This window comes from Leptolyngbya sp. FACHB-321 (assembly GCF_014695975.1).
In the GTDB taxonomy this organism is placed as follows: Bacteria; Cyanobacteriota; Cyanobacteriia; order Leptolyngbyales; family Leptolyngbyaceae; genus Stenomitos.
Genome location: NZ_JACJPI010000046.1, coordinates 1 through 57671 on the forward strand (window position 1 = coordinate 1; position 57671 = coordinate 57671).

General features: G+C 49.9%; 49 protein-coding genes and 1 pseudogene (1 of these 50 running past the window's edge). 25 read left to right on the forward strand and 25 right to left on the reverse strand.

The genetic code is table 11. The annotated features are described in order from the left end of the window. A pseudogene (locus H6F76_RS08365) lies at window positions 1-122 on the reverse strand (photosystem II q(b) protein); the annotation flags it as partial. Between the two features lie 220 nt (window positions 123-342). On the opposite strand from H6F76_RS08365, the gene H6F76_RS08370 reads away from it, so the two are divergent. Continuing rightward, a complete protein-coding gene (locus tag H6F76_RS08370; RefSeq protein ID WP_190507399.1) occupies window positions 343-600 on the forward strand; it encodes a hypothetical protein in 258 nt (85 codons plus the stop codon). 137 nt (window positions 601-737) lie between these two features. Here the strand turns inward: H6F76_RS08370 and H6F76_RS08375 are convergent, their stop codons facing one another. Continuing rightward, window positions 738-1658 carry a TIGR01777 family oxidoreductase gene (locus H6F76_RS08375; protein WP_190507400.1) on the reverse strand — a complete coding sequence of 307 codons (921 nt, stop codon included), beginning with the start codon at window positions 1656-1658 and terminating at the stop codon, window positions 738-740. 222 nt (window positions 1659-1880) lie between these two features. Here H6F76_RS08375 and H6F76_RS08380 point away from each other — a divergent pair, with 222 nt between their 5' ends. After that, window positions 1881-2579: a diacylglycerol/polyprenol kinase family protein gene (locus H6F76_RS08380; RefSeq protein WP_190507401.1), complete on the forward strand. Its 699-nt coding sequence runs from the start codon at window positions 1881-1883 to the stop codon at window positions 2577-2579. Between the two features lie 75 nt (window positions 2580-2654). On the opposite strand, the gene H6F76_RS08385 is transcribed toward H6F76_RS08380, so the two are convergent. From H6F76_RS08385 to rpsO, 4 genes are all read right to left on the reverse strand, one after another. After that, complete coding sequence (locus H6F76_RS08385) at window positions 2655-2996, reverse strand: Dethiobiotin synthetase (RefSeq protein WP_190507402.1); 342 nt, start codon at window positions 2994-2996, stop codon at window positions 2655-2657. Window positions 2997-3097: 101 nt separating this feature from the next. Next, the gene (gene aroF, locus H6F76_RS08390; protein ID WP_190507404.1) at window positions 3098-4159 is read right to left on the reverse strand and encodes a 3-deoxy-7-phosphoheptulonate synthase; all 1062 of its coding nucleotides are present in this window, start codon (window positions 4157-4159) and stop codon (window positions 3098-3100) included. A 407-nt stretch (window positions 4160-4566) separates the two neighbouring features. Then, window positions 4567-5088 carry a PAM68 family protein gene (locus tag H6F76_RS08395; protein WP_190507406.1) on the reverse strand — a complete coding sequence of 174 codons (522 nt, stop codon included), beginning with the start codon at window positions 5086-5088 and terminating at the stop codon, window positions 4567-4569. A 29-nt stretch (window positions 5089-5117) separates the two neighbouring features. Next, window positions 5118-5387 (reverse strand): 30S ribosomal protein S15, encoded by a 270-nt coding sequence (gene rpsO / locus H6F76_RS08400; protein WP_190451837.1) that lies wholly within the window; start codon window positions 5385-5387, stop codon window positions 5118-5120. 154 nt (window positions 5388-5541) lie between these two features. Between rpsO and H6F76_RS08405 the strand changes: the two genes are divergently transcribed. Next, window positions 5542-6222: a DUF2834 domain-containing protein gene (locus H6F76_RS08405; protein WP_190507408.1), complete on the forward strand. Its 681-nt coding sequence runs from the start codon at window positions 5542-5544 to the stop codon at window positions 6220-6222. A 245-nt stretch (window positions 6223-6467) separates the two neighbouring features. On the opposite strand, the gene H6F76_RS08410 is transcribed toward H6F76_RS08405, so the two are convergent. Further along, window positions 6468-7010, reverse strand: coding sequence for a redoxin domain-containing protein (locus H6F76_RS08410; RefSeq protein WP_190507410.1), 543 nt, complete (start codon window positions 7008-7010; stop codon window positions 6468-6470). Window positions 7011-7133: 123 nt separating this feature from the next. Then, window positions 7134-7730: a peroxiredoxin gene (locus H6F76_RS08415; protein WP_190451840.1), complete on the reverse strand. Its 597-nt coding sequence runs from the start codon at window positions 7728-7730 to the stop codon at window positions 7134-7136. Window positions 7731-8265: 535 nt separating this feature from the next. Between H6F76_RS08415 and H6F76_RS08420 the strand changes: the two genes are divergently transcribed. Then, the gene (locus H6F76_RS08420) at window positions 8266-9255 is read left to right on the forward strand and encodes an Hpt domain-containing protein (protein ID WP_190507412.1); all 990 of its coding nucleotides are present in this window, start codon (window positions 8266-8268) and stop codon (window positions 9253-9255) included. 127 nt (window positions 9256-9382) lie between these two features. On the opposite strand, the gene H6F76_RS08425 is transcribed toward H6F76_RS08420, so the two are convergent. Continuing rightward, a complete protein-coding gene (locus H6F76_RS08425) occupies window positions 9383-11203 on the reverse strand; it encodes a polysaccharide deacetylase family protein (RefSeq protein WP_347275993.1) in 1821 nt (606 codons plus the stop codon). Window positions 11204-12497: 1294 nt separating this feature from the next. Here H6F76_RS08425 and H6F76_RS08430 point away from each other — a divergent pair. From H6F76_RS08430 to H6F76_RS08440, 3 genes are all read left to right on the forward strand, one after another. After that, window positions 12498-12914, forward strand: coding sequence for a ribonuclease III domain-containing protein (locus H6F76_RS08430; protein WP_199322003.1), 417 nt, complete (start codon window positions 12498-12500; stop codon window positions 12912-12914). A gap of 529 nt (window positions 12915-13443) precedes the next feature. Then, window positions 13444-14391, forward strand: a complete 948-nt coding sequence (gene rlmB, locus H6F76_RS08435; RefSeq protein ID WP_347275995.1) for a 23S rRNA (guanosine(2251)-2'-O)-methyltransferase RlmB — start codon at window positions 13444-13446, stop codon at window positions 14389-14391. Window positions 14392-14492: 101 nt separating this feature from the next. Further along, window positions 14493-14777 carry a DUF1816 domain-containing protein gene (locus H6F76_RS08440; protein ID WP_190451847.1) on the forward strand — a complete coding sequence of 95 codons (285 nt, stop codon included), beginning with the start codon at window positions 14493-14495 and terminating at the stop codon, window positions 14775-14777. A 73-nt stretch (window positions 14778-14850) separates the two neighbouring features. On the opposite strand, the gene H6F76_RS08445 is transcribed toward H6F76_RS08440, so the two are convergent. The 3 genes from H6F76_RS08445 to psbZ form a co-directional block, all read right to left on the reverse strand. Beyond that, entirely contained in the window at window positions 14851-16689 is a 1839-nt protein-coding gene (locus tag H6F76_RS08445; RefSeq protein WP_190507418.1) for an FAD-dependent oxidoreductase, read from the reverse strand. 391 nt (window positions 16690-17080) lie between these two features. After that, window positions 17081-17665, reverse strand: coding sequence for a 6,7-dimethyl-8-ribityllumazine synthase (gene ribH / locus H6F76_RS08450; RefSeq protein WP_190507420.1), 585 nt, complete (start codon window positions 17663-17665; stop codon window positions 17081-17083). A 133-nt stretch (window positions 17666-17798) separates the two neighbouring features. Beyond that, window positions 17799-17987 carry a photosystem II reaction center protein PsbZ gene (gene psbZ, locus H6F76_RS08455; RefSeq protein ID WP_190451855.1) on the reverse strand — a complete coding sequence of 63 codons (189 nt, stop codon included), beginning with the start codon at window positions 17985-17987 and terminating at the stop codon, window positions 17799-17801. A 217-nt stretch (window positions 17988-18204) separates the two neighbouring features. Here psbZ and H6F76_RS08460 point away from each other — a divergent pair, with 217 nt between their 5' ends. The 5 genes from H6F76_RS08460 (at window position 18205) to H6F76_RS08480 (ending at window position 26305) form a co-directional block, all read left to right on the forward strand. Continuing rightward, window positions 18205-21288 (forward strand): CBS domain-containing protein, encoded by a 3084-nt coding sequence (locus H6F76_RS08460; RefSeq protein WP_199322004.1) that lies wholly within the window; start codon window positions 18205-18207, stop codon window positions 21286-21288. Window positions 21289-21393: 105 nt separating this feature from the next. Continuing rightward, a complete protein-coding gene (locus H6F76_RS08465) occupies window positions 21394-22935 on the forward strand; it encodes a serine/threonine-protein kinase (RefSeq protein WP_190507422.1) in 1542 nt (513 codons plus the stop codon). A 128-nt stretch (window positions 22936-23063) separates the two neighbouring features. Further along, entirely contained in the window at window positions 23064-23387 is a 324-nt protein-coding gene (locus H6F76_RS08470) for a DUF6825 family protein (RefSeq protein WP_190507424.1), read from the forward strand. A gap of 360 nt (window positions 23388-23747) precedes the next feature. Continuing rightward, the gene (locus tag H6F76_RS08475; protein WP_190507521.1) at window positions 23748-25490 is read left to right on the forward strand and encodes an AarF/UbiB family protein; all 1743 of its coding nucleotides are present in this window, start codon (window positions 23748-23750) and stop codon (window positions 25488-25490) included. A gap of 62 nt (window positions 25491-25552) precedes the next feature. Continuing rightward, complete coding sequence (locus tag H6F76_RS08480; protein ID WP_190507426.1) at window positions 25553-26305, forward strand: Stp1/IreP family PP2C-type Ser/Thr phosphatase; 753 nt, start codon at window positions 25553-25555, stop codon at window positions 26303-26305. Window positions 26306-26407: 102 nt separating this feature from the next. On the opposite strand, the gene H6F76_RS08485 is transcribed toward H6F76_RS08480, so the two are convergent. Beyond that, window positions 26408-26656, reverse strand: a complete 249-nt coding sequence (locus H6F76_RS08485) for a hypothetical protein (protein WP_190507428.1) — start codon at window positions 26654-26656, stop codon at window positions 26408-26410. Between H6F76_RS08485 and H6F76_RS08490 the strand changes: the two genes are divergently transcribed. Both H6F76_RS08490 and moaA read left to right on the forward strand, forming a co-directional pair. After that, window positions 26635-28185 (forward strand): MFS transporter, encoded by a 1551-nt coding sequence (locus H6F76_RS08490; protein ID WP_199322005.1) that lies wholly within the window; start codon window positions 26635-26637, stop codon window positions 28183-28185. The genes H6F76_RS08485 and H6F76_RS08490 overlap by 22 nt on opposite strands. Window positions 28186-28214: 29 nt before the next feature. Continuing rightward, window positions 28215-29201 carry a GTP 3',8-cyclase MoaA gene (gene moaA / locus H6F76_RS08495; RefSeq protein ID WP_190507430.1) on the forward strand — a complete coding sequence of 329 codons (987 nt, stop codon included), beginning with the start codon at window positions 28215-28217 and terminating at the stop codon, window positions 29199-29201. A 39-nt stretch (window positions 29202-29240) separates the two neighbouring features. Here the strand turns inward: moaA and H6F76_RS08500 are convergent, their stop codons facing one another. Continuing rightward, on the reverse strand, window positions 29241-30023 hold the full coding sequence (locus H6F76_RS08500) for an alpha/beta hydrolase-fold protein (protein ID WP_190507432.1): 783 nt from the start codon (window positions 30021-30023) through the stop codon (window positions 29241-29243). A 509-nt stretch (window positions 30024-30532) separates the two neighbouring features. Here H6F76_RS08500 and H6F76_RS08505 point away from each other — a divergent pair. Next, window positions 30533-30841, forward strand: a complete 309-nt coding sequence (locus tag H6F76_RS08505) for a hypothetical protein (RefSeq protein WP_190507434.1) — start codon at window positions 30533-30535, stop codon at window positions 30839-30841. A gap of 382 nt (window positions 30842-31223) precedes the next feature. Then, entirely contained in the window at window positions 31224-31427 is a 204-nt protein-coding gene (locus tag H6F76_RS08510; protein WP_190449075.1) for a hypothetical protein, read from the forward strand. An 8-nt stretch (window positions 31428-31435) separates the two neighbouring features. Here H6F76_RS08510 and H6F76_RS08515 read toward each other — a convergent pair whose 3' ends face one another. Together H6F76_RS08515 and H6F76_RS08520 are read right to left on the reverse strand one after the other, a co-directional pair. Further along, window positions 31436-35047 (reverse strand): PAS domain S-box protein, encoded by a 3612-nt coding sequence (locus H6F76_RS08515; protein WP_190507436.1) that lies wholly within the window; start codon window positions 35045-35047, stop codon window positions 31436-31438. Between the two features lie 374 nt (window positions 35048-35421). Further along, window positions 35422-35892 (reverse strand): hypothetical protein, encoded by a 471-nt coding sequence (locus tag H6F76_RS08520; protein WP_190449077.1) that lies wholly within the window; start codon window positions 35890-35892, stop codon window positions 35422-35424. A 386-nt stretch (window positions 35893-36278) separates the two neighbouring features. On the opposite strand from H6F76_RS08520, the gene H6F76_RS08525 reads away from it, so the two are divergent. After that, entirely contained in the window at window positions 36279-36752 is a 474-nt protein-coding gene (locus H6F76_RS08525) for a phycobilisome protein (protein WP_190507437.1), read from the forward strand. Between the two features lie 87 nt (window positions 36753-36839). Here the strand turns inward: H6F76_RS08525 and H6F76_RS08530 are convergent, their stop codons facing one another. Together H6F76_RS08530 and H6F76_RS08535 are read right to left on the reverse strand one after the other, a co-directional pair. Continuing rightward, window positions 36840-37652 carry an alpha/beta fold hydrolase gene (locus tag H6F76_RS08530; protein WP_190507438.1) on the reverse strand — a complete coding sequence of 271 codons (813 nt, stop codon included), beginning with the start codon at window positions 37650-37652 and terminating at the stop codon, window positions 36840-36842. A gap of 89 nt (window positions 37653-37741) precedes the next feature. Continuing rightward, window positions 37742-38464, reverse strand: coding sequence for a lysophospholipid acyltransferase family protein (locus H6F76_RS08535; RefSeq protein ID WP_190449080.1), 723 nt, complete (start codon window positions 38462-38464; stop codon window positions 37742-37744). Window positions 38465-39337: 873 nt separating this feature from the next. Here H6F76_RS08535 and metG point away from each other — a divergent pair. The 3 genes from metG (at window position 39338) to lptC (ending at window position 43004) form a co-directional block, all read left to right on the forward strand. Beyond that, entirely contained in the window at window positions 39338-40945 is a 1608-nt protein-coding gene (metG, locus tag H6F76_RS08540; protein WP_190507439.1) for a methionine--tRNA ligase, read from the forward strand. Between the two features lie 70 nt (window positions 40946-41015). Further along, a complete protein-coding gene (locus H6F76_RS08545) occupies window positions 41016-41621 on the forward strand; it encodes an NYN domain-containing protein (RefSeq protein ID WP_190449082.1) in 606 nt (201 codons plus the stop codon). Window positions 41622-41810: 189 nt separating this feature from the next. Beyond that, a complete protein-coding gene (lptC, locus tag H6F76_RS08550) occupies window positions 41811-43004 on the forward strand; it encodes an LPS export ABC transporter periplasmic protein LptC (RefSeq protein WP_190507440.1) in 1194 nt (397 codons plus the stop codon). Window positions 43005-43162: 158 nt separating this feature from the next. On the opposite strand, the gene H6F76_RS08555 is transcribed toward lptC, so the two are convergent. The 6 genes from H6F76_RS08555 to H6F76_RS08580 form a co-directional block, all read right to left on the reverse strand. Beyond that, window positions 43163-43564, reverse strand: a complete 402-nt coding sequence (locus H6F76_RS08555) for a transcriptional regulator (protein ID WP_190507441.1) — start codon at window positions 43562-43564, stop codon at window positions 43163-43165. Beyond that, entirely contained in the window at window positions 43548-43844 is a 297-nt protein-coding gene (locus tag H6F76_RS08560) for a type II toxin-antitoxin system HigB family toxin (RefSeq protein WP_190507442.1), read from the reverse strand. The genes H6F76_RS08555 and H6F76_RS08560 overlap by 17 nt, the downstream gene beginning before the upstream one ends. Before the next feature lie 288 nt (window positions 43845-44132). Next, a complete protein-coding gene (clpB, locus tag H6F76_RS08565; RefSeq protein ID WP_190449086.1) occupies window positions 44133-46829 on the reverse strand; it encodes an ATP-dependent chaperone ClpB in 2697 nt (898 codons plus the stop codon). A gap of 113 nt (window positions 46830-46942) precedes the next feature. Next, complete coding sequence (locus H6F76_RS08570; RefSeq protein ID WP_199322006.1) at window positions 46943-48589, reverse strand: iron uptake porin; 1647 nt, start codon at window positions 48587-48589, stop codon at window positions 46943-46945. Between the two features lie 293 nt (window positions 48590-48882). Further along, on the reverse strand, window positions 48883-49314 hold the full coding sequence (gloA, locus tag H6F76_RS08575) for a lactoylglutathione lyase (RefSeq protein ID WP_190449087.1): 432 nt from the start codon (window positions 49312-49314) through the stop codon (window positions 48883-48885). Between the two features lie 84 nt (window positions 49315-49398). Next, window positions 49399-50382 carry a GntR family transcriptional regulator gene (locus H6F76_RS08580; protein WP_190449088.1) on the reverse strand — a complete coding sequence of 328 codons (984 nt, stop codon included), beginning with the start codon at window positions 50380-50382 and terminating at the stop codon, window positions 49399-49401. A 557-nt stretch (window positions 50383-50939) separates the two neighbouring features. On the opposite strand from H6F76_RS08580, the gene H6F76_RS08585 reads away from it, so the two are divergent. The 5 genes from H6F76_RS08585 (at window position 50940) to H6F76_RS08605 (ending at window position 57125) form a co-directional block, all read left to right on the forward strand. Continuing rightward, window positions 50940-51686, forward strand: a complete 747-nt coding sequence (locus H6F76_RS08585; RefSeq protein WP_190507444.1) for a dienelactone hydrolase family protein — start codon at window positions 50940-50942, stop codon at window positions 51684-51686. Between the two features lie 187 nt (window positions 51687-51873). Beyond that, window positions 51874-52773 carry a S1 RNA-binding domain-containing protein gene (locus tag H6F76_RS08590; RefSeq protein WP_190449090.1) on the forward strand — a complete coding sequence of 300 codons (900 nt, stop codon included), beginning with the start codon at window positions 51874-51876 and terminating at the stop codon, window positions 52771-52773. A gap of 2 nt (window positions 52774-52775) precedes the next feature. Then, the gene (locus H6F76_RS08595; RefSeq protein ID WP_190507446.1) at window positions 52776-53639 is read left to right on the forward strand and encodes a Tab2 family RNA-binding protein; all 864 of its coding nucleotides are present in this window, start codon (window positions 52776-52778) and stop codon (window positions 53637-53639) included. A 252-nt stretch (window positions 53640-53891) separates the two neighbouring features. Next, window positions 53892-55217 (forward strand): TldD/PmbA family protein, encoded by a 1326-nt coding sequence (locus tag H6F76_RS08600; RefSeq protein WP_190507524.1) that lies wholly within the window; start codon window positions 53892-53894, stop codon window positions 55215-55217. A 108-nt stretch (window positions 55218-55325) separates the two neighbouring features. Beyond that, on the forward strand, window positions 55326-57125 hold the full coding sequence (locus H6F76_RS08605) for an ABC transporter substrate-binding protein (RefSeq protein WP_190507448.1): 1800 nt from the start codon (window positions 55326-55328) through the stop codon (window positions 57123-57125). A 121-nt stretch (window positions 57126-57246) separates the two neighbouring features. On the opposite strand, the gene H6F76_RS08610 is transcribed toward H6F76_RS08605, so the two are convergent. Further along, window positions 57247-57671: the 3' portion of a type II secretion system protein gene (locus H6F76_RS08610; protein ID WP_190507450.1), read on the reverse strand. Its footprint extends 181 nt past the window's final position; the window shows 425 of its 606 coding nt (coding positions 182-606); its start codon lies off the right edge, out of view; it ends in the stop codon at window positions 57247-57249.

Sequence of the window (57671 nt, forward strand, 5' to 3'; positions counted from 1 at the left end):
AGGGTGGGGACCATGAGGACGCCGAACCAGCCGACATATAGTCGGTTGTCGGTGCTGGTTACCCAGTTGCAAAACTGCTCCCACACGTTGACGCTCTCGCGTCTCTGTAAGGTCGTAGTCATAGTGGTAATAAGTCCGTTAGGGTTTGGATGAGTGCTGAGGCACGGGGATAATATGTCTTTACTTTAGCCGACTTGTGAAGGAATGTAAAGAGTCGTCAAGGATCATCTTACTACTGAGATCTGTTTGAGCTTGTAGGCAGACCGATTGATAGCCCTTGGAATTCTTACGTTTGAACCCCCACCGAGGATAATATCTATGTAAGGTTGGAATGCGAGGTCTATGAAAGAGCGATTACTTCAGTGGCTTAATGTGGCGTTAATGTGGGATTTGTTTCTAGTGTTGTTTAGTTTTGTATGGCTTGCGATCGCAGTCGCTGGTCGTGCCGCAAAGGTGCCGCTTGGGCTTGATCTCTGGTATAAGCTTTGGGAGCCTGTTTTTACTCCAGCACTGGGTATTTTGATGGCGGGCGCGCTTCTAAGTGGTGCAATTAGTTGGGTTGCTAAGCGCTGGGGCGATCGCTCGACTAGCAGCCTTTAAACCGCACACAGTATGTACGTCTCGGACTCAAGCGTCAGCAGGCTGGATGATAAGTTTGTGTTTTAAATGCCTTCCAACTTTTAAGAATGGGCTGGTGGATTAAGCACTATCACTTCAGACTACGCAACGACGCCTGTTTACTCCAAAATTTCTGTCACTGCCTGCGTTACCGTTGAGTACTGATACTGAAAACCAGTTGCCTGAGTACGTTTTGGCAGTACTTGTTGACCTTCTAATACAACCCTTGCACCATCGCCTAGTAGTGCTTCAAGGGCAAAGCCAGGCACAGGAAGCCAGGAGGGGCGCTTTAGCAACAAACCTAAGGTGTTAGCAAATTCAGCCATACGAACTGGGTTTGGAGCCGTTGCGTTGTAAATGCCTGAGATATTGGTATTGGTCAAGGCTTGCAGGATAAGACTTACCAAGTCTTCGCGGTGAATCCAGGAGAACCACTGCTTACCCGTGCCAATCGGTCCTCCAGCAAAGAGCTTGAAAGAAGGAATCATCTTAGCGAGCGCTCCACCATCACCTAGCACAATACCGATGCGTAGAATGACTAGCCTCACGCCAGCTTGCTCTACCGTCTGCGCTGCAAGTTCCCACTCCTGGCAAACTTGAGCCAGAAAATCGCCACCAGGAGCACTGGTTTCATCAAAAGTAGCAGTTTCACTAGTGCCGTAGTAGCCGATCGCAGATGCATTCACTAGAACAGAGGGTTCAGGAGTCGTCTGGGCAATCGCCGCAACCAATGTTTGCGTTCCCAGTTTGCGACTATTAAGAATCATCTGCTTGCGCTCCGGTGTCCAACGGCTTTCGGCGATCGGTTCGCCCGCTAGGTTCACTACCCCATTACACCCTGAAAGTGACTGTTGCCAGTCACCGAGCTTCGTTGGGGTATAACCAACTGTCTCGACTTTGGGAAATGCAGCAGCTGGAAACATCTGCAAAGCTCGTTCAGGGTTGCGGACCAGCGCCACCACTGTATGTCCATCTGCGTGTAAACGCTCAATTAAGCGACTGCCAACAAAGCCTGTTGCACCCGTAACAGCAACTTTCATGCAAAACCTCTGTGTGCGATCGTAATGGCAGTGAGAGAAGAACTAGTAGCTCTTTGAAATCTCGGCATCAAGCCTGAGCAAGTAGCGTAAAGACTGCGGTTTCAGTATATCGTCCTGCAACCTTTTGAAAGCCGTCGTGAGGCAGAATCGCAGTCAACTCGCGATCACACAGCAATTTCTACTACAGTGAAAGCATACAGACTCTTTCATGCATTTGCTCTGATGACTGCGCCGCTCTGGTTCTCTACTGTGCCACCGCTCTGGCTACAAATTGCGATTACTGGGGCATGGATTGGCTTGCTTGGCTTACTAGCAGAATGGCTGCACCGCTACACTGATACAGGCTCAGAAGTGGTTCGAAAGGTGGTGCATATTGGCACTGGTAACGTCATTTTGCTGGCGTGGTGGCTTCATGTACCCGCCTGGTTAGGCATTGGCGCATCAGTTGTGTTTAGCGCGATCGCCTTTCTTTCCTATCGCTTGCCCATCCTGCCCAGTATTAATGGCATTGGGCGCAAGAGTCTTGGCACCTTTTTTTATGCAGTGAGCATTGGCATTTTAGTTGCCTGGTTTTGGTCAATTCAGCAGCCACAATATGCTGCTTTGGGCGTGCTGGTGATGACGTGGGGTGATGGGTTGGCAGCCTTAGTTGGTCAGCGCTTTGGTACCCATTCCTATAAGCTTTGGGATATGCAGAAAACTTGGGAAGGATCACTAACGATGGCGATCGTAAGTGCTCTTGTTAGTTTTTTAATTTTGCTGGCTGTGCAAGGCGCAATCTGGCAAACCTGGTTGATCTCACTCGTTGTTGCGATCGTGGCGACTGGGCTGGAAGCCTTCTCAAAATTTGGGCTTGATAATTTGACAGTGCCGCTGGGTAGTGCCACGCTCTGTTTTGTCCTATGCCAACTGCTGCTGTAATAGCAGACCGTTGTTTTAGAAGTTCTTTGAGAAGCTAGAACTTTGTATGCTATGACGATCACGAATCTGCTTGCGTTAGCCCTGCCATGTGCCTATAAAAATACTTCTTACTGCGGCGGCAATGCGGTTCAAGTCTTCATCTAACAAGGGTGGCCAGGCAACTCCTGATTGCAGACCGTGTTCAAACTGCTGACGACTCTCGCTTGCCAAAAGATAGAGCGAGCCAACCAGTTCTCGCTCAAATACATCCGCCTCTCGCAGTGCTTCAAAAACGACTTTGAGCGCTAATAAGAGCGATGTAATTTGACCAGGGATCGGCGGTTGCCCTTGCTGCAAGCGCACAATCAAGGCATCGGGATTCTGCTCGGTTGCCATCCCTTGATTAACCAGCAAACTTCGAGCCGTTTGGTAATCCACAAAAATTAAACGAAGGGCTTGATTAATTGGTTGTAGTCCAGGCTAGACAGAAATAAGTTAGCCTGGGTGCCACGTCTGGTTACCAGGTCAGTTAGTTGAGGCTAAACACCAACGACAGCAGGTTCAGCCAGCCACCGTCCGGTCGCTTTACCAATGACCGAAAGCTCCTGCATCAGACGATCGAAGCGTTCGGGCGTGAGCGATTGCGGACCGTCAGACAAGGCTTTTTTGGGGTTTGGATGCACTTCAATCATCAGAGAATCCGTACCCGCTGCGATCGCTGCCATTGCCATCGATGGGACATATTCCGATCGCCCGGTACCATGGCTGGGATCAATCATGATAGGCAAGTGGGTCAGCGATCGCAGTACTGGAATCACAGATAAATCCAAAGTGTTTCGTGCATATTGGTTATCAAAAGTGCGAATGCCACGCTCACAAAAAATGACATTCGGGTTTCCAGCAGCGAGAATATATTCGGCTGCCATCAACCATTCTTCGATCGTTGCCGACATCCCCCGCTTCAATAGCACTGGCTTATCTTGAGCGCCAACCTTTTTCAGCAACGAAAAGTTGTGCATATTACGGGCACCAATCTGAATCATGTCAGCGACTTCGCCTACAAGCTCTAAATCGGCTGCATCCATTAATTCTGTGATAATGCCCAGACCGGTTGCTTCCCGTGCTTTTGCCAGCAACCCAAGTGCACTTTCGCCATGTCCTTGAAACGCATAGGGCGATGTACGGGGCTTATAGGCACCACCACGAAGGAACTGTGCGCCTGCTGCTTTGACCCGTTGCGCTGTCTCGACGATCATCTCCTCATTCTCTACGGAGCAAGGACCTGCCACCACTACAAGAGGGTGCCCTTCACCAAAGACAATATTTCCATTGGGAGTCGGGACAATAACTTCGCTAGATTCACCATGACGATACTCTCGGCTGGTGCGCTTGTATGGCTTCTCAACCCGTAGCACCTGCTCAATCCAGGGGCTTGACTCCTGAATCTGAAGGGGATCCATCTCAACCGTATCGCCCACCAAACCGATGACAACTTTATGCTTCCCAACGATCTTTTCTGGATTCAAGCTCCAGCTAGAGAACTCGTCAGTGAGGCGAGTAATTTCGGCTTCTGGAGCGCCAATCTTCATAACCACAATCATTGGTTTACGTTCCTGCTGGTAAGTGAATAGATGGGTTGCGTGACAAAAAACTGGGTAAGCGCTGCAAGAGAGCCTGGGGCAATGTATACAACGTACATTAGAGCAGACTAAGCGAGCTGCTTTAGGAAAATCACTTTAATGCTAATCATGGCTCAAATCGTCGACGTGATGCCACCTAAAAACTGGCAGGAAATCAACACAGAAGACATGAGCAGACTAACAAATTTTTATCTGTATGTCGTAAATGATACTTTTCTTAAGGTTAAAGCTACCTCTCACAGCGATCTCCGCATTAGTCATTAATAAAAATGACTGGATTGAGCGCTACTTTAGATTCAATTAACTTCTAGCAGTGTCAGCCAAATGACTGAAGGCAAATAGAGGCTAAGGATAATGGGGATAATGGCTCAATCTTCTTTAGCGGCTTTAGCCGTACGCCAAGAGTCTCGAAGTCGTCCAAAATTGAGCTTAAAATCATTCCATCCAATCAAGTTGCCAACCCGTTCTTCGTCCCAAGAGGCAGAAAGAGGACCGTAGCTCAAACCCAACACACCTAGACCAAAAAAGCCAAGGCTGACCAGCAAAACTGCAGCGGTCGGCGGATGGAACACATCGTTGGCGATCGCGAGATAGCTTACAACGAACGTTAGCAGTGCTAAGACACTTGGTACACCACAATATAATGCCGCTCGACTGACCATACGACGGCTTACAATCTCGGGAATGCTTGATGGCGTAGATGCACGACTGGAGCGCCCTTTCATTGACTTCGGCGTGCTTTGGGGAGTCTTGCTCTGCGTAACAGCAGGAGTGACAGGCGGCTTCGATGGTTTTTGACGCACTGGTTCAAAAGGCAACCGATTCGCCGAGTCTACTTCCTTGCTAGTAGAAGTAGCCTTGACCTGATTTTTCTTTTTCTTCGCTGCCATAAAGCAATCCCTGATTGAGCTGCGAATAGTTAACCACGAACGCCTAGCCGTGTAATCAGTGCCCGGTAACGAGCATTGTCTTGCTTCTGAATGTAGGACAGAAGACGCTTTCTCAGACCGATCATCCGTAATAAACCTTTGCGAGAAGCGTGGTCTTTTTTGTTGGTCTTGAGGTGTAAGCTGAGGCGGTTGATGCGCTCGGTAAGCATAGCAACCTGGACATCCGCAGAGCCAGTATCGGTTTCATGAACCTGATAGTCGGAGATGAGTTCTTGTTTGCGCTGTTGCAGCAGAGGCATAGCTCGTGTCTTTTCCTGGTTGATATAGGGTCGCAGTTTATGATCTTACCATAGCCTTTTCATTGAGGCAGCAAGTTTTTGCAGAGGCAGCATGAACTAACGTGTAGTGTAAAAGGAAAAAATAACCTTGTTTCTTGATTAGTAGACGAACAGTATGAGCAGAATTGGCTTTTGGTTGGTGTGGATTGGGTTTGTGACGTATGCCTTTTTTCTGGCTCCGCCCGATCGCCCCGATACCTTCGATCTCATTAAGCACCTTGTAACTGGGCAGATTGCAGGCATCAATCCACTGATTGTGGCGCTGTTTAATCTGATGGGCGTCCTACCAATGCTTTATAGTTGCCTGCTGTTAATTGATGGCAGAATGCAAAAAATTCCGGCATGGCTGTTTGCAACGGCATCGTTTGCTGTCGGCGCGTTCGCGATCGTACCTTACCTGGCATTACGAGAGCCAAACGGAACCTTTAGCGGTAAGAAAACGTGGTGGCTCAAAGTTTTGGATTCGCGGTGGCTAGGGCTGGCGTTAGCGATCACTACGCTCGGCTTGCTGTTCTACGGCATTAGTCAAGGCGATTGGACAGACTTTGGGGAACAGTGGCGATCGAGCCGCTTTATTCATGTGATGAGCCTGGATTTTTGTTTACTTTCCGTGCTGTTTCCAGCGCTGTTGCGCGATGATATGACGCGACGTGGACTTACAGACGATCGCCTGTTTTGGGCAGTGGCATTGCTGCCTTTACTGGGCGCGATCGTCTATCTAGTTTTACGTCCACCGTTGCAGGAGCAACCCGAAAACGCAGTATTACCTCAGCCCAACTACCGCACATTGCCATAAATCATCTTTTAAGGGGGTGAACGTAGCAATGTTTGTATGGCTGAAAGGCAAGATAAACGGTTGACGCTTCAGTAAGGGATTGGTGACCAAGCACGAGCAATCACTTCAAGTTACGTTGCCAGGTAGAGTGTAGACGCATAGGACCGCCTAAAGAGTGGCTCACAATGCAAAGGCGGTAACGCTGCTACCCCCTGAAGCGTATTTGACACAAGAGTCGATCGCTAGCTTGATTTAGTTTGTGTCCCTTAAAGTCGATCAACGATGCTCAGTAAGGTTTCGATGCTGGCGTTTTGATCCAGGAATGAGAAGACGTGCTTGTAGCGTAGTTGCCCGACCTTATTCAACACAAATTGAGCTGGAAGCGGTGCGCCAAGAGCCTGCCCAGTCTGATAATCACGAAAACTTTTACAGCTTGAGTCGCTTAAAAGAGGCATTTTCAAACCCAAATCTTTGACAACCGTTTTGCTTTGCTTTGGGTCAGTGCTTGCAATCAGCAACAGTTCAACATCACGATCGAGAAAGGCTTCGTACTGCTCATTCAGCGCCTTAATGTGCGGAAAGCAAAGCGGGCAGTACTGCTTTTCGGTAAAAATGCGCGTAAACGCCAGCACCACGGGTCGCCGTCGTCGAAAATCCGTCAGTTTAATCAATCGCCCGTTGGTAACATCCGGCAGCTCAAAATTGGGCGTAATCATGCCTTTTGCCAGCGTATTGGTAGCAGGAATCGGCAAAAAGTTATTGAAAAAACGCTGATTTAGCAGCCCGCTAAAATCCGTAGAAGTCAGCATGAAACGGTGATAAGACTTGATACAACATTTCAACTAATTATAAAAGGCAAAGTCCATAGCCGCCTGTCTACTAGGAAACAAGCATCGGCTACGGACTCACCAACAAACACTAAACTTTAACAGCTACACCGCTGCAAAGTATTCTTTTGACTTCTTCGGGTCAGGGCTCATTGTTGCTTCACCAGGCTTCCAGCCAGCGGGGCAAACTTCATCAGGATGAGATTGCACATACTGAATTGCTTGTAGAGTCCGCAAGGTTTCATCAACGCTACGACCAAATGCCAGATTGTTGATGGTGGAGTGTTGAATCACACCATCTTTATCAATCAGAAACAGACCACGTAGAGCAACGCCATCCTCGGTTAAGACGTTATAGGCAGTGCTGATTTCTTTTTTAAGATCAGATACTAACGGGTAATTTAGATCGCCAACACCACCACTTTTGCGATCGGCTTGAATCCAGGCAAGATGGGAAAACTCACTGTCAACTGAAACACCCAGCACTTCAGCACCAATCTGCTTGAATTCATCAAAGCGATCGCTGAACGCTGTAATTTCAGTAGGGCAAACAAAGGTGAAGTCGAGCGGATAGAAGAAGAGTACAACGTACTTGCCACGGTAGTCAGACAGCTTAATCGTCTTAAACTCTTGGTCTACCACAGCTGTCGCCGTAAAATCGGGAGCGGATTGCCCGACGCGCAAGCATGCTTCATAAGTCATGAGATATACAGTCTCCTTACATTTAGGTTTATTGGGTGCGTCTTGATCTTTTCAGCGCCTTTGGCTCGCAGAAAAATTTGTAAAGTTAGCCCAGCACTGATTCGGTACGCACAACAACCGATAACTTAAGAACTGTTAAGACTATATCATAGTCATAACGATTTTGACTAAGACATTACTGCAAGCAAAGGAATAGTGGTTGACCTTACCTCTGTATTCCACGGCACGTAGTTCATCGATAGTTTAAGCGTTTGTATAAATCAGTTTACAGACCCTCAAACTGGTTCCTGTTTAGGGTAGAGCTAAGGATGAACTCGCTAAATATCCTGCTTATAAGCCATGAGGTGAGCTGTAAGAGCTACCTATTTGGAGAGATGCTTAAGCAAAAGAAAACTGCGACCGTAATGCAACCTGTCCGCAGCTCTAAATTTAAAGCAAGATAAGAGCGTTTAAAGAATGGGAACACTGAGAAAGAGGATGTAGCGTATCAGACCACTTAAGCTCGTACAAAGTTAGCACTCTGAGGGATAGGCTCGTGCAGGCGACGAAACAGCAGCAAATCTTGGGTTACTTCATTGAGGAAGCAAAAGAGCACCTCGACACGATCGAGCAGGGCTTGTTAGATCTACAAGCCACAATGGGCGACACCGAACGGCTTAATGAACTGTTTCGTGCCGCTCATTCCGTCAAAGGCGGTGCTGCCATGTTGGGCTTTAACAGCATTCATAAAGTAGGGCATCACTTAGAAGATTGCTTCAAGCTACTGACTGACGACCCTGTGGCGATTGACCAACACTTGGAGAACCTGTTTTTGCAAGGGTTTGACATTCTTAAAGAGCTGGTCGAAGGTCTGCAATCGCCCTATGGGTTACGAGAAGAAGATGCCGCTCAGACAGTGCAGGCAGCGGAACCAACATTTTTAGAATTACAAACTTATCTCAATCGTCTGGTACAAGCAAGCAAGGCAGCGTCCAAACCAGCAGCAGCACCTGCGGCTGCAAACCCAGAGCTAGCGAATCGGCTCAACGGTGCCCTGAAAATGATGCTGCAACTGTTCAAGCAAGGGGATACGCCAGCCAATCGTCAGCAACTTGCAACGCTATGTAGTCGGATGGTGCAGCTACATAACGCACCTGAGTGGCGCAAACTGTTGCAAGCAGTGCATGGTGCTATTGTCGGTCGTAATGCCTATGCAACGCTGGCTCCATTGGTCATCAAGGAACTTAAATTAGCTGGTGATCTGCTGATCAGCGGCAAAGCGAATGGAATTGCTCCTAGCAGCGCATTGCAGCAGCTTCTTCCGACTGTAACCTCTACACCAACCGCAAAAGCAGTACCACAGCCCGCACCCCAACCTGCCCCAGTCGCTGCGCCACAACCAATGGTACGCGAGGCGATTGTCACCAAAACTCAGCAAATTACCATTCCTGCTGAACCAAGAGCCGCTGCTAAAGCGCTTTTAGAAGCGTTTAATAAGGCGCAATTGATTGAGTTGGCAGAGTTTTTAATGAAAGCGCTTCAATGAGCAGCAGTCATAACAAGTGACAGCCAGCAGCCAGTAAATAGTAGAAGCTTTAACAGGATAGTTCGCCTCCAGAAGGTCAACTCCTGGAGGTCAAAAGGCAAGAGGCTAAGATATGCTAACGCTTACTTTAGCGAGCAGACACTAATGCACAGTTTGTATTTAGTTCACTAGTAGGTGGTACTAGCGCAACAACATGTGGTACAGGGCGAGGCGTGTAGCCTACTAATGAAGCGCCCTTGTAAGCAAGGGATGTACTGGCACCGGAATCAAGCATGACAGCATGACGAAAGCCTGCTTTGGCTAGCGCTGCTCCTAAATCGACTGAACCGATCGGCTCAGTAGACACTCCAATTTGAGGTTGACCCGCCTGGTTAATGCCCCAAAACGCGCGATGGCGTAGTTCGTTCACGCTATACAGACGACCAAAGCGCTCAAGTGGCTGTGCTTGACTATTCTCGACTAGCCAGCCTGCTGCTACAAACGCATCCGTAACATTGGGCAGTTCGGCTTGAATGCTTTCGAGCGTATTGTGTTTTTTGTGGTCGAACGGCACAAACTTGACTGCCGTCGGACTTATTAGCACCAGAGGACGCTGATCGAGAAATGGAATTTCGCCCCGCTTACCAGGAATGAAGGTGCCTTCTGACTGGCTAAAGACCGGACCCAGCATCGCATTGGAGTCTAGAAACTCTAGAGAGAAGAAGCCTCCATCAACAGCCGCGATCGCTTCTGTGCCTTCTAAAATTTCTGGCACTTGAGCACGTGTGCGAGCATGAATTGTAATGGGTTTGCCACCTGAAACGAAGATAAATGGCGTGTTGTCGATCGTTGCATCAGTACGGGTAACCGGTGCTGTAAAGTCGAACGACTGGCTCCAAGAAGGCAGTTTGGCCCCGCCCCAGGCAACATCTAACATCTCTAGCAACCGCGATTGCCCAACACGCCCGATCGTTAGCAAATTGTCTGATTTCCCTGCGAGACGCTCATCGTTGTCATCCATAGTTAGTGCGGCTGCATAACCCGCTTCTTTTACGGCTTCAACCGCTTGAGCATCAAACTTGCCTTCGGGATAAGTGAAATAACGCACGGGCACGCCCAACTCTGTTTCCAGAATGCGCTTCGATTCTTGGGTTTCAAGCTGAAGCTGCTCTTTGGTGAGACCTGACATCACCTTGTGAGTAACACTGTGAGAAGAAATTGTGACCAGCGGGTCTTTTGCCATTTCCCGCAGTTGCTCCCATGTCAAGCTCGATCGCCCGATTTTTTTGCCAACTTTAGTTGTGTAAATTGCAAAGACAGCCGGATAGTTATATTTCTTCAGCAGCGGATAAACGTGCTCGTAATGTCCGCTGTAGCCATCATCAAACGTCAGCAGAATTGGTTTTTCGGGCAGGGGAAGCCCCGTCCGCAGATGTGTGACCAACTGATCCATTGTGATCGGTGTCACGCCCTTCTGTTTAATCTCCTGGAAGCGCTGCTCCAATTCTTCAGGAGTAACATCAAAAAAGACCTGTTTTTCTGGAAGGATATCGTGATACATCACCACAGGCACCTTGGCTAGACGTGCGCGTTGATGAATATCTGGGAATGCGGGTGCACTTAGATAGGCAAGCATCTGCGGTGCTATGCTGCCAAACAGTGTTTCGATACCGATCGCAGGCTGCTCAATCATTGCTGCTGTTTGAGTGACATCACTGACAAATCGAGTTAACCCAATTGCCTGGGTAGCCTGTGTGGGCTGGCAACTCATCGGCAATAGCCCTGACGGTTCCTCAGTAGAAGGGGCGGTATCCGGTTCGTATGACCAGGCTGGGCTAAGGAACCCTACAGAGAGCGGTACGATCACTGCCAAACTGCCTACCCAAAACCCTTTAAAGCGATCGCGGGGCTTGCACGTTGCTACCGACTGGTCAAATTTTCGCATCGCTAACTTTTGTCTGTTCTGCACGACATACCCCACACACATAGATTTCAAACCATTAACAAGATCCAGCACTTAGCAATCGTTTTTCAATCTGACATTGCTTCCATCCGGCATGGCTGCATAAAAATATGCACAGTTCTCTGGCATTACTTAAGTGTCCTAATGTTTGTACCCTTCTACTGCGGTAGAAGAGCCTCTAGAAGCCTGTCCCACTATTCTGTGCAAAAAGCCTACAGGTTAGTCTCACGTCCGTATTTAGAGTGAGCTACGCTCTCAATCTCGCGTTCACGCGCTAGAGCAGTACAGCCATTACTTTTAACAGTCATTACTTTTAGCAGTGGACAACGTGTTGAACTAGGGATCTTAAAATGCCCTTGCTATATCTATCCTATTTCTGCGCGTTTGTCAGGCTTTTCAACTATTGTTGCGAGCAGAAATAATCAAGTAGGAGGACTTCATTTTCTCTGCTCTTGCTCTCAAGGGCGAAGTGTCTCCTGGTGATGGTTAGGATGGAATGTTTGAATTAGGACTTACGCAAAAGCTACTGTAAGAGACAGCTTCTTGAATTGCTGACAGCGGTCATCATCGAGTAAGCCATGTTTAAGTTGAGCCATCGTCTGCCTGGCTAGGTTAGCAAGAGCGTGGAGCCAGACCCAAACAACGACGGCACAGCCAAGATGACTGTGCTGAATCCGTGCTTTACGGCAGTGACACGCCTCTCAACCCGTCATCGGTTTACCTTCGCGGTGCTATAGCTCAAGCTCCCCACGAAAGCCACACGCCTGTGGTATTGCCTCAGTCGGTTATTGAGCCCAAGCGTTCGTGACAACGACAGCCGTAAAGCGGGTAGACACCATAACCTAGCAACCCCGCCCTTTATAGTCTTTGGGAAAGCCTTTGATGTTCACAACTTTGCCCTGCTCCAGTTCGGTCGCACTTCAAGTCAGGATAGCGTCTTGTTGGTAGGGCGGTTGTCCCCAGAATCATCGACTTGGCGATTAGCTTCCGGGGGCAGTAGTAGACTTTCTGCGTTATGGCGTCTCTCATCCCTTGACTCTAGCGATCTTTCGTTAGCTTGGAGTTCCCCTCTCTCTTCGCCCTGCATAAGTCCTATAAGTATGATTGAGCAGTAATACGCTGTTAGCCGTGCAAAAATCCGGCTAGTATGGATAAGCTGATTTCATATGAAGCGCTCAACAGTCACTTTTAGACCGAGCCGATTGCCGCATCAAAGCCTCTACTGTGAGGTGACGCTGACGGAGACAAACACCTTACGTGATGTAGAGATACAGAGCGATCGTTGCTTAGGGAGAAGCGTTTGCAGAGCGAATTTCCTCTTTTGCTGCCCTCAGTAATATTGCCAGACACACCGATCCAGCAAGTTGCTCCGGCGGCTCTGGCATATTTAGGAGACGCTGTTTACGAACTTTATATCCGCCGTGCTTACCTGATGCCGCCCAAACGGCTCCAGGCTTACCACAATCAGGTTGTCGCTCAAGTGCGGGCAGAACGTCAGGCTGACCATCTACGCTCGCTCCTACCCTTGCTTACAGAACCGGAGCTAGAAATCCTGAAACGGGGGCGCAATGCGGCAACTGGACATCCTAAGCGGGTTGAACTTAACGTCTATCAACAGGCGACCAGCTTGGAAACCTTGATTGGCTATCTTTACCTGACTGACCTACAACGGCTAGCGCACTTACTGGCGCAATTAGAACTTGAGCCGTCTGCCTAGCTGCTAGCAAGCTTTAACTTTAATCAGGCGACTCCAACCCTTAGGATCGCTCATTCGCTACCCCCCCTGCAACATTATGGCTGCCAAAGAACATCATTCCGATCCCCAACCACGAGCCTTACCGACCCGCGCTGCTAAAGCCCGTATTAAACCAGCAGCGAAGGGACATCCTCAGCCTGTCAAAGCTGGTAAACCGCGGTTAGCGCGAGCAGCCAACGTCGATTTCAATGCTGACAAACCGAGACCGAACCGGGAAGCAAAAACTGATTTCAAATTTGATCGACCACGACGCGATGCAGATCGATCGACATCAGATCGACCACGACGTGACGTAGAGGCTGGCTCTAGAGCAGATAGACCCCGACCATTGCGGTCAGCCGACAGTGACTTTAAAGCAGGTAAACCGCGACGCCATGAAGGTGCTGACTTTAAAGCCGAGAGACGATCAGACCGACCACGACCAGACTCAGAAGGAAGGAGGAGCGGTCGATCGGACCGACCACAACCATCGCGAGAAGGAAACAGGGAACTGCCAGGACGACGATCGGGAGGACAGTCACGTTCACCGCGCCATGAATCGTCCCGCTATGACCAGTCTGCGTCCCGCTCTCAGCGATCGCTGCCACCTGTTGAAGCAAAGCCATCTGGGACAGATTACGCTCCCGAGAACGCTGTGCCAACATCGTTTGAAGAAGCCGATTTGATCTACGGTCGTCACCCTGTTCTGGCAGCACTTGAAGGGCAGCGATCGCTCAACCGCATCTGGATTACAGCCAAGCTCCGCTACGATCATCGTTTTCACGATTTGCTTGGTCAGGCAAAAGCCAACGGCACTGTCATTGATGAAGTAGAACCGCAGCGGCTTGACCAGCTTACCTTTCGAGCCAACCATCAAGGCGTGGTAGCTCAAGTTGCGCCTCATGCGTACATGGAATTGCCAGACCTAATTGAGCAAGCAAAAGCAGCATCTGAGCAGCCTGTGCTAATTGTGGCAGACAGTATTACTGATCCCCATAATTTGGGTGCCATCATCCGTACAGCTGAAGCACTAGGTGCACAAGGTTTAGTGATCCCACAGCGACGTGCGGTTGGAGTTACCTCTACGGTTGTCAAAGTTGCTGCTGGAGCGCTAGAAACCTTCTCAGTGGCACGAGTTGTCAATCTAGGTCGCGCTTTAGAAGAACTGAAAACCGCAGGCTTCTGGATTTACGGCACAGCTAGCGGCGGTAGTCAGGCGCTGCATACCGTCAAGTTCTCTGGACCAGTGGTGCTGGTAGTGGGCGCAGAGGGCGAGGGGTTAAGTATGTTAACTCAGCGTGCGTGCGATAGTCTTGTCTCCATTCCGTTAGGTGGAAATACGCCCAGTTTGAATGCTTCGGTTGCTACCGGCATGGCACTCTATGAAATCTTTCGCCAGCGCTGGTCGAATATGCTGCATATAGATACAGTAGAAAAAGAAATGCGGTTGAAAAAATAAGCTGCAAACGATACGTCAACCTGTAGAGTTTCAGCTACAGGTTGCTCAAATGGCGCTCTCGGACACTTTTGTAAACTAACAGTAGATGAACAGAGACTTGAATGAATGAGCTTTTGACTAATCTGTTAAATTTGTTCGGGCTGGCCTGGTGGGTTGAAGTGATTACAGAGACACCTAACTGCACCTACTACTTTGGTCCTTTCCTAAGTGCAAAGGCTGCTACCGCCGCCAAAAGTGGCTACGTAGAAGATCTGGAGCAGGAAGGTGCCCAGGGTATTAAAGTTACGCTTAAGCGCTTTAAACCAACGATGCTAACGGTGGCTGATGATTTGGGGGAGAAGCCTAGCCAGGGAACCCCACGCCCATTGCGTGGTCAATTCCAATAGGTTCTCTGGCATTGTTAGTTTCTTGGTGCTTAGTGAGTGGCTGCACTTGAGGCAACGGCGTCTTCTGCAATAGCTAGACGTTGGCGATCGCCTCTGCCAGCAGCCATCCTCCCGACGTATTTATACTCCCCAGCACTTTCACTTGCTGTTTCGGCATTGTAGCTAGAAACTGTTGATTGACGTGGTGGTCTAAGGTGACAAGCTTTAACGCCTGACCTTGAAGCGCGATCGGTGCTGTTACCAGCAGTATGTAAGTTTGTTCATCATTTTTTTGGAAGGTGCCGTAAACTTCGAGTGACGCAGAAACTCTGGCAGATACTGATGACAGTGGCTGTGGACTGCTTGCAGCATTGCCTACGGTTCGCCTTGAGCAGTAACCATCCGCAGGATAAGCCTCTGGGTGATCAAGATAGTAGCGCTGCCAGTAGTGCCAGTCGGGGTCACTAGTAGGCAAGTTCAGTAGAGGAATGACAGCAGCGGGCGCGCTCGTGTCACTCAACAGCGCCTCTTGCAGCAAGCGGACGTTCAACTCACGGGGCTGACAGTCCTGTTTAGCACAAAGCGCTGCCGCCATACCGACCGCCTGCCCAATCCCCAACACAAGTGGCTGTAAGCGCGTTGCACCATTTGCCATGTGGGAAACAGAAAGATTTTTTTCGCAAGCTAGTAAGCCATCCGTGCGGATGGGCACTAGTGATCGATAGGGGATCGTAAAGGGGGTTCCTGTCCAGCGACCGCCCCAGCGCATTGACTTCGGCTTCAGCGCAATGTCGCCGCTAGGATAATGGTGGTCGTTTGGATAATTACCAACGGCGATCGCATCACAGACATTCTCTGCTTGCACACAGCCCTGTGCTGAAACTGTGATAGGCAGTGGCGCAACACACCCCCTATTGAGAGGCAGAATATCCTGTTCGCGTAGGGTGGTTAAACCTTGTATGCGCCGACTTTCCCGGTAATACGGATGCAGCGCATATGCTCCACCACCAAGGCTTGCAGTTCTTTCCCCAACAGGAAAAATATCTGTTGCTAACCCGTAACGACGACCGAGCTGCATCTGGATAAAGCGGGCAAAGCTTTGTGTATGCCATAGCGCTTCACATAAGAACTCCCGACGCTGTTCGGTGGAAAGCAGGCGATCGACCCCTTCGCCATAATCATTTCCCTTAATGGGCCAATTGATCATGAAGCGGTTTCCGGGCAAGCGTCCGTAGTTAAGAAAGCGATCGCCACCATAGTTATCCCACGCACCCGCAAAGCGATCGGGATTATCCATAGGCGGAGGCAGAATCTCCGGAGCTGTCTCGCCCTCACCATAGTCCTGCATTACAACGATCCATGTTGGAGCCTGTACCGGATACTGTTGCGTCAACAGGTTAGGCTGCAGCGGAGCACTAGGTTCGTTAAACTCTGCTTGTAGCTCCCATCCCCAGCGATAAGGCACCTCACCAAGAGCCAGCAAATCTCCCAATTCAGTGCCATCGATCGTCAGCTTGGCGCGAACTGTGTAGTCCTGAAAAGCAACTCCAGAAACACGGTTCTCCTGTACAAAGACAGCTTCTGGCGTTTGCCCTGCGATCCACTGAAGGTTGGGTAACGCAGCCACCCAATCGGCAAAAATTTGAGCACCCACGCGGGGATCGTAAGTAAAGAAGCTAACCCAGCCATGGTTTAAACCCTCTGGTTGTCGTCGCGTTAGTTCTTGCAGAAAAGCGCCCCAGATACCCGTTTGTAAAGCTATTAACTCATTGCCATCGGGGGCTGCCACGCCTGCACTCGTTAGCATTCCGCCCAGCCAGGAAAACTCGCTAACTAGAATTGTTTTTGCGCCCCGTCGTGCGGCTTGAATCGCTGCTGCTGTACCGCCCGTGCCGCCACCTACGACTAAAACATCGGCTGTTAGTTCTTGCATTTCAAGCACTTTAAAGAAAGACCTGTACCAAAACCGCTTCCGTGCGCCGGAGTATTTCTAGTTTTCGCCAGAGACGTTGAAGTTTCAGGGTTTTCGGCTAGCCGGACTGCCTACGAAGCCATCCTTCCGAATGAGCAGGGTTGGCGTCGGAGTGAAGAACTTAAGCTCTACCTCGGCATAAATGCTAACTAGTTGCGCTACTTCACGGCTCAGGGTGAAGTAGTGCCAACCCTTCCCGAAGCGAGCGCTCAGGCAAAAGCAGAAGCAGACCAGGCAAAGCAGGAGCTAGAACACGAGCGTTTACTAAGTCCCAAGCTCAGCAAAAGGCAGAACAGTTAGCAGAGCGCCTAGAAGCGCTAGGAATTGAGCTGGACTAGTGCCTCAGGTGAATTCATTCGTTAGGCTCTGCTGATTCTGCTGCCGCACTTTTGATTGTTGCTGCTGGGAGCGCTGCATTGGTTGCCCCTTCCAAATGATTGCCATAGTGCTCTGCGCCAACACTCTTAACCTGCTTCATCAGGCTTGCCATTTCCAAAGCGCTCATGGCATAGTTCCAGCCCAAATTGCTTTTAATGCCAGCTCGCTCTAGCGCCTGTTGCATAGTATCGGTCGTCAGCACACCAAAAATGACTGGCACACCAGTTTGAAAGCCAATGGCAGCAATGCCTTTAGACACTTCTGCTGCCACGTAATCGAAATGGGGTGTTTGCCCTTTGATGATGGCACCTAAACAGACGATCGCATCGTAGCGGTTTGTTAATGCTAGTTGACGAGCGACTAGAGGCACTTCAAAGCTACCAGGTACCCAGGCATAGTCAACCTGAGTACCGTTGGGATCGATGTCGATGCCATGCCGCTTGAGGCAATCCTGACAGCCCTCTAGAAGCTTGCTCGTGACCAAATCGTTAAACCGACCAATGACGATCGCAAACCGCATTCGATCGGTTTGAGTGAACGTTCCTTCAAAAACTGCCATGCTGCTTAACTTAAATGTTAGAAACCCGTCCTATCAGCTTAAAGCTTACAAAGCTGTTGCTTCTAGCCGATAGGCGTATGCTGATCTTAAGCGAGTGTTTTTATGGTGAGGATCGTTAACACGCTAGAAACAATTAGACAACGAGGTAGTTTAGTCCTCCGACCAGCAGCACCAGCGCTGTCCACAAGGCAGAACCAAGTAGAATGAGACGCTTGGATTGATCCCAGTTTTGCGGCGTTGCCAGAGCGACAGGCGTGCCCACAACCAAGATGAACGACAAAATCACTAAAGCAGCCAGGGAAATCTGAAAGACGATGGTCATAATTTCCGCTTCTCCGATACGGGGATAGAGTTAGACAACGTAAGGTTATGAATGCAGGCGATCGCACTTACTCCCTTGATTAGTAAGCTATCAGAAAACGGTACACAGAAGATGAAGGCTAAAAGCTAAAGGCGAGAGGCTCAAGGCTAAGTTTTTATACTTCATGCTTTAGCCGCTCCATCTGACTTCTCCCTTACAGCTCAAGCCCATCCCCTTTATGGATCTCATTCTTTGCCACACGACTGCTGACTTCGACACGCTCGGTGCTGCCGTTGGGTTATCACGCTTGCTGCCAGGGTCGCGGATTGTGCTGGCAGGTGGGGCACACGCTGCTGTACGCGCTTTTCTGGCGCTGCATCGCGATGAGTATGCACTGATCGAGCGGCGATCGGTGAACCCAGACCAGATTCGGACGATCGCGGTAGTCGATACCCAGGTGCGCGATCGGCTAGGAGCAGTAGCAGAGTGGCTAGCGTTACCCGACATTACGATCGCTGTATACGACCATCATCTTGGTATGGAGTCTGATATTGCCGCCACACAGCGTCATGTGGAAGCGGTTGGCGCAACGACAACGCTAATGGTGGAACAACTTCAGGCACAACAGCTTACACCGACTGCTGCTGAAGCCACTGTGATGGCATTAGGTATTCATGTTGATACTGGATCGCTAACCTTCGACCAGACCACACCACGCGATGCGAGAGCATTGGCATGGCTCATGGAACAGGGAGCCAGTTTGCGTGCGATCGCCCACTATGCCGAACCTGGTCTCGCCCCTGCCTTACAGCCATTGCTCACAACAGCACTCCATGATTTGCAAACAGAAACCGTTAGGGGCAGTACGATCGGCTGGGTCATCTTAACGCTGGACAGTTTCGTGCCGGGATTATCTAGTCTGGCATCTCATCTGATGCAACTAACGGATGTAGATGCATTGCTGCTAGCGGCTCACTACTCTAAAAAGGCTGCTGATCACTCCCTTACAAATGAGTCTTCAGATAAGCAACGGTCAGAAGAGCAACAGGCAGATGATCAACAGGCAGGTGATCAACGGTTAGAGGCGTATAACGAGCGTGCCTTGACGGTGATTGGGCGATCGCGCATTGATGGGACTGATTTGAATGCTCTCTTTCAGCCGATCGGAGGTGGCGGGCATCCCCGTGCGGCATCGGTCAATCTGCATCGAGTGAATCCAGAGGCAACGCTAGCGCAACTGGTGACTCAGCTTAAAGCGCAGGTTCCGCAGCCACTTACTGCTAGAGCGCTCATGTCGTCGCCTGTCCGCACCATTCGTCCCGAAACGTCGATCGCAGAGGCACAGCGGCTGTTGTTACGTTATGGTCACTCTGGCTTGTCCGTTGTTAATGAGGCAGGTCAGCTTCTTGGCATCATTTCAAGGCGCGACCTGGATCTTGCCTTGCATCATGGGTTTAGCCATGCTCCTGTCAAAGGCTACATGACTACTAACCTAAAAACCATCACGCCAGATACATCATTGCCCACGATCGAAGCGCTAATGGTGACCTATAACATTGGTCGTCTACCTGTCCTGGATCAGGGGAACCTCGTCGGCATCGTCACGCGCACCGATGTGTTGCGTCAGTTGCATCGGCAGGATGGAGAGCGAGGGAAATGGAGGGAGGAGGGAGACAAAGAGAGGGAAAAACGCAGTGATGGGGAGCGGTTGCCAAGTAAACTGCGATCAACGATCGACAAGCCAAAATCACTTCTTGCTGCGTTGCGCCACTGCCTTAAACCTGAACTTTGGCAAGTTTTGTCTGCTGCTGCTGAAGAGGCTGAACAGCAAGGATGGCATCTCTACCTGGTAGGGGGAGCCGTGCGAGATTTGCTGCTAGCGATCGCAAAGGGCACGGCACTGCAAGGAGGTTTGCTGCTAGAAGACATAGATTTAGTCGTTGATGGTTTTCATCGTGCGGCAGTAGTAGGAGCAGGTGTCGCATTGGCAAAATCACTCCAGACCCATTACCCAACCGCTCGTTTAGAGATTCACGGCAAATTTCAGACGGCTGCTTTGCTCTGGCATCGTGACCCGGTGCTTAAATCTCTTTGGGTCGATTTTGCTACCGCACGCACCGAGTTTTACCCCTATCCTGCCGCAAACCCAGAGGTAGAATCCAGTTCTATTCAGCAGGATCTCTATCGTCGCGATTTCACCATTAACGCGATGGCAATCCGTCTGACAGAACCCTACGCTGGAGAAATATTGGATTTTTTTGGCGGCTTGCTTGATCTACAAGCCAAACAGATTCGCGTCCTGCATGCTAACAGTTTTATTGAAGACCCCACTCGCATCTACCGTGCTGTGCGGTTTGCGACGCGTCTGGGGTTTCAGCTTGATGCTCAAACGGAAAGCTATATTCGCTATGCGATCGCCAGCGGCATTTATAGCCAAACTCAAGTCCAAAGCCAAGATCAACAAAAGCACCATCAGTCATCTCAAGTACCCATTGCTACGCCTGCCCTGCAAACTCGCCTTAGAGCAGAACTCAAGTACATTTTTCAATCACCCTATTGGGAACCTGCCCTACAAACGCTAGCGGACTTAGGAGCACTTCAGTGCCTTCATCCGACGCTAGCGATGGATGCCAACGTTTGGCGACAGCTAAGGTGGGTTGATCGTGGGCTGAAGTGGCTCAAAAGGCAGAAGGCAGAAGGTAACGTTGTTGACTCTACAGGCGAAGCAGGAGCGGATGACGTTAAAAGAAGGCAGAAGGCAGAAGCAACCTCCCTTCGGCTTGAGCTTAGGTCGAAAGCAAAATTCCATTCTTCAGCCTTCTGCCCTCCTCTCTCATCCTTCCCCCCTTCCTGGATCGCCTTACTCGAAGTCCTTCTCGCTCACCTTGCGCCAGAGCATCGCAGTGCTGTTGCTACTAACCTCCAGCTACCGATCGATAGTACGGAGCGTTTGCAGCAATTAGAAACGGCTCAATTGACATTAACGGCAGCATTGCCTGCCTGTCAGCGTCCCAGCGAAATTGTGCAATTGCTCAAGCCCTATGATTTGTGGTTGTTAGTGTTGATTGCCGTGCGTAGTGAGCGATCGACACCAGCACCAAGCAAGGCAGGTTCACCCCGTCGCAAAATTTGCCAGTATCTCACCCACTGGCTTGCCGTCAAACCGCCCCTGGATGGCAACGATCTCAAAGCCCTGGGCTATAAACCGGGTCCGCAGTTTAAAGCCATTCTAGAAGCATTAATTGCTGCCACGCTGGATGGGGTGCTTTCTAACCGTGCAGAGGCAGAAGCGTTTGTAGCGGAGCGGTTTGGTGAAGGATGAGGGTAAGGAATGAAGAATAAGTTTGAGTTTTGAGTTTTCTCCTGCCTTCTGCCCTCTGCCTTCTGCCTCCTGTTTGCTAGCTTCAGGTCAGTAGGAAGGGTTAGCATGGTCACGATCGTTGAGGTAGTGATGCCCATGAATTTAACTGCGGGTACACCGCTGCAAGACGGCAAATACGTACTCAATAATCTCCTCGGTCAGAGTGCGTGGGGTATCACTTTCAAAGCGACTCAGACTCGTTTGAACCAGGCTGTGGTGCTAAAAACATTGCGATCGCAGCCAGAGATGGATATAGCTCCTTTAAGACAGCCGTTTTTAGAAGAAGTGCGGCGGTTTACGCAGTGCCAGCATCCTGGGTTAGTGAGAGTGCTGGATAGCTTTACCGAAGCCGGATTACCGTTCGCAGTCATGGATTACGTTGCCGGTCAGACATTAGCAGAGCTAGTGCGATCGCAAAAGCCATTACCAGAGGCGCAGGCTGTGCAATATATCCGTCAGGCTAGCTCGGCACTCAGCGTCATCCATCGTCACGGCTTGCTCCATCGAGATGTCAAGCCAGAAAATCTGGTGCGTCCTACAGGTGCCGCATTTGTGGTGTTGGTGGGCTTTAGCATCACGCCTGGGGCTGTCCCAGTTGAGATCAATCGCGCAGACTCTCAATTGGCAAACCCTTATGCAGCGATCGAGCTACAGCAAGCTAAGGCATTAACTGCGGCGGCAGACATTTATGCCTTAGCGGCAACGCTCTACTTTTTAGTGACGCAGCATGAGCCGATCGCTGCCTCACACCGTCAGCAGACGCCCTTAGTGACACCGCGCCAACTGCAACCACAGCTTAGCACTGCGATCGAACACGCCATTCTTAGTGGTATGGCTGTAAACGTGCAAGAGCGTCCGCAGACGATCGCTGACTGGTTGGCGCTCCTACCAGATAGCAACCGGCTACCAGCTGCACAAGGAGTCAATGGTGCTGGGAAACTTCCGGCGGCAATCAACCTGCCTCATACTGCCAACGGTTCCGGTCGCACCACGGCTCCTCCGGCTCCACCAGCACTCGCCAATCCAACTCATGCCACTGCGCCTGTGCCTCCAGTACCAATGTCTACACCTAGCTTTGTGCCTGCACCCAAGAGTCGTTTGCCGAAAGCGCTAGGGGTAACAGCCGCGATCGCGATCGCGGGAGGATTCGGTCTGGGGTTAGTCCTACGCTTTAGCGCCATCAATGGCATTGGTCCAACGCTCTTTCAGACTACGCAAGACTTTCCGCCCGTACAAAATTGGCCGCTCCAGGCAACGCCTGAAGACTTGCTCACCGCTCCAGTTTTGCCGGAATCCGTGCCGTTTCGCGATCAGGAACCCGGCGATCGTCCTCCAGTTATCAGAGTCGCACCCGACCCAGCGCCAGTGCCAGTGATACCTACGCCCTCACCAACGGCAACGATCGAGGCAACGCCAGCGCCTGTTCCCACTCCAGTTGAACCAGACATACAGCCCTCGCCGCCGCCTAGTCCAGCACCAGCCACTGACTCAACGCCACGCCCCCTTCCTGCAGGAGAAGACGCACCAGACCCATCAGGCATACCATTAGAACGGGAGCGGTTACCGCTGAGGCAACCAAATCTAGATATAAACCAAAAGCCCAACTAACGTAAAGGCTGACTTGTTGCTTGCAGAACCTGTTTATGGTTTGTTCTCTTACGTTCAAGCTAGCAGTCTGTGAGGCAAGCAAGCTATAATTCCGGTTAAATGCAGCAGTTTCATGGCGGAGAGTTCTCATGAGTAGTCCCTTCGATGCTTTCTATGTTGGTAGAGCGATCGCTGAAGCTGTTTATGAGCAGGTAGAGCGTGCTCTAACAAATTCCCTAAGCGATCTGGGTAGATTTGATGCCGAGCAGCGGGAGCGTTTGCGTCAGTTTACAGAAGATGTACTAGCTCGTGCTCAACGGGATGCAGAGGCAGCAAAGCGGAGCCGCACTACGACGGCGATCGTGCCTATTGGTCAACCAACTGACCTGCAAGCAACAATTGACGAACTACGGGCAGAGGTCGCACAACTACGCTCCGAGCTGAAGCGCTATCGCAGTAGCAGTCAGGTTTAATCAGGCAAATTTTCTGCCGCTGATTTTACACTCATTAACTTTTTTCAATCAATCCGTTACGTTCAGCTACATTAAAACAAAGCTTTAGGAATTCGAGTGTCTGTTTCTTCCCACGACTCCGACCCGTCAACGAAACCTGCGGAGCCTGTAACGGGTGCTAACCTGCACCTAGATCATACGGACTCTCCTGCTGGCTACCGAGTGCCAGTGTACCTATCTGACCAGCATGATGGTCAGGATTTTCCGGTTGCAGGTGTCGATCATACGACACTAGACGAAGCCGATTTTGTAGAGCCATCGTTAGACGAAGCCGCTTCTGGGCATACTGTAACGGCAGAAGAAGCAGTAGCAGCGCGCTACGTGCAGTCTGCTAGAAAGTCTGCACGTGGAGCTACGCGGGGCGATCGTCGTGTCAAGTCTAAACCCTATGGTGACAAAGCTTACCGTTGGAATCACGAAAATTACTCTCGCCTGCGCCGTACTTACGACATTCAATCCTTTGTTTGGCTACTGGTTTTTTCGCAATGGCTTTACAAGAAGCCTTGGAGCTACCCCGGTGGCATGACCGAGGAGAAGCAGAAACTACGCCGCCGCAGTCAGGCAGTTTGGATTCGGGACACCTTACTTGATTTGGGTCCAACCTTTATTAAAGTCGGTCAACTGTTTTCCACTCGCGCTGATCTATTCCCTACTGAGTACGTTGAGGAACTCTCTAAACTACAGGACAGAGTGCCTGCGTTTAGCTACGAGCAAGCCAAAGCGATTATTGAGCAAGATTTTGGCAAGCCGATTCAGACGCTGTTTCGGAGCTTTGACCCCATTCCCTTAGCAGCGGCAAGTTTGGGGCAGGTACATCGGGCACAGCTTCACTCTGGCGAAGAAGTCGTGGTCAAAGTGCAGCGACCCGGTCTGCTGAAGCTTTTTAAGATTGACCTGGCGATTTTGAAAGGCATTACTCGCTACTTTCAAAACCATCCTGAATGGGGCAGAGGGCGCGATTGGCTTGGTATTTACGACGAATGCTGCAAGATTCTCTATGAAGAGGTAGACTACCTCAACGAAGGGCGCAATGCTGACACCTTTCGGCGCAATTTTCGCCAGGAAAACTGGGTCTATGTGCCCCGTGTCTACTGGCGCTATGCCTCACCTAGGGTACTGACGCTAGAGTATCTTCCGGGCATTAAAATTAGTCACTATGAAGCGTTGGAAGCGGCAGGGCTCGATCGCAAAGCGCTTGCTCAAATGGGTGCAAAAGCTTATCTGCATCAGTTGCTAAACGACGGCTTTTTCCATGCGGATCCGCATCCCGGCAACATTGCAGTTAGTGCGGATGGGTCGCTCATTTTCTACGACTTTGGCATGATGGGGCAAGTCTCCATTCTGACCCGTGAGAAGCTGCTAGAAGTCTTCTTTGGCGTTGCTCAGAAAGACGGCGATCGTGTGGTTGCGTCATTAGTTGAACTCGGCGCACTCGCTCAGTCAGACGATATGGGACCTGTACGGCGATCAGTACAGTTCATGCTAGACAACTTCATGGACAAGCCGTTTGAGAATCAGTCGGTCAGTGCCATCAGTGACGATTTGTACGAAATTGCTTACGGTCAACCGTTTCGCTTTCCGGCAACCTTCACCTTTGTGATGCGAGCGTTTTCGACCCTGGAAGGTGTAGGAAAAGGGTTAGACCCAGACTTTAACTTTATGGAGGTTGCAAGACCTTTTGCAATGCAAATTATGGCAAACGGAAATCCTTCATCAGATGCAAACAGCATTCTAAGCGAGTTTGGTCGGCAGGCGGCACAAGTTAGCAGTACCGCCTTGGGGCTACCGCGCCGGATTGAAGATACCCTGGATAAGCTGGAGCGCGGTGACGTGCGGGTGCGAGTGCGATCGATCGAGACTGATCGTATTCTCCGCCGACTTAGTGGCGTTAATATGGGTACCAATTACACGCTGCTGGTATGCGCTTTTACCCTTTCAGCAACAATTCTGCTAGCAACGGGCTATGGTTGGTGGGCACTAATCCCTGCATCGGCTGCGATCGCGGCTGCGATCGCGTTTATTCGGCTCATGATGCGCCTCGATCGCTCTGAACGAATTTCTTAAGCATCGGTTTAACTTCACAAACTGAAGCCTGTAATGGTCATTGACGACAGCACAGTCCCTTTATGAAACGCCTTTTCACAGGTCTAACAGATGTGGGGCTTCTGCGCTCTGTGAATCAGGATGCTTATTGCATTGATGCAGATGGGCGCTTTTTTATCGTTGCAGATGGTATGGGTGGACACGCTGGTGGTCAAGAAGCAAGCCATCTGGCAACCCAAGCCATTCAAGCCTATTTTCTCGCTCATTGGCAATCTAGTGAGAGTTCACGATCGCTGCTTGAAGGAGCCTTCCTCAGTGCCAATCAGGCAATTTTAAAAGACCAGCGCAGCCATCCCGAACGGTCTGATATGGGTACGACTGCGGTTGCAGTTATCTTTCGGGATGCACAGCCCTGGTGTGCTCACACTGGAGATTCACGTCTCTACCGCCTCCGTGGTGCGAAGCTGGAGCAACTGACTGAAGATCACACGTGGGTGGCACGGGCATTAAAAGTGGGTGAAATTACAGCCGATCAGGCAAGAGTTCACCCTTGGCGACACGTCTTAGCGCAGTGCTTAGGGCGTGAAGACCTTCAGCAAATTGATGTTCAGCCATTGTCACTACAGGGAGGCGATCGGCTGTTGCTGTGTAGCGATGGTCTCACTGAAGAAGTGTCTGATCAACTGATTGCCTCGCATCTTAAGTCGATTCGTGCTTGCGATCGAGCAGCTACGGCTCTGATTGACGCTGCTAAAAAACACGGTGGAAGAGACAACATCACAGTTGTAATTGTGGCGATCAGTAGTTCAAATCAACAAGACAGCGAAACTGCATAGCAGATTTATGCCTGTGGGGCTATGTGCTCTACAGCTACAACCTTTATCGTGCATATAAAGTTATCTAAATTTTTAAGAATCCACTTTGACTTGCGATAGTTGCTATAAGCCATGATTGCGATCGGTCAACTGCTGGATAGGGGCATAGTAAGGCTGTAGCTCAACAGTATGTGCTGTATGCTCAACCGTTATTGGTACGAGCAATTTTTTCGCTGGAAACTCGATCTTGAGAATAGTGAGGCTGGATCTTGGGAGTAGTGAAGCTAGAACCGATCGCACCTGAATTATCCCCAGAGCAACAAGTCCATCGGTTAATATCGGTAGCTGCGTTGCCCATCGTAGAATTTCCATCCCCGATCGCGGCAAAAAAGGCGATTCGCACTAGTCTCACGGCTTCGACTCTCGATGGAGTGTTTGCGGCTATTTTCTTAAATGTTACTGGCGGTGTGCTGCTTAGTAACTTTTTGGTCGAGTTAGATGCCAGTCCTACAGAAGTAGGGTTGCTGTCGTCAATACCGATGTTGGCAAACCTGATTCAACCGCTGGGAGCGTTTCTGGGCAATCGCACCACTAGTCGTCATCGTTACTGCCTTTGGGTGTATGTCCCTTCGCGCTTGATCTGGCTACTTCTGGCAGCTGGTATTGCGTTTTCTAGCTGGCATGGTGTTGTGGATGCGCAGCAATTAGTTTGGTGGACGCTGGCGACCGTCTGCATGACGCACTTTATTGGTGCTTTGGGTGGAGCCTCCTGGTTGAGTTGGTTGGCATCGCTCGTACCACGTCGTCTGCGGGGACGTTATTTTGGCATTCGCAATTGTACTGCCAGCCTAACAAACCTCCTGTCCGTACCGCTTTTAGGTTTTGCCGTCTCTACCTTTCCAGGTGGTTCAGTACGAGGCTTTGGGGTTGTTTTGCTCTTGGGCATAGTAGCAGGCATCATCAGCTTGGGCTTTCAGTTTTTCATGGTGGATGTCAATCCACAACGGCAGCGGGAAGGGATCTGGGGAGCAGAGGAGAAGAAGCGAGCCAAGGTGGGGAGCACGGAAGCAGAGGAGGAACAGGGAGAAACTGAGGATGCAGAGAGCATTACTCAAGCATTAGTCCCTGCCCCACTCCCTACTGACCACTCGCCACTACTCTTCTTAAAAGACAAAAATTTCCTCTTCTTCCTGCTGTATTTCAGCGCCTGGATGTTTGCGGTAAATTTGAGTGCGCCATTTTTCAATCTATATATGCTAGATAACCTGGCGATCGATGTCAGTTGGGTTACGGTTTACAACAGTTTGCAAGCCGGAGCCATGATGGTGATGTTAGTCCTATGGGGCAGGCTTGCTGATCGCGTGGGCAATCGTCCGATTCTGCTTGCAGTCGGTATTTTAGTTGCCATCACACCGTTGTTATGGCTGGGAACGGGTACAAACTCGCTTTCGCTCTGGCTCTGGCTACCACTGCTGCATATTGTGGCGGGTGCAACATGGGCAGCGATCGACTTGTGCAGTAACAATCTTCAGCTTGGTGTGGCTCCAGTCCAGCAGCAGGCAACGTACTTTGCGATCGCGGCAGCTATAGCGGGGATTAGCGGTGCTGCGGGTACAACCGTTGGCGGTTTTCTAGCAGAATTTGCAAACTATGGTGGTATTCCAGGTCTGTTTGCGCTCTCAGCGATCGTGCGCTTGGTGGCACTCTTACCGCTCATACTGGTACATGAGCAACGGGGGCAATCGCTAAAGCAGATGATGCAAGTATTGTTTCCTTCCAGATCGAACCCAGCACTAGAAGCAACGGAAGCAGCAGCGCTAGAAGAACCAGTATTAGAGCCAGTGGCTGTTGAAGTGCCAGCGCTAGCAAGGTCAGCCCAATTGCATGATGCGACACACTGAACGGCTGCAAGATCCGCCACAATGGAAGCATGAACCAGGTTGACTATCTCCGCATTAGCCTTATCGATCGCTGCAACTTTCGCTGCCAGTACTGTATGCCAGAGGGCACAGACCTGACCTATGCTTTGCAACAGAATCTACTAACGCAAGAGGAGTTGTTGACCTTACTCCATGAAGTGTTTATCCCGGTTGGGTTTACCCGCTTTCGGCTAACTGGCGGCGAACCGCTGCTTCGTCCTGGCGTAGTGGAAATTGTGCAAGCGATCGCTCAGTTCCCTGAAACGCAAGACCTGTCTATGACGACGAATGCGTTTTTACTCGCTGGTATGGCGCGAGAGCTTTATAACGCAGGCTTACGGCGCATCAACATTAGTCTGGATTCACTGCAACCAGATGTATTTGACGCCATTATTGGTCATCACGGTCGTTCGCGTTGGCAGCAAGTATGGGATGGCATTCAGGCGGCGTATCAAGTCGGTTTCAATCCCCTGAAGCTTAACGTAGTCGTGATCCCCGGTGTCAATGATCAGGAAGTCTTAGACTTGGCAGCCTTGAGCATTGAGCGCGAATGGCACGTCCGCTTCATCGAATTTATGCCAATCGGCAACGATTACCTGTTTAGCGATCGCGGCTGGGTCAGTTCCGAAGAACTGCGGCAACGCATTCGCGACCGCTGGGGGCTAACCGATGGACAAGTACGCGGTAACGGTCCCGCTGATGTGTTCAGAATTCCTGGTGCGAAAGGCACGCTCGGCTTCATTAGCCAGATGTCAGAATGCTTCTGCGATCGCTGTAACCGGATGCGTCTCTCTGCTGATGGTTGGTTGCGTCCTTGCTTACTCAATGAAACGGGACAGCTTGATTTGAGAACAGCACTACGATCAGGCGTTCCCCTCGCCCAGCTCCGCCAACAGGTACGCGACTTGCTGCTGCTCAAACCAGAAATTAACTACAAAGAGCGTGATTCTGGCACAACAGGCACTTACAACCGTACCATGTCCCAGATTGGCGGGTAAGTGAATGTGTGACGGCGCGGAAAAGTTTTCATCGTTTTCTTATACGTGCGAGGGTTCTGCTTTTGGTTCTTCTAATAGCCAGCGCCAGATCTCAGGCAATCGTCGTTGCCACGAGGTTTCGTAGTGTGTTTCACCCTCTGCCAACAGAAAGTGAACTTCATGATCACTATAACCAAGCTGTTTGAGATGCTTGTAAAAGTCTCGTGTGACGGGCACATAGTCGAGCCAAGCCCCATAAAACGAATGTTGTTCCTGGCTACCCACGTAGAGATAAATTTTTGACCAAAGCTCAGTGTGCTGATCCCACAGCTTAAACATTTGATCGCCACCCCACATTAGCGCTGGAGAGAGTCCACTAATGCGCCCTACTGTGTTGGCGTACTTTTTGCCGATGTAAAGCGACAATAGTCCACCCATGCTAGAACCCATGACGCTCGTCCATTGTGGCTGTGGCAGCGTCCGATAGGTGCGATCGATGTACGGTTTAAGCTGGCTAACCAAAAATTGAGCGCACAGATCGCCCCGACCACCCGCCCAAGGCGAGTACTCAATCATGCGATCGCGCGTGCTGTCGATGCCCACAATAATCCAGGGGCGTAAGGTGCCTGCGCTAACCAGTGCCTCCATCGTCGTATTCGCGCACCAGGTATCAAAAGCGGCTGATTCAGGATGGGAAAAAACATTCTGCCCGTCCAGCATATATAGTACAGGAGAGGACTGGTTAGGCTGCTGCGTATAAGCTTCTGGTATGAAAATACGCAGCGTGCGTGTCATCCGCTCCACGTCAGAATAGAAGTCGCGGATGATAGTAATATTGCCCATAGTGCAGTGAAGAAGGGATAAACGACGTGCGATCGTGGTTGAGCAAGGCTTAGCTTGAAAAGCGTAAGTAGCCTTTCTATGTCAAGCGCGGATGCTTAAGTTGTTGTGATTCGGTCATTAATGATGCGATCGTTTTTGGATACAGTAACAACCAGCGAAATCCCCTACTAACTGCTCTAAAAAATAACAGTCTTAAACACAATTCGGCTTCCAGCAGTTGATAAGACAATGCTTCAAGTTTCCACTTGATGTTAAGGATTAGCTTAAGCCACAAGTCAACATCACTATGCTTTGTGCTAAGCCAATAAATGCTTGTGTCTAACTTCACATTGTTAAAACACCGGTTGAGCTAGCTCTTACAGCTAAAACGTCAGTGTCAACAGGTCGCTACGTTCCGTACATATCCTGAGACAAATTACTCCTACCCTAATAAAATCCTGGGATTTACCGTAGGGAGCAATTCTGCTAATGAAGTTAAATCAGGACATCTTCACTTGAGGATTGCTGTTATGTCTCTCGAATTGACTGTTGAAGATTTGCTCGTTCTCGAAAAGCATCGTCTAGACCGTCTCCGCTCTTGCTTTGCAGAAACACTGGCAGAATGTTTTCTGCACCTTAGTCAAAACAATACGCTAACGATCCATTGCGCAGAAGCCTGGATGGTTGACCAGCTTTTGAGTGAAATCGATCGGCTACGTAGCGCAGTGTGGGTCATTACGGGTGCTCAGCGGCTGTCCGTTTGTTTTGCTCAAGAAGAAGTTTACCGAACCTCAACTCGTCAAGCACACAAAAGATCTAAGCGGCTTCAGAGCGCTTAAATAGCTGCCAGTATAGGATGCCAAGGCTTGAGTCAGCATTAACATACTGTTACTGACCACACTCTCTGGCAAAGGATGAGGGATGAAGAGAAACCCTTGCTCAAAGGAAGTTTCAAGGTTAATGTTTGTCCTAACGTTCTCTTCGTCTGCTAGACATATCTCTACTAAGAAACAAGCTGTAGCGATCAACGCAGCACTGATCGCGAAAGACAACGGCTGGCAGCGGCATAGCTTCTGAGCTATCTATGTATTTTCACCTGATCGGATGAATCTTTTGGGTGGAGCAAACCACGTCATTCATGAGCGAAGCTATCTCTATAAAGATTACATGAAGTGATGCTTGCAACATGAGCACCACTGCATGAGAAGGAGATTGCTATCTATGACCCCATCAAATGGCTCCAACCGACTCACCATTGCGCAGGTGATCGATCGCATTATGCGTTCTGGCAGAATTACCCGCTTAGATAAGGACTTTTTCTTTCACGCCATGCTTGCTGAAGTGCCACTTACTCAAGCAGAGCAGAATCAGGTCAGAAACGTCTTTGATCGCTTGAGTATGGGGCTTCTGCGCGTTGTTGAGTAACTCGCGGTTTAGCTGACTTGTGGACTGAGTTGCACCATGCTGGGTATGAAAGAGCAAGTAGGCACGGGTAGCTGAATGGAGAAGTGCGTCCAACCATTACGGCTCTCAACTAAGATAACGCCTTCCAGCTGGGCAATCAGACACTGTACCAGTGCTAGCCCCAGACCAGTCCCGCCTTGCTTCCAGGGATCAGCATTGGGCACGCGGTAAAACTTTTCAAAGATATGTGGCAGTTCTGAGGCAGGGATCTCAGCTTGATTAGCAACCGTAAAGACGATGTAGGGCAAAACTTCATACGTATTAGCATCGGATGCTGGGTCATACTCAACCATTAACGTTACTGCCCTTCCAGGAGACGTATATTTACAGGCGTTGTTGAGCAACTCAGCGATTACCCTTTGTAGCGTTGCCTTGTCGGTTGTTATGGTTGGAAAAATGGTTGGTAGTTGTACGGTCAGTGTCTGCTGTCGATCGTCTGTACGCGAATAAAACGGCTCAACGATCGTCGCAAGGCACTCTTGTAGATCAACCTGTTCCAGAGCCACAGGGTATGCTGCTGCCTCCAGTCGTTGCAAGTCGAGCAAATCATTAATGAGTTCGATTTCGCGTAGGCATTCTGCTTGCAGAATATCAAGGTAACGAGCCTGCCGCTCCGGTGCCGTAACGGTTTTCAGCATGTGAATTGCCATCTTCATGTTAGACATGGGTGTCCGCAATTCGTGGGAAACCGTGCTGAGAAAGTCATCTTTGAGTTGGTTGAGTTCTTCTAGCGCCGCAACTTGCGCCTGGGCAGCCTGATAGAGACGCGCTTGCCGAATCGCGATCGCACACTGGTTTGCGACTTGCTGCACCAGCCGGATCTCCTGGCTTGTAAAGATGTCGTCAGCGGGTCGGAAAAGCCACAAATCGCCAATGACGCCTTGATCGTCTACCATGGGACACGTCAGGATGGAATTTCTTTTGCCTAAGAGCCGTGGTTCACAGGACTGGATACGACAAAATTGAAAGCATTGCTCCCGTAATAACCAATCGTAGACCTCAGCCAGACTGTCCATCTTGACGGTAAGCCCATTGGCGGTCGGGAGGTCTGACAGGATATGTTCGTAGCAAACGGTAGACGTGCGTTGCTCAAGGTCGTAGAGTGCGGCATCACAACCCATAATCTTCAACCCCGATGCCAGTTCTTGCACGGCAGTTTGCAAAATGCGGTCTTCGTCTAGACTGTCGCGTACTGAGTCCGTAATGCGCTTTAAGGTCGCTTCAAACCGTAACGCCTGTTGAAGTTGAGCGGTGCGATCGTGGACTTGAGCTTCCAGTGCTGTGTTAAGCTGCTGCACCTGACAATAGAGTTCTGCCTGCTGAATAGCAATTGAAACCTGGGTTGCCAGTTGCTCTAGTAGCTCCATTTCAAACGTTTCCCAGTGTCGTTCAGTTGCACACTGATGTACTACCAGCACGCCCCAAATAGTCTTTCCATGCAAAATCGGCACGGCTAAAGCGGCTTTCACCTGCCATACTTCCAGAAACTGCCGAAACACATTATTAGAGTCAAGGTCTTGCACATTAGCAAGCACCAAATTTTTACCCTGCTCGTACTCCTGTTGCCGTTGCTGCACCCAGTTTTCCTGCACGTTCAGCCCTATCATTGGCTGCCAACACGTATCAACAGATTCAGCCGTGACTCGTCTACCGTTTCTTGGCTCCACCACAAAAAGGACAACTCGATCGGCTTTTAAGAATTGCCGCACCTCAGATACAGTTGTGTTCAACGTTTCCTTTAAATCCAACGAGTTGCGAATGCGTTGAGCGATCGTACCCACCAATCGTTCGCGTTCAGCTTGCTGGCGCAGTGCTTCTTCAAAACGTTTGCGATCAGTAATGTCCATCGAAATGCCCAGCGTTCTTACAGGCATACCCGCTTCGTCGTGAAAGGTATGGCTTCGCTCCGCAATCCAGCGAATACTGCCATCTGGATGAACAATCCGAAATTCTTTGCTGTAGTTCGCTGCCTGTTGGCTCTGCAAAAGAATGTGCATCCTAACAGCTTCGCGATCGTCAGGATGGACACAGTCAAGAAACGCTGCCTCTGTAGCGTCGGAAGTATCTGGCACCACACCAAACAAGTGTTTGCAGCTATCTGACCAATTATTTATGCCTGTCTTCTGTTCGTAGTCCCATGTTCCCATCTGCGTTGTTTCAAGCGTCAGCTTAAAGCGTTCCTGGCTCTCTAATAGTGCCGCTTCTGCCTGTTTTCGCTCCGTAATATCTTTTGTAAAACAGTGAAAACCAATCAGCCGATCGTGCCAGTCATGTGCCGCCACCATGACCTTTTCGCTGTAAAAGGTCGAGCCATCCTTACGTAAGCCCATGACCTCCACTTCAGCTTTGCCTTCAATCATCATCTGCTGATACGCTGCCACCACGCTATGAATACAATCGGGATGCACTGTTTGCTGCCAAACCATCCCAATCATTTCTTCTTGTTGATAGCCAAGGGCAGTGGCATACGCCCGGTTTAAGGCAACGTATTGTCCGTCGATATTGACGCGAGCAATACCCTCGACTGCATTACCAAGCGCGGTGCTCATCTCTAATAGTTCTGCCTGTGCATGCTTGCGATCGGTAACATCCAGAAAAAATAAGGACATCCCATCGGCAGAAGGAAACAGCCGGACATCAAACCAGGCATTAAGGGACGGGTGAAACTCCTCAAACGTGACTGGCACCTGCTCTGCCATCGCACGGTGATACTCCTGATCTAAGACAGAGCCGACAAGATCGGGAAAGACATCCCAAAGGCTTTGTCCCAGCAGATCTTCTGGCGATCGCCGACAAAGTTGTGCTGCCTGCTGATTCACATAGGTCAGTCGCCACTGTTTATCTAACGACATAAAAGCATCCGTGATGCTTTCGAGAATATTGACCGTTTGCCGATTGGCAACAAGCAAGGCTTCTTCGGCACGTTTGCGTTCGGTAATATCGTGGCAGTTGATAACGACACCACGAATCGCTGGCACATCTAACAAGCTCGTTGCCACTGCTTCAAAAAAGCACCATGCGCCATTGCGGTCTCGTACACGGTACTCGATCACAGGCTGACTAACGTTGGGGTTCTTGATTGCCTGCTCAAGCACAGTGATGATGAGCGGCACATCGTCTGGATGTACAAACTCTGTAGTGCTGTAGCCAACGACATCCTGCATGGTATAGCCCAGGACTTTTGCGGCAGAAGGGCTGCAATACCGAAAAATTCCCTTCCGATCCAGCACCACAATGATGTCAGTGGCGTTCTCAATCAGCGATCGAAACCGTTGCTCACTCTCCTGCAACGCTTTTTCAGCGCGTCTACGCTCAACAATTTCCTGCCGCAACCGACTGTTTGTGTCGAGCAAATCAGCCGTCCGCTCGAGAATCAGCTCTTCAAGCGACTTAAGATAGTGGGTGTGATTGGCACTCACTGCCACACCACGAGTCGAATCACTCAGCAACGAATGACAAAGCATCTTCAGCTCAGTCTGCTGGCGCTCGGCTTCTGCTGTTAATAAGATGTGTTGTAGTTGCTCAAACGCTGCTTCGCTCTGGCAACAATCGCGCAAGCTTTCAAGATATTCAGGTTTCATTGCAGCGGCTAAAGGCGTAGAACGACTATGAGCACTTGATCTTCAGCATAAGGTCTTTAAAGATAATGAGAACCGCCCCATCGTCATGGCTGCATGATCGCACTCAGTCATACTGCTTAGGAAGCCGCTTTGCTGCTGACAAACTATGTTTCAACCACTAAACGGTATGAAGCTGACTTTAATTAGAAGGGGATATGAAGTAAAGAGATGGAAAACACCCAACACTCACTATAGGGAGTATGCCCAAGCTTTTCTCAGTACTAACACGAATTATCTTTGACTTTACTGAGAGTATTACTTAGTCACTACCGTAAAACCACGGGTCGTTCAAGTAACCTGTAAATACTAAACCGGTTTACAACTCAGACAGTGAACTACAGCCATTGGCGGATGGTCTGACCCAGGGTTCCCAGGTAGTTCATTTCAGGGAGTACAAGTGGATCTGTAGTAAAGACGTAATAAATATTGCCTTCGTCGCTTACTTCAAACGTGGCAGAAAATTCTTTTGCCCAATCATCTAAATGCTGACGTGCGATCGCAGGTTCTAAGCGAGCGTTTGCCGCAAAATTGAGCACAGATACTCTACCGTGGCTGGCATGAAGAAGCTGAAAGAAGCGCTCACGCAGTGCCTGCCGCTCTAACTTAGAACTAGCATGCAATAACCAACCGCCCAGAGATGCAGGAGCAAGCCCAAAGGAGATAAGGGCGATCACCAAAGCTGCCAAAAGACCGCCAGTAGCGTGACTAAGCAAAATCGCAGTTACTAGCGCGATCGAGGTAGTACCGCCACCATAAAGAAACAGCGCACCCACTACCTTGCTTACCTTGCTCCAAATTCGACTCATAGCATCAGCCCGCAACTATATTTTCCATTCTCGCTTCTAAGCTGCCGTGCCTACATCAGCACTACGGTACGGGTTGCCGCACTGCCCTAAGGACGAATGGGTGAAAGTGCACAATCATGCCGTTGTCACTCTTACCGTTGATTTTTTTCCTGATCAAACAGCAATGGACTCAAACGCGGTACATCAAGAAGCAATACGATGTGTTGCGAATCGCTGCATTATGTTCAAGCTATTTCTAAAGGTGGGCAAATTAAAAGGGCAAGAATAATTTGCGATCGTGCTGCATCAACTAGCCTCTAGGAAGCGGTCGATCGCAGAAACAATTATGACTAGCAAGGTGCATCTGATGCACGCTCATATTGATATACACTCCAGCACGGCTCACTATGCACACCCTTAATCACAAACTGGAAAAAAGTATTTTGGAAGCGGATGGACGCTATCTTGGCGCTCAGGAGCTTTCTCAGTTGGAGCATTATGCTCGAAGCTATGCCGTGCGTCTGCAAACCTATCAGCAGCTACGCGACAACAGCGACAAGTTCATTCTCCAAGCGCTTCGCAAGCTAGCACAGAGCTATCCAGAACTGATTCAACAGCACGGGCAGCGCTGCAAATATGACATGACTGAGGTGTTACGCTATGTAGCGCTATCCATCTTACGGGATGACGAAATCTTCTTTAAAGAACAAATAATGTCCTGGTTAGATACAATCTTGCTGGCACACAAACGCACAGCCCACTGCGTCCTCGCTTACCGTTACTTACAAGAAGCGATCGCCACAGCCCTTTCTAACGATGCTTTAGCGATGACCCGTCCTTACTTTGATCTGATTACGCAGTCATTAGAAGCGCACGTTTGAGCATAGAAGTAGGAGTAAGAGGAGAGGAGCTGAGAAGCGTTACTCAAAACTTAGAACTCAAAACTCTTCTCCCTCATCCCTTTCTTTTCAGTGCGATCGCGATAGCTCTTGACTATGTTTCACCAAAAAATCTTGGGCTTCCATAATTTCATACAGGTTCACCCCTGCCTCTAGCAAACAAGCATGACCACTATGGGGCAATACAACAGTTTGGGCATTGGGAAAAAACCTAGCTAAATGCTCAACCTCTGCTAATGAGGGCAAGAGGCGATCAGCAGCACTAGCTAGCAGCAAAATTGGCTGCTGAAGCTGCTGGAACTGCTCATCATCAACATCAAAGTCGCTCAACAGTGAGAGCCGCCAGATCGAGGTACGCTGGGGCACAGAGAGCACTGCATCATAAAACGCCTGTCGATCGCCCTCTGTCACTCGTCCCAAATACGCCAAAAAGGGCATCAACGTGATCGAGGACAGCCGATAGACAAATTCTGGAACCCAGCGTGTGACTTGTGCTCCCCACATCACCAGAGGTTTACGGCGAAACGAAGAGGCAGGGTTAACCAGAATGATACGGTCAAAAAGCTGTGGCGCATGCAGCGCGACTTTCATTGCCAAGCAACCCCCAAACGACTCACCGCACAAGTAAACTGGGCGATCGGGCGACTGCTGCAATTCTGCCTCAATCAGCGCAACCACGTTTTCAGTTAAAACCTGCCAGTTGGTCAAATCATCCGGTGGAATCGCGAGGCAACGCACATCAAACGCTGATTCCAGTCCAGCTGTTTGCGCTCGCAGAAGGCGACCAGTGCCATCCATGCCAGGCAAAAAGACAAACAATGGATAATCTGGTTGCAACCGCTGTGGCGTGAGAAAGCAGGGATGGCTTTGAACGTTTGGCATGGTGAAAGGGGGAGAGGGTTGAAGAGTAAGGGGAGAGAGTACCTTTAAATTCAGAATTCCTTTTGCTCTTGCCTTCTGAGTTTAGGGTCCTAGTAGCTTCCCTGGCGCAACAAGTCATCAATTTCGTTGCGACACTGCTGGGTTAGTTCAGTCACAAGGGCTTTCGCTTGTTTGCCCTGATAGTGCTGGCGCTGCGCTGGGCTGATCCACTGAGGGCGACCCACCAAAAGATTAACTCGTTGGTAAATAACCATTGGGTGCCAACCCTCCTGCGAAAAAAGTGGCTCTGAGGGGTCAAAAAAACTCAGCAGCCTCAGGGGAACCGCCGCATTTGTGGCTTCAGCATCGGACACGATCGCTACAGGCAGCACCACCAAATCTTGTACCGGAGCACGTAGCGCCAAGTGAGCAAAACCACGCTGAAACACGCCTACTTGCTTGGGTAGCGTCTGCTTTACCATCGGTTCAGCACCTTCTGGGAAAAGCCCCACCACTTGCTGGCTCTGTAAAAGCTGTACTGCCTGATTAAAGAAAGTTTGCTGTCGGTGCTCCGGCAGATCTAGTGGAAAGCAGCCCATTTTTTCAACAATGTCTCGCATCACAGGCACCTGACCCATGTAGTGATGACAAGCAAAGCGGATCGGGCGATTCAAGGCAGCCATCAAGAGTGGAGCATCGAGAAAGCTGCGATGGTTGCTGACAAGGAGTACGGGTCCAGCTTGAGGAATACGGTCTTGATGCTGCGTATAGAGGCGTATTCCTAACGCTGCAAGCAGAAGACGCGAAAGCTGAAGTGGTTGAGCTGAAGGCATGGGGCAAGCCAAAAAAATCAGGAAGCAAGGCTAAGAGGGGAATGCGTTACATTGCTTTACATAGCCTAACAGCAATTGTAAGGACGATCGCGGCATTGCAGTATCGCAGGCTAACCAAGCGAGGCAACCGATTCATTTTACGCTGCTGACCCATGCTTTACCGCTGCCAGAAGAGGTAGGCAAGAAAATCTGTTTTTATAACCGTTTCCACTTGAGTCAGCCAAACTTATCTGATCGCTTGCTTCTCCCCCTTATCTATGTTTCAGTAACCCATCTAAATTTACTGTCAGGCTTATCAGTCGTTCAGAGGCGATCCTAAGCTCTTTCTAGGCAAAAATTACGTACGTCTAAAACTCTGGTGCTTGCATCTGGCTACAATGCGAACGCAAAGTTTAGGCGGTACACACGCTGCTAAATACATTACGTATTGCGATGACGAGTTTCAAACATGCTTTACCACCATTCTTGCTACCCTTAGCCATTCAGTAGGACACGATATTGCTCTAGCACCGCTCTGTTACTGGCTATTACCTCAATGTCAGGTGACACCTTTTCAATTTCATATTGGTATGAGTTCAGCTAGTCTGATGATTAACTTAAGATTTTCTTAGCTGTGAAACTGCTGTTTCTAGCTAGAATTAACAGATTAAGTCATCCTTTTCGATTGGGCGAAGAGCAAATAGTTTAGGAAGAGCACACAATTTAGGTGATTAGCTGCTGCATCAACCTTGATTTTTAGTGCTAGTTGGTCTGTGCTAGTAATCGAGCGAAATGCTAGAAGTAGTGTTCTCAACCACTAGCTATATCACGTTGAACCTTAAGCTAGAAGTCTCTTCTATTTTTCCGTAGTATTTGTTTTTTCGTTCAAATCGTATGAATTCTCAGTCGATAGCTAGTAATCCATTTACCATTACAACGCCACTCTATTATGTAAATGGATTGCCTCACGTTGGCAGTGCCTACCCAACAATCGCTGCTGATGCGATTGCTCGTTTTCGGCGCTTGCAGGGTAAGTCTGTGCTGATGATTACAGGCACAGATGAGCACGGGCAGAACATACAGCGGACGGCTGAAAGCCGAGGGTTGCAGCCGCAAGAACACTGTGATCAGATCGCTGCAAGCTTTAAAGCCCTCTGGCAGCAGTACAACATTCAGTACGATCGCTTTATTCGCACGACTGATCCCCGCCATGAGGCAATCGTTAATGAGTTTTTTCAGCGTGTCTGGGATCACGGTGACATCTATTTAGGGCGGCAGCAAGGCTGGTATTGCCTTTCCTGCGAAGAGTTCAAAGAAGAGCGAGATTTGCTAGATGATCATCGCTGCTCGATTCATACCAATCGTGTAGCTGAGTGGCGCAACGAAGAAAACTACTTTTTTCGATTGTCAAAGTATCAAGGTCAGCTAGAGGCTTTGTATGCCAAGCAGCCTGACTTTATTCAACCAGAGGCACGTCGTAACGAAGTCCTTAGCTTTGTGAGTCAAGGCTTGCAAGACTTTTCAATCTCTCGCGTTAATCTCGATTGGGGCATTCGAGTACCGAACGATCCCAAACACACGATTTACGTTTGGTTTGATGCGCTCTTGGGCTATGTAACGGCTCTACTAAAACCCGATGAGGAGCCAACCTTGGAGAATGCCCTCAAGCGCTGGTACCCGATCGACACCCATTTGATTGGTAAGGATATCCTGCGGTTTCATGCAGTTTATTGGCCCGCTATGCTGCTATCGGCTGAGTTGCCGCTGCCAGGACGCATTTTTGGGCATGGACATTTAACCAAAGACGGACAAAAAATGGGCAAAACGCTGGGTAATGTGCTTGATCCAGTTGCCTTAGTCGAACGCTACGGGTCAGATGCCGTTCGCTATTATTTTCTTAAAGAGATTGAATTTGGGCGTGACGGTGATTTTAACGAAACGCGCTTTATCAACACGTTGAATGCAGATCTAGCAAACGATTTGGGCAATCTGCTTAATCGCACGCTGAGAATGGCTTATAAGTACTGCGGTGCAATCGTTCCAGAGCTGTTACCTGACGCAATTCAAGCAGAGAATACGTTGATGGCGATCGGTATTGGTTTGGGCGATCGTGTCACGCAGGCATACGACGCTCTTGCCTTTAGCGAAGCCTGTGAGGCAATTCTAAGCCTGGTGAAAGCTGGCAACAAGTACATTGATGACCAAGCACCGTGGTCACTTCACAAGCAAGGTCAACAACAGGCAGTTGAACAAATTTTGTACACTGTATTAGAGTCAGTCAGACTTGCGGCATACCTCTTAGCGCCGATCACGCCACAGCTTAGTACAGCGGTCTACCAGCAGTTGGGCTTTTCAGTTAACTTCAATGAACACACGTTAATTCATATTGCCGCTCCGTTTGCAACTCATGCCGGTTGGGGAACACTTCCTCCAAAGCAGGCTCTGGGTGAACCTCAACCTGTATTTCAACGCTTAGAAGTTTTAGAAGCCGTTTCGTCCTAAGCAGACCGAAGGAGACTCAACGGTTGCTCATTGATTAAAAATCCCCTCATAAAATCAAGGTTTAGTACTAATGTTAAGTAACAGTTTTGAGAATGAATCCGTTTTTACTCAGGAACAAGTTCTTGAGAACCGTGGTCGAGTCGCTATTTTTATCGACGGTTCCAACTTGTTTTATGCGGCTTTGCAACTGGGGATCGAAATTGACTACACCAAGCTTCTCTGCCGATTAACGGCTGGTTCGCGGCTGTTGCGTTCGTTTTTCTATACGGGTGTTGATCGCACAAACGAAAAGCAACAAGGGTTTTTGCTGTGGATGCGGCGTAATGGCTATCGGGTGATTTCTAAAGATTTGGTTCAATTGCCTGATGGCTCTAAAAAAGCAAATCTAGATGTTGAAATTGCAGTTGATATGATGTCGCTGGTTGGCTCTTACGATACTGCTGTTCTAGTCAGTGGTGATGGCGATCTTGCCTACGCGGTCAATGCAGTAAGCTATCGCGGGGTGCGCGTGGAAGTAGTAAGCCTGCGATCGATGACCAGCGACAGTTTGATCAATGTTGCCGATCGCTACATTGATTTGGACAACATTAAAGAAGACATTCAAAAAACGCCGCGCAGCTACACCTATCGTCCTCTCTCCAGCATTGGGTTGATGGAAAACGTGGAAGACGAATAAACAGACTGTTGCAGGTTACTAGAAGAACCCTGTCGCTCTAGGCTGAACTTTTGAGCCGCACTTGGAGTCTTGAGCATTAGACAATAGACGCTTAACTGTAGACTGGATCAGCTAACTTTAGACAGACAGTTGGCTAGGTTCCTCTATAGTTGAGTCGTCTGCTGTCTAGTTTCTAACCCTGCCGCTGCTATGATTCCCATGCCCATTCTGTCTCTTCTTCAGCGCGATCGTACTAGCCAAAGCAACCAGAGGCAGAGGGGTATCCGTTCCCCACTACTGTATGCGTTGCTGCTGACTATACTCTGTACAACGACTGCCTGTGGCAATCGCAATCGCACTGCCGACAAAATTGCTCAAGATACCCAGCAGGCACAAGATTTTGATAACAGCCTCACCTTTAATGCCGTAACGCTCGAAGAGTTCGACAAGAAGGGGCGACTGTGGTGGAAGGTGAAGGCAGCGCAGGCAAGCTATAGCAAAGACAAAAAGGTTGCCCGCCTCCAGCAGCCAGCAGGTGAATTTTTTCAGGATGGCGTGTCTGTTTTGCAGGTTAAAGGGCAACAGGGTGAAGTCCAGCAAAACGGTCAGACAATCTTTTTACGTGGAAAGATTACGGCTACTGATACTCGCGATGGCTTAGTAATGAAGGGCGATGAGCTGGAATGGCAACCGCGTAAGGAGTTGGTGATTGTTCGCAACAACTTAACCGGAACTCATCGCCAAATGAAAATCGCTGCCAAAGAGGGGCGTTTGTTTACTCGCACACAACGGCTGGAATTGCAGGGTCAAGTGACGGCACAGGCAATCAACCCAGATTTAACCTTCCAGTCTGAGCGTGCGATCTGGCAGATCAAGCAGCAAACTTTAACGAGCGATCGCCCTTTGCAGATCGATCGCTTTAATAAAACAGTACTGACCGATCGGGCAACTGCAAATACGGGCGTGGCAGACCTTAAGGCAAAAACAGTCACGCTTAAACAGAATGCTCGGTTGACACTTACTAACCCACCAACTCAACTTGCTAGCAATAGTCTAGTTTGGGATTTACAAAGACAGACGGTAGCATCTGACCAATTACTGACGATCAATAACAGTCAACAGCAAGTTGCCCTCAGCGGTAATGAGGGTCGTATTGATCTCAAAGCGAAAATGCTTTATCTCGAAGGCGATGTGCGTGGCATTGGTACAAAGAATCAAGCCCAACTCAACTCCGATCGCTTGAACTGGAATATGGTCACGCAGAAGTTCGAGGCAGACGGTAATTTTCGCTATCGCCAGGGGCAGCCACCGTTAAACCTGGCAGGACCGAGAGCAACTGGCACACTCCGCGACCAAAATATCCTAGTGGGTGGCGGCAGAGTTGTCACAGAATTTACTCCTTGAAGGACAACAAGGAAGCGGAGCGTGAAAAGAGAGAATCGTACAGTAAGGCTAAACCAAAGTCCAATGCTGGCAGCGGTTCTGATAGCCGCTATCTCTGCGATCGCAGCAAGTTAACAGGCTCACTTCTTTAAGTGGTGAAAGCTTTTTTGAGATTAATGTTAAATAAACAACCCAGGATCAACATGAAAAAATGCGCCTAGCGCCCTTGCTTGAAAGGTGCTGATTTCGCGATCGCCATTCATAATTGCTGCCAGTGCGTCTTCAGAGCCAAGTAAATTGACTAAATCTGGTGGCTTAAGCTGACGTTGATCCATTAAAAACAGCAGCCTCGAACGAGGCGTTGAGGCATCACCAGGCAAGTAATGGTCTTGCTCAAACTTTTCAATGAGTGTGATCAGCAGCGCAAAAAGCTCATTTTCTTCTGGGCTACGGTTTGGGCGATGCATTAATACTTCTACGATCGCCAGAGCCTGTTCGTTTTCTGCCTCAGTCCGAATCAGCCTTGGCTGATATTGAGCTAAAAGCTCACCGTATTTCTTTGAATCAAAAGTAGGAGCCATTCTGTTGCTGCTCCTTGTACTCTGCATGAGTCAGAAGGTGCTTGAGGTAGATTAATTGCCCTTCGTAATTAATGCTCACAATTAAACGATACTGCTTTCCCTTAAGGCTAAACACTGTAAAGTGATTAATCACTTCAGCCTGCGGAAAAACTGACTGAATCCCACTTAAATTAGACCAATTCGCCCTGCTTGCAACCTTGAGCCAATCATCCAAAACACCACAATTATCAGAATGCTTTTTACCAAAGTCACGAAATTGCTTGTAACGGATGACGTGCATTTTAAGGACAATTACACTTCCTAAGTGACTTTCATTGTAATTACATCAATCTCCGCGTCCGGTCAATTTGTGCGATCGCCTTTACCCTAAGCGTTAAACGAGTGCTTAAGGCAAGCCTCAGAATAGAAGCTTAGTAAATGCTGGAGAGATGAGTGGGACAGCGGAGGGAGGTCGATCGTTAAAGTTTGCCTTGAAGCGCATCAAAACAATTGTTTACGACGCTCTTGCTGCCTTCTAAAGCATCTTCGTGAGGCAATTACACCCATAGTTACTAACAGCAAGGAGCAGCTAAACGGTTGACAGCTCACTGTTAATCGCAACTGGCTTTTTGTTAAACGTTAGGGCATTGTCAACCAAATCGATCAGGATAGTATCGCCTTCAGTGAAGGTGTTTTCCAAGATTTTGGTCGCGATCGGGTTTTGCAGTTGGCGTTGAATTGCCCGTTTCAGCGGACGAGCACCGTAGGTTGGGTCATAGCCTGCTGCTGCAATGAAGTTCTGAGCAGGAGTAGTAAGTTCCAGGGTGAGTTTCTGATCTGCCAGTAAAGACTGAATGCGGTTGAGTTGCAGACGTACGATCTGGCTCAGTTCGGTGCGGGTAAGGGTGTGGAAGATGATGGTGTCATCCACACGGTTGAGGAACTCAGGGCGGAAGTGCGATCGCAACGCATCGACCACTCGCTGCTGCATTTCTTCATAGCGGTCATCATCGCCCGACAAATCAAGAATATGATCACTGCCAATATTGCTGGTCATCACAATGACCGTGTTGCAGAAGTCGGTAGTACGTCCCTGCCCATCGGTAATGCGTCCGTCATCCAGCACTTGCAGCAAGATATTGAACACATCAGGATGTGCCTTCTCGACTTCATCTAGCAGCACGACCGCATAGGGCTTACGACGGACAGATTCAGTCAACTGTCCACCTTCTTCGTACCCGATATAGCCCGGTGGTGCACCAATGACACGCATAACAGAGCTTTTGTCCATATATTCCGACATATCGAGCCGGATCATGGCATCGTCTGCGTCAAAGAGCGACTGTGCCAGCGCACGAGCCAGTTCAGTTTTGCCCACACCCGTTGGTCCCATAAACAGAAAGGAACCGATCGGTCGTCCCGGATCTTTCATCCCCGCACGGGCGCGACGAATGGCAGCAGAAACAGCTTCAACCGCTTCGATTTGACCGACCACACGCTGATGCAGGTGGCTCTCTAGCTGGAGTAGCTTTTGGCGTTCGGTTTCTAGGAGGCGATTGACCGGAATGCCCGTCCAGTTAGCAACAATTTCGGCAATGTCAGACTCGGTGACTTGCTCGCGCAGAAGCGCTCCGCCATCAGACTGAATGACTCGCAGTTCTGCCTCGTACGCACCCCGTTCATCGCGAATGCGTGGCAGCACAGCATGATAGAGTTCGCCTGCTTTTTTAAGTTTGGCGTTGCGTTCGTACTCTTCGCTTGCCTTAGCAAGGTCTGCTTCTCGTTTAAGCTGCTGAATTTGCAGTTCGATTTGCTCTTCCTCTTCCTTCTTGGCATTGATGCCATCCAGCAAGCGTTTTTCGTTTCGCCAGTGAGAGTTAAGCTGCTCTTGCTTTTCGAGCAACTGCGTCATTTCTTGCTCAATCCGGTCTAACCGATCTTGCGCCGATCGTCCCGCACCAAATACATTACCGGGGCTTTGCTTCTCAGTTTCTAACGACAGCTTTTCCATCTCAAGCTGCATGATGCGGCGATCGTACATTTCCAGCTCGGCTGGCTTAGAGGTGATCTCCATCTTCAGGTTGGCAGCGGCTTCGTCAATCAGATCGATCGCCTTGTCGGGTAGGAAGCGATCGGCGATGTAGCGAGACGAAAGCGTAGCAGCGGCAACCAGAGCCGAATCGGTAATTTTAACGCCATGATGCACTTCGTAGCGTTCTTTGAGACCACGCAGGATCGAAATCGCGTCTTCTACGCTGGGCTGATCGACAAAGACTTGCTGAAAGCGACGTTCCAGTGCTGCATCTTTCTCAATGTATTTGCGGTATTCATCGATCGTCGTCGCACCAATACAGCGCAGTTCGCCACGTGCCAGCAGGGGTTTCAGCAAATTGCCCGCATCCATTGCGCCCTGAGTGGCTCCAGCCCCAACGACCTGATGGATTTCATCAATAAACAGCACAATCTGTCCGTCAGAGTGGATGACTTCTTTGAGAATTGATCGCAACCGATCTTCAAAGTCACCACGATACTTTGCCCCTGCCAGCAGCGATCCCATATCCAGAGAGATCAGCCGCCGATTTTTCAGGGATTCTGGCACGTCACCATTGACGATGCGCTGTGCCAAGGCTTCGACGATCGCCGTTTTACCAACCCCTGGTTCACCAATCAAGACCGGATTATTCTTTGTACGGCGAGAGAGCACTCGCACCACCCTGCGGATTTCTTCATCGCGACCAATGACTGGGTCAGTTTTGCCTGCTCTCGCCTTTTCGGTAAGATCTTGCCCGTATTTTTCGAGCGCGGCATAGCGATTTTCGGGGTTTTGATCGGTTACTTTCTGGCTGCCACGCACATCACGAATGACCGTTTCTAGCTGTTTGGCATCGACATTGAAACCACGCAGTAACCGCAGACCCAACCGTGAATCGGTCGCGAACCCCAGCAGCAGGTGTTCAACCGAAATAAACTCGTCTTTCCAGCCTTCGCGTGCTTCCTCAGCACGATCGAGCATGATATCCAGGTTGCGTCCCAGGTAAAGTTGCTCATTACTAGGCACTTTAGGCTGTCGCCGGACAAAATCTTCAATCTGCTGCCATAAGCGCGTAGTATCAACGCCTGCTTTTGTAAAAACCTTCGTCGCCAGACCGTCTTTTTGTTCTAGCAGAGTAATGATCAGGTGTTCTACTTCCAGTTGCTGTTGTTTGTAGCGGCGAACAACATCCTGCGCCTGTACGATCGCTTCCCATGCTTTGTCTGTGAACTTATTCGGGTCAGTGGGCTGCATTGTGAGTCTTAAATTTACAAGTATAAATACAGTGACGCTAGCGCTTTTAGTATAACGAGATTAACGATCGGCTATCAGTTAACGACCAGTAGAAACGTTAGACAGCACGTTCGTTAAAACGAATACACCAGACGTAGGAACCATTGAAAGATAGTACCGCGATCGCGATTGTCAGGATTGCTCACTACGGTTAGAGCTGGTGTAACACTGATGTTGTCGTTAAGCAAGAAGCTGTAGAACACTTCAATATTGGTCTGTGTCGCATCGCCCAGGTCTTTTTCGACAAACGGTTGCCCGATCGCAATGCCAGCTGTAGAGCCAGGGATGAACAACTGCCGTGCGACAAAGCCGATCGACCAGCTTTTAGGATTCAGGTCTAAGTCTTGATTCAACAGTGGATTGAAGCCCTCATAGCTGCCAATCGCAAACCGACCGAAGACAGCGAACTGGCGATTGAAAGCCCATTCGGCATTGATGCCGCCTGCAAAAATATCCACATTATTCACGGTTGCCTTCGTTAGCTGAAACCGAGCAATGATGTTTTTGCTAAAGTCATACTCGACTTCCAGGCTACCCTGGTTGCGATCGCCAAACAAACCACCATCAGTAATGTCAGCGTTGGGACGTGATGCATCCGCTGCCACATACAGCGCCCGCACAATCAGCGGTAGGTTCGCTGGTTTCCAGGTCAGTACGGCTCCGGCACCACCTACGCGATCGATCTGATTTTGCACAATCAGCGGATTGTTGAGAAAAAAACTGGAGGAAAACGTTTCGGTAGAGTCGTTTGCAAAGCGGTTGTAGTCAATGAAATCTCGTGGCGACAGTCGCGCCCCAACCGTGAGGTTAAAACCGGGTGCAGGCTGAAAGGAGTAGGACAAGTTGCTGAGGCGCACCGCACTTGCAACCCCAACGTAATCTAAGCCACCACCGCCTGCCAGCAAGCCCAGTGTTCCTAACAGGTTTTGTTCACGCTCTTGGGCACGTCCGATCGCATCGTTACCGTTGTTGCCAGCTTCCAGTTGCGTTGAGAGCGCACCATTGGGTGCAAAGCTTGTGATGAGGTTAAGGCGAGTGCGCGACAGCACGGTACCGCGAGCATTAGAGCCATCCGTAAACACTAAAACTGATTGCCCCGATAGTTTAGTGGTAGTGGAAAACTGATTCTGCTCCAGAATAGTAACTTGCTGGTCAAGCTGATTAGCACGCTCACGCAAATCGGTCGCGATCACTCCATAGGATGCCTGAAGCTGCTGTACGGTAGCAAGATCTTCCCGCAACTGGGCAACATTGCCACGACCGACGACATATTGCTGCGAAATAACATCCAGCACACGCGCCAATCCTGCCGCAAATTCGTTGCGTGTCAGTGCTTGATTGCCCCGAAACGTGCCGTTTGGATAGCCGATCGCCACATCATACCGTTCAGCAAGCGACTGTAAAGCCTGATACGCCCAATCAGTCGGACGCACGTCGCTCAACGCAGCCACCGATTGCACCTGCGCCATTGCATCATTAGCTGGTTCTATACAGTCAGATTCAAGGCGATCCGGCTGTACCTGTAGCGATTCTGGCTGTACCTGTGGTGGTATAAAAGGACAATCTAACGAGGGGCGCTCATCAAGCGGCACGACCTCTGAAAGCTCCGCAGGTTCTACTACAGAGTCATGATTAGGAATAGGGGTTGTCCACCCAGGCAAAGTCTGGCAGAGCACTCCCAGACTACCCAACCCTCTAGCCAACCAGTTTTTTTTACTCACACCACACTCCTCACACGGTTCGCTGGGTCTGCCTAATAAAGACAACCCAAGTTAGACCTATCAGGAGTTTACACGGTCGATCGGTCATTAGGGTGAGGGGAGCGAGGGGGATCAAAAGGAGACGCAAGGGAAGGAGAGGGGAAAGTAAGGGGAGGGAAGGGGGAGCAAGGGAAGGGGAAGCAGAAGAAGGGAAAACAAGGGTGGAAAGGCGTTTTGCATTTGAGTAAGCCAGTCAAACCGAGCCTTGGAGCAAACTGTTTCTCTGCCCCCCCACTCTCTATTCCCCATTCCCCTTAAACACCCGCCGTTTGGGCCTGCTGTTCCGCTTTGCCTGATCCCTGGCTGCCTAGTTGAATCAGCTCTACTTTGTAGCCGTTAGGATCTTCGACAAAGGCGATGACGGTCGAGCCATGTTTCATCGGTCCTGGTTCGCGGGTAACTTTGCCGCCTCGATCGCGGATTTCAGCACAGGTTGCGTAAATATCATCAACGCCGATCGCGATATGACCATAGGCGTCACCCAGGTTGTAAGCCTCGGTGCCCCAGTTGTATGTGAGTTCCAAAACGGTGTGATCGGCTTCTTCGCCATAGCCCACAAACGCCAGAGTAAATTCGCCGCCTGGATAATCCTTCCGGCGCAGCAGCTTCATCCCCAGAAGATCGCAATAAAACTGAAGAGATTCATCCAGGTTGCCAACGCGCAGCATGGTGTGGAGTAGTCGCATTGCTAATGCCTCATGTGGTTTGCTGCTTCTATAGTAAGCATTCAACCGTTGATGAAGCTTCAGTCTAAGCAGTCACATTGCAAGTTACTCCAAACCAAGCTCTCGCTTGAGCAGTTCGATCGACTTCGAGACGATGAAATTCTCACAGCAAATGAGCTGCGGTGGACGGATCAGGTCTTCTCGAGCGGCAGAAATGGCAGTCTTTACAGCAGCACAGCTTGCCTGATCGCTAATGATAGTCTGAGCACTCCGGACGATCGCTCCCAACTTGTAGCCATCGCCAACTTGAGCCGTCATGACCAACAGTTCATCGCCCCGTAGACTGTGAATAATGACTTCCGCAACGCCAACCGTGCCAGAGCTAAGGCTGACAACCCCGATGCAGGTGCCTTTAGCTAAACGCTTAATCAGCTTAATTTCGGAGTCAAAGTCATAAATATCAACTGGAATCACGCGCACCGACTTGGGAGCCGCGATCGCTTCTGCCTCAGCAATGAAATAACGACTGGTGACAACTGTGCCAGAGCGAGTTTGATCCAATATTTGCTCTAACTCTTCGATCGGTACAAGCTGCACAGGGATGTTCAGCGCCCGCTCTAGCTCACGTACAATCACTTCTCCGGCACCAATATCGTGAGTCGGAGCCGTCACCAAGACCTGAGCGCTACAGCGCAAGCGCCAGTCAATTTCTGCCAAAAAAAGCTCACGCGCCTGATTGAGCGAACAGCCAAGCTTCAGCAAATCATCTAGGCTGTTTTGAACAACTTTGTATGCCTCTGGATGCTGATCAAGAATGGGCGATCGCACTTTTGCAACGTCTTCATGGGTCTGTTCTCGCACATAAATGCCAGACCCTGCTTGTGCATCAACAACACCTGCATCTTCTAGCTGGCGATAGACTTTGCTAATCGTATTGCGATGTAAACCCGTTTGCATTGCCAACTGACGTGTACTAGGCAAACGGTGTCCCGGTGGATATTGGCGCGACGCGATCGCAAACAGAATTTGGTTATAAAGCTGTGTCGATGCCGGAATGTCGCTCTCCGTCTGAATATGAAATTGAACCATACAAGAGCCTCCACGCGCTCTAAAGGAAGCGTTTAACGATGCGACTAGTCGTAGGGATCACACATCTTTAGTTAAGTTACATTTTAGATGCTGCACTCCCTGATGCAGCACTGGTGGTTTACACCCTTCGTAAACCTAGCGGCTTCAAGGCTAACAAGACTTCACCCAGACAGGTGCAATGTCACGCCAGTAGCAAAGGGCTTGGCAACACAGCAAGCACTGTCGGTTCGCATAGCAGTTTGCTCTCATAAGCGACCGACCACGAGGAAAAATCAAACTGGTACAAGATGCCATGTGAAAAAAGAGTAATGTTTTTTTTGCTACCACCAACATCATTACGGCAGTAGTTGCGCTGGTCAGGACGCTGTGGCAACTTCTGAGAGGACAATGAACTAACGCAATCACGTGACCAGCTAGAGCAACCTGTCACCCTGTTTATGTAGGAAGAGGCTCAATGTCTCATGACGGTTGTTTCATAACGGTTGTCAAAACGACTGCTAATTACTGAATCTGAACCGCCCTTTACTAGACAAACACTTACCAGGCAAACACTGATCATGACTAGCCACATTCAGGCTACTGCTGTGCAAATCCCCAATGATGGCTTGCAAATAGATGCCCATCTTGCCCAACCAATAGGTAGTGGCACCTACCCTGGTATCGTCGTCATTCAGGAAATCTGGGGTGTCAATAGCCACATTCGCAGTGTCACGGAGCGTCTTGCTCAAGAAGGCTATGTCGCGATCGCGCCTGCTATTTTTCAGCGCAGTGCCCCTGGCTTTGAGGGCAATTACGATGCTGATAGTACAACTCTGGGTCGCCAGTACAAAGAGGCAACCAAAGCCGATGAACTGTTAAGTGATGTGCAAGCGACGATCGCCTATCTCCAAACCTTACCGGCAGTGAAAGGAAACGCGATCGGCGCGATCGGTTTCTGTTTTGGTGGTCACGTTGTCTACCTAGCAGCGACCCTGCCAGCTATCAAAGCGACTGCATCCTTTTACGGTGCTGGTATTGCAACCATGACCCCTGGTGGTGGTAAGCCCACCCTCACCCGCACCCCAGAGATTAAAGGCACACTCTACGCTTTTTTTGGTACGACTGATCCGCTGATTCCAGTAGAGCAAATCGAGCAGGTCGAAGACGCTCTTAAGGCACATCAAATCGACCATCGCTTTTTTCGCTATCCGTCTGGGCACGGTTTTTTCTGCGATCAACGCCCTGACTATAACCCTGAAGCCGCTGCTGATGCCTGGGAGAAGGTGAAGGAATTGTTTGGACGAGTTTTGAAGGCAGAGGAATAAAGGGTAAAGGACAGGGGAGGCTAAGGATGCAGGGGAGGTAGGGGAAGCAAAACCCAGCTTAAAGCTCAAAATCCCTCTTTCCTTGCATCACCTCTTCTCTTGCATCGCCTCTCCCTCTAATCCCGCTGCTCTCTTTCCGCCCCCGCAACGGACTATAGTAAGAAAGCCGACTACGATCGCTTGTCTCATGGAAGCTAAATCCGCTCGTTCAGCCAGTGAGTCCTTTTCAATGGAGGACTTTGAAAAAGCGCTGGAGCAACATAACTATCAATTTCAGCAAGGGCAGATGATTTCGGGTAAAGCTGTCAATTACGAAATTGATGGCATTTATGTCGATATTGGCGCGAAGTCCCTTGCCTTTTTGCCTGCCAATGAAGCTAGCCTGCGGGGTGTTACAGACCCGTCGGCGATCGTGCCCCTCCACGAAGAGCGTGAGTTTCTCATCATCCGCGAACAAGATGGCGATGGACAGGTCACGCTTTCGCTGAAGCAGTTGGAGATCAAGCAAGCCTGGGATCGGTTGGCAGAAACTCAAGCTAGCAATCAGAGTTATCAGGTAAGAGTCACAGGCGTTAATAAAGGTGGCGTTACAGTTGATATTCAGGGGTTACGGGGCTTCATTCCACGATCGCACCTGGTTGAACGCGAAGATTTGGAAGCGCTCAAAGGCACCACACTCAGCGCGAGCATTCTAGAAATTGACCAGGCTCGCGATAAGTTAGTGCTGTCAAACCGTCTTGCCACCCGCTCTGCCAGTTTCAGTCAGCTCGAAATTGGGCAACTGGTCGATGGCAAAGTTGCCAGTATTAAACCCTTTGGTGTGTTTGTTGAATTTGGCGGTACCACGGGACTACTCCACATCAACCAGATCAGCAAAAACTACGTCCAAGCCCTAACAGGTTTATTTCAGGTTGGGCAACCGATTAAAGCCATGATTGCAGGTCTTGACGAGGGCAAAGGCAGAATTTCCCTTTCCACGAAAGTGCTCGAAAACTTCCCTGGGGAAATGCTGGAAAAACCAGCTGATGTCATGGCAGAAGCAGAATCGCGTCAAGAACGGGCGAGAAAAGCGATTCTAGGAGAGTAAGGGTGATTACTGTCTGGGAACTTGACTTCTACTCGCGCCCAATCTTGGATGAAAACAAAAAAAAGGTTTGGGAAGTACTGGTTTGTGAAAGCCCGTTGGCTGTCGATCGCCAACCAGAATCTCTTTTTCGCTACGCCGAATTTTGTTCTAGTGCTGAAGTTAACTCGGTGCGTTTAAAGAGTGTGATTGAGGCGGCGATCGCCCAGGCTCCGCAGCCTCCTGATAAAATTCGCTTCTTTCGGCAGGCAATGAACAACATGATTGCCAAAGCCTGCAAAGAATTGGGCATCCCAGCCCAACTGAGCCAGCGAACATTTGTGCTAAACCAATGGCTTCGGCAGCGTCATCTAGAAGTTTATCCAGCCCTACCAGGCTTTCAACCGGGTGCTAATCCATCTGTGAGTTTTGCCAAAACCCCGCCGCAACCCCTACCCGATGCATTGCTGGGCGAAAAATGGCAGTTTGTCACCCTGTCAGCCAGTGACGTGGCAGAAATGAACGAGTGGACGATCGACTTTGGTGAAGCGTTTCCCCTAGCTCTTGCAGGGCTTGCGCCAGAAGCTCAAATTCCGGGGCTGCTAATCTTTTCGACACGTGCAACTCCCTTAGCTGGCTGGATGTCAGGTCTAGAGGTCGCCAGCGTTAGGTTTGACAGTGACTATCCCACGCGCTTGTTGCTAGAGACTGGGCTGAACGATCGCTGGACGCTTGCCAGCCTAGCGAATCAGCAGGTGAAAACAGAAGCACAGAACTTTGAAGCAGCGAAACAGCAGGCTAATGGTGTTCACTTCCTTGCGGTGCAAGCTGATCCCGAGACAGAAGCCTTTGCTGGATTTTGGCTATTACAGACGGTCAACTTAGCGTAAAGTGATCCTTAGCAGTCGTTGAGCAAGCAGCCTTTAGCGATCAGCGATGAAGGCAGGATCAACAACTAGCGGCTGTAATCTGCTTTTTCCTAAGAGTTGGCTAGACCCCCAAACCATACGCTTTTTCACACAAGCTCCTAGCTCAGTTAAACAGCCATTGCGTCCCTAGTGGGTGTTCTACTCTAAAAACTAACGGCTAACCTGCTGACGGTTGAAAGCTCATTACTCACCCTCTGTTCGCTCATACTTATGATGGGTTCCGACGACTTGCAACACGAGACCTTAGCAGAGCAACTGCTGGAATTGACTGCCAAGTCAGGCGCAGAAGCGGCAGAAGTCCTACAATCACGATCGCTGGCATATCCGGTCTTTTTTGAGGCAAATCGCCTGAAGCAGCTAGAAAGCGCCCAGGCAGAAGGAACAGCCTTGCGGCTGTGGCGAAACGGTTGCCCTGGTTTAGCCGTTGCTTACGGTTCCGTTGAGCCACAAGCTTTAGTTGATCGCGCGATCGCCCTGAGCCAGCTTAATGAACCAGAAACGATCGAACTGGCGGGTGCTGCTAAAAACCAATACCCTGACCTGGGCGAAACGGTGCCTGTAGAGCAATTAGTCACTTGGGGAAGAGAGGCGATCGCGCTCATCCGTGAGGCAAATCCAGACCTGATCTGCACTGCTGAATGGGAATGTGAAGCTGAAACAACTCGTTTGCTTAACTCCAACGGCTTAGACTGCGGCTACACTGATACAACTCTGAGCTGCTACCTTTCCGCGGAGTGGATACGTGGCGACGATTTTTTGTGCGTCTCAGATGGGCAAACCCAACGGGGCAGCCTTGACCCTACTGCACTAGTGCACCAAATTATGCAGCGGTTGGAGTGGGCAAGAGACAACACACAACCCCTGACTGGGCGCGTCCCCATTCTTTTCACATCCAAAGCCGCCGATATGCTGTGGGGCACGGTACAGTCGGCACTCAGCGGCAAACAGGTGCTTGAAGGCGCATCACCCTGGAGCGATCGCCTTAATGAACTCGTTACCTCTGAAGGCTTAACGCTTTCGCAACAGCCCCATATTGGTCCCTTTAGCTGTCCCTTTGATGATGAAGGCACCCCAACTCGTGCCATTACCTTCATTGATCATGGTGTGCTGCAACTCTTCTATGCCGACTTTACGACTGGGCGGGCGATCGGTAGCGGGACTACAGGCAACGGCTTTCGTCCTGGCTTGGGTAGCTACCCCACTCCTGGAGTGTTCAACATCATGATTCAACCCGTCGGCAGTGTCGCTACTGGCAAGTCTCTCCCGGATTTAATCGCTACCCTTGATGATGGGCTAGTCATCGACCAGATGCTTGGTGGCGGTGCCGGAATTTCGGGCGAATTTTCCATCAACGTTGACCTGGGCTACCGTGTTAAAAACGGTGAAGTGATCGGGCGCGTGAAAGATACGATGGTATCCGGCAATGTTTACACTGCCCTACAGCAACTGCTGGCGCTGGGTGGTGATGCCGATTGGAACGGTTCTTGCTATACCCCGTCCCTAATCGTTGACGGGCTATCAGTCACTGCACGGAGCTAGGTTTTAGACTTTAGACTAGGTACATCAAACCAGGTCTATGGATCACGGGCTGAGCAACCGCCAACTGTTCAGTGAACGAGCATCCAGTAGAAAAAGAAGGGAGCGGTTATGAGCGTTGCAGCCTTTAGAGACAGTCGACGTGGACATTATTGGTTGTTAGCAGGTTTGGCGATCGTGTTAGCGATCACCCTTTCTGCTTGCCAGGCACAAAACCTGAAAAGTCAGGCAGCTCGTATCCCGCAGCTTGTTATTAGCACCACAACCGATCCCAAGACGTTTAACTACGCCCTCAACAATTCATCACCCAATATTTTCTCCTTCACATTTGACGGGTTGGTTGACGAGCACGGCATCACAGCAGAGATTGTTCCAGCGTTGGCAGAATCCTGGCAAATCTCAGAGGATAAGAAGCGCATTACGTTTACCCTACGCGACGGGCTGAAGTGGTCAGACGGTGCGCCTTTGACGGCAGATGACGTGCTGTTCACCTACAAAGATGTGTATCTGAATGAAGCTATTCCCACTGATGTACGAGATGCGTTTCGCATTGGCGACAAAAAGCAGCTACCAACGGTGAAAAAGCTGGACGATCGCCGCGTAGAGTTCCTTCTACCAGAGCCATCTTCACCCTTTTTGCGGGCAATGGGTGCCAAGATTTTGCCTGCCCATCGCCTTCGCCAAAGCGTGTTTACCAAAGGCTCTGATGGTAATCCCCGGTTTCTGACGACCTGGGGCACTGACACCAACCCAGCCGAAATCGTCACTAATGGACCGTACACGATCGAGAGCTACGCCAATAGTCAGCGGATTATTTATCGTCGCAATCCGTACTACTGGCGTAAAGGTGCCCAAGGCGAGACTTTGCCATACATTGAGCGCATCATCTGGCAAGTCGTCGAAAACAGTGATAGCCGGATGTTGCGGTTTCGCTCTGGCGACCTGGACATGGCTGGGCTGCGCCCCGAAGATTTCTCCCTACTCAAGCGTGAAGAGCAACGTGGTAAATTTGCGATTCTTAACGGTGGACCAACCTCTGGGACGACCTTTATTGCTTTCAATCTGAATCGCGCCACAAACACTAACGGCAAACCCTTTGTTGACCCGATCAAATCGCGCTGGTTTAACACCAAAGCCTTTCGTCAGGCAGTCGCTTATGCGCTCGATCGCCAGAGCATCATCAACAATCTGTTTCGTGGCATTGGAGAACTTCAGAATTCGCCGATTTCGGTGCAGAGTCCCTACTTTCTGTCGCCGCAGCAAGGCTTAAAAGTCTATGAGCACGATCCTGCTAAAGCAAAGTCGCTACTGCTAGGCGCTGGGTTTAAGTACAACGCCAAGCAACAACTGCTAGATGAAGCAGGCAACCGCATTCGATTCACAATGATTTTGCCTGCGGGTAGCCGTACCGCACAGCAGTTTGCCGCTCAAATGCAGCAAGACTTGCAGAGTATCGGCATTCAGCTAGACCTGAATCCGGTTGACTTCAATGTGCTGGTGGAGAGTATCAGCAACCGTAACTGGGAATGCTACTTCCTCAGCTATACAGGTGGTGTGGAACCACATGACGGTGCGAACTACTGGACTAGCGCTGGCACCTCCCATGACTTTAACCAGGGTCCTAATGTTGGCGCACCACCAATCAAAAACTGGGTTATTTCCGATTGGGAGGAAGAGATCGATCGCCTCTTTGTTGCCGGAGCCAGAGAATATGACGAAACCAAGCGCAAACAAATCTACGCTGACTTTCAACGCATTATTCAAGAGCAGGTGCCTGTCATTCATCTGGTGACACCCACTGCGCTCTCAGCCATCCGCGACCGTGTTCAAGGCGTGCAGTTTTCTGGTTTGGATACCCGTGGCTCTCTCTGGAATCTCTACGAACTAAAAGTTGTAGATGAGCAATCTTAAACCCTGGTCTCTGATGAGAAAAAGGGCATGCTAGATCTTGTCTTGAGCTTAGATCCCTGACTTCTGCCCTAGATGGGGCGAATGATCAAGGCACAGAAAGAAGTCGGGGATCTGTGTTTCTTTAAGGGCAAGCTGCATCGCTTTTCTGGTTAACAGCGCCTAAAAGAGTTCGGACACTGACGCAGCGCTTCACACTTGGAGCACCCCTGAGTGCCAATGTCACTGTAAACGGCTGGGTATCAGTGATCGTTGGGTTGGTGGTCGCTTGTATCGTGGAAGCCACTGCCCCATCGGGACTGAAAATGATGGAATTACTGGCAGTGTGACTCGTTCTAAGAGTGAGAATGCCTGACCGAACCTCACCTTGTCCGAGCGTTTCCCATTGCGTGACCTGAGCATCAGGAATACGCCCTAAGGTCTGCACGGCTGCACCACCCGTACCCGTTATAGCAGCAGCAGTTAATGGTAAAACTGCTACTCTCGGCGGATCTGAAGCAACATCAAAACGGGCTTCTCGATAGGTCTGCGTGCGTTTCGCCTCAGCTT

Bases quoted from the DNA above. Each gene is read 5' to 3' on its own strand.
- H6F76_RS08370 (WP_190507399.1), top strand. From the start codon at position 343: ATGAAAGAGCGATTACTTCAGTGGCTTAATGTGGCGTTAATGTGGGAT.
- H6F76_RS08375 (WP_190507400.1), bottom strand. From the start codon at position 1,658: ATGAAAGTTGCTGTTACGGGTGCAACAGGCTTTGTTGGCAGTCGCTTA.
- H6F76_RS08380 (WP_190507401.1), top strand. From the start codon at position 1,881: ATGACTGCGCCGCTCTGGTTCTCTACTGTGCCACCGCTCTGGCTACAA.
- aroF (WP_190507404.1), bottom strand. From the start codon at position 4,159: ATGATTGTGGTTATGAAGATTGGCGCTCCAGAAGCCGAAATTACTCGC.
- H6F76_RS08395 (WP_190507406.1), bottom strand. From the start codon at position 5,088: ATGGCAGCGAAGAAAAAGAAAAATCAGGTCAAGGCTACTTCTACTAGC.
- rpsO (WP_190451837.1), bottom strand. From the start codon at position 5,387: ATGCCTCTGCTGCAACAGCGCAAACAAGAACTCATCTCCGACTATCAG.
- H6F76_RS08405 (WP_190507408.1), top strand. From the start codon at position 5,542: ATGAGCAGAATTGGCTTTTGGTTGGTGTGGATTGGGTTTGTGACGTAT.
- H6F76_RS08410 (WP_190507410.1), bottom strand. From the start codon at position 7,010: ATGCTGACTTCTACGGATTTTAGCGGGCTGCTAAATCAGCGTTTTTTC.
- H6F76_RS08415 (WP_190451840.1), bottom strand. From the start codon at position 7,730: ATGACTTATGAAGCATGCTTGCGCGTCGGGCAATCCGCTCCCGATTTT.
- H6F76_RS08440 (WP_190451847.1), top strand. From the start codon at position 14,493: ATGAATGAGCTTTTGACTAATCTGTTAAATTTGTTCGGGCTGGCCTGG.
- H6F76_RS08445 (WP_190507418.1), bottom strand. From the start codon at position 16,689: ATGCAAGAACTAACAGCCGATGTTTTAGTCGTAGGTGGCGGCACGGGC.
- ribH (WP_190507420.1), bottom strand. From the start codon at position 17,665: ATGGCAGTTTTTGAAGGAACGTTCACTCAAACCGATCGAATGCGGTTT.
- psbZ (WP_190451855.1), bottom strand. From the start codon at position 17,987: ATGACCATCGTCTTTCAGATTTCCCTGGCTGCTTTAGTGATTTTGTCG.
- H6F76_RS08460 (WP_199322004.1), top strand. From the start codon at position 18,205: ATGGATCTCATTCTTTGCCACACGACTGCTGACTTCGACACGCTCGGT.
- H6F76_RS08465 (WP_190507422.1), top strand. From the start codon at position 21,394: ATGGTCACGATCGTTGAGGTAGTGATGCCCATGAATTTAACTGCGGGT.
- H6F76_RS08470 (WP_190507424.1), top strand. From the start codon at position 23,064: ATGAGTAGTCCCTTCGATGCTTTCTATGTTGGTAGAGCGATCGCTGAA.
- H6F76_RS08480 (WP_190507426.1), top strand. From the start codon at position 25,553: ATGAAACGCCTTTTCACAGGTCTAACAGATGTGGGGCTTCTGCGCTCT.
- H6F76_RS08485 (WP_190507428.1), bottom strand. From the start codon at position 26,656: ATGGAAATTCTACGATGGGCAACGCAGCTACCGATATTAACCGATGGA.
- moaA (WP_190507430.1), top strand. From the start codon at position 28,215: ATGAACCAGGTTGACTATCTCCGCATTAGCCTTATCGATCGCTGCAAC.
- H6F76_RS08500 (WP_190507432.1), bottom strand. From the start codon at position 30,023: ATGGGCAATATTACTATCATCCGCGACTTCTATTCTGACGTGGAGCGG.
- H6F76_RS08505 (WP_190507434.1), top strand. From the start codon at position 30,533: ATGTCTCTCGAATTGACTGTTGAAGATTTGCTCGTTCTCGAAAAGCAT.
- H6F76_RS08510 (WP_190449075.1), top strand. From the start codon at position 31,224: ATGACCCCATCAAATGGCTCCAACCGACTCACCATTGCGCAGGTGATC.
- H6F76_RS08515 (WP_190507436.1), bottom strand. From the start codon at position 35,047: ATGAAACCTGAATATCTTGAAAGCTTGCGCGATTGTTGCCAGAGCGAA.
- H6F76_RS08520 (WP_190449077.1), bottom strand. From the start codon at position 35,892: ATGAGTCGAATTTGGAGCAAGGTAAGCAAGGTAGTGGGTGCGCTGTTT.
- H6F76_RS08525 (WP_190507437.1), top strand. From the start codon at position 36,279: ATGCACACCCTTAATCACAAACTGGAAAAAAGTATTTTGGAAGCGGAT.
- H6F76_RS08530 (WP_190507438.1), bottom strand. From the start codon at position 37,652: ATGCCAAACGTTCAAAGCCATCCCTGCTTTCTCACGCCACAGCGGTTG.
- H6F76_RS08535 (WP_190449080.1), bottom strand. From the start codon at position 38,464: ATGCCTTCAGCTCAACCACTTCAGCTTTCGCGTCTTCTGCTTGCAGCG.
- metG (WP_190507439.1), top strand. From the start codon at position 39,338: ATGAATTCTCAGTCGATAGCTAGTAATCCATTTACCATTACAACGCCA.
- H6F76_RS08545 (WP_190449082.1), top strand. From the start codon at position 41,016: ATGTTAAGTAACAGTTTTGAGAATGAATCCGTTTTTACTCAGGAACAA.
- lptC (WP_190507440.1), top strand. From the start codon at position 41,811: ATGATTCCCATGCCCATTCTGTCTCTTCTTCAGCGCGATCGTACTAGC.
- H6F76_RS08555 (WP_190507441.1), bottom strand. From the start codon at position 43,564: ATGGCTCCTACTTTTGATTCAAAGAAATACGGTGAGCTTTTAGCTCAA.
- H6F76_RS08560 (WP_190507442.1), bottom strand. From the start codon at position 43,844: ATGCACGTCATCCGTTACAAGCAATTTCGTGACTTTGGTAAAAAGCAT.
- clpB (WP_190449086.1), bottom strand. From the start codon at position 46,829: ATGCAGCCCACTGACCCGAATAAGTTCACAGACAAAGCATGGGAAGCG.
- gloA (WP_190449087.1), bottom strand. From the start codon at position 49,314: ATGCGACTACTCCACACCATGCTGCGCGTTGGCAACCTGGATGAATCT.
- H6F76_RS08580 (WP_190449088.1), bottom strand. From the start codon at position 50,382: ATGGTTCAATTTCATATTCAGACGGAGAGCGACATTCCGGCATCGACA.
- H6F76_RS08585 (WP_190507444.1), top strand. From the start codon at position 50,940: ATGACTAGCCACATTCAGGCTACTGCTGTGCAAATCCCCAATGATGGC.
- H6F76_RS08590 (WP_190449090.1), top strand. From the start codon at position 51,874: ATGGAAGCTAAATCCGCTCGTTCAGCCAGTGAGTCCTTTTCAATGGAG.
- H6F76_RS08600 (WP_190507524.1), top strand. From the start codon at position 53,892: ATGGGTTCCGACGACTTGCAACACGAGACCTTAGCAGAGCAACTGCTG.
- H6F76_RS08605 (WP_190507448.1), top strand. From the start codon at position 55,326: ATGAGCGTTGCAGCCTTTAGAGACAGTCGACGTGGACATTATTGGTTG.